Here is a 51,197-nt window from a genome sequence, read left to right as displayed (position 1 = left end):
GGCGTCGAACGGGGAGCGGCAGCGGACATGCAGAACGTGGTTGCGTTCGACGCCCTGCGGGGGCGCCCCACCGCACACCCGACCCCGACGGCGCGGGGGTGCACACGGCCCGCCCAGACGACGCGGGGGCGTCACGGCCCACCACGGCCCACAACGACCGGTCCGGGCTGTCGGTGGAGGCGGCTAGCCTTTTTACGTGTCCGCGCGTCCCCCCGTCCTCACCGACCCCGAGCAGCTCAAGGAGCTCCTCGGGATTCCGTTCACGCCCGAACAGATGGCCTGCGTCACCGCCCCACCCGCCCCGCAGGTCGTCGTCGCGGGCGCCGGCTCCGGCAAGACCACCGTCATGGCCGCCCGAGTCGTCTGGCTCGTCGGCACCGGCGCGGTCGCGCCCGAGCAGGTCCTCGGCCTGACCTTCACCAACAAGGCCGCCGGCGAGCTCGCCGAACGCGTCCGCAAGGCCCTCGCGCGGGCCGGCATCACCGACCCGGACCCCTCCCCGGCCGATCCCGACGCGGCCGGCGGCGAGCCCCGCATCTCCACGTACCACGCCTTCGCCGGGCAGCTCCTGAAGGACCACGGGCTGCGCATCGGCCTGGAGCCCGGCTCCCGCCTGCTCGCCGACGCCACCCGCTTCCAGCTCGCCGCGAAGGTGCTGCGCGAGGCCCCCGGCCCGTACCCCTCGCTCACCAAATCCCTCCCCGACCTGGTCGGAGACCTCCTCGCGCTCGACGCCGAACTCTCCGAGCACCTCGTCGAACCGGCCGGACTGCGGGCCCACGACACCGCCCTCCTCGACACCCTCGCCGGTACGAAGCTCACCAACGAGGACCTGCGCAAGGTCCCCGAGGCCACGCGCGGTCGCCTCGAACTGCTGGAGCTCGTCTCCCGCTACCGCGCCGCCAAACGCTCCCGCGACCTCTTCGACTTCAGCGACCAGATAGCCCTGTCCGCGCAGCTCGCCACCACCCGCCCCGAGGTCGGCGCTCTGCTGCGCGAAGAGTTCAAAGTGGTCCTCCTGGACGAGTACCAGGACACCTCCGTCGCCCAGCGCCTCCTGCTCTCCGGTCTCTTCGGCGCGGGCACCGGGCACGCCGTGACCGCCGTCGGCGACCCCTGCCAGGCCATCTACGGCTGGCGCGGTGCCTCCGTGGCCAACCTCGACGACTTCCCCGAGCACTTCCCGCACGCCGACGGCAGCCCCGCCACCCGGCTCTCCCTCAGCGAGAACCGGCGCAGCGGCGGCCGTCTCCTCGACCTGGCCAACGGGCTCGCCGCCCCGCTGCGCGACATGCACGAGGGCGTCGAGGCGCTGCGCGCGGCGCCGGGCGAGGAACAGGCCGGGTTCGTGCGGTGCGCGCTCCTGCCGACCCACGCCGAGGAACTCGAATGGCTCGGGGACTCCGTCGCGCACCTGGTGCGCACCGGCAAGGAGCCCGGGGAGATCGCGGTGCTGTGCCGTTCCGCGGGGGACTTCGCGCAGATCCAGGCCGTACTGGTGGCCCGGGACGTGCCGGTCGAGGTCGTCGGCCTGTCCGGCCTGCTGCACCTGCCCGAGGTCGCGGACCTGGTCGCGGTCTGCGAGGTGCTCCAGGACCCGGGGGCCAACGCCGCCCTGGTCCGGCTCCTGATCGGCCCGCGCTGGCGGATCGGCGCGCGTGACCTGGCCCTGCTGGGCCGCCGGGCCCGGCTGCTGGTGGACCGCGCCCCCTCCTCCTCGCAGGACGCGGACGAACGCCTCGCGGCGGCCGTCGAGGGCGTGGACCCGGCCGAGATCATCTCCCTGGCCGACGCCCTGGAGACCTTCCTCGACGGCGCCGGGCAGGCCCCGGACGACCTGCCCTTCTCGGCCGAGGCCCGGGTCCGCTTCGCGCACCTCGCGCAGGAGCTGCGCGACCTCAGGCGTTCGCTCGCCGACCCGCTGATGGACGTGCTCCACCGGGTGCTGGCCGCCACCGGCCTGGACGTGGAACTGTCCGCGTCCCCGCACGCGCTGGCCGCCCGCCGCCGCGAGACCCTGTCGAACTTCATGGACGTCGCCGCCGGCTTCGCCGCCCTCGACGGCGAGGCCACCCTCCTCGCCTTCCTCGCCTTCCTGCGCACGGCGGCCCAGTACGAGAAGGGCCTGGACCACGCGCTGCCGGGCGGGGAGAACACGGTCAAGGTCCTCACGGCCCACAAGTCCAAGGGCCTGGAGTGGGACGTGGTCGTGGTCCCCGACCTCTGCGCGGGCTCCTTCCCGAAGGAGAAGGCGCCGGAGGCCTGGACCTCGTACGCGAAGGTGCTCCCGTACGCCCTGCGCGGCGACGCCGCGACCCTGCCGGGGGACCCGGCGTGGACCTCGGCGGGCCTCAAGGCCTTCAAGGCGGCCCTGAAGTCCCACAAGGAGACGGAAGAGCTCCGCCTCGGCTACGTGACCTTCACCCGTCCCCGCTCCCTCCTGCTGGCCTCGGGTCACTGGTGGGGCCCGACGCAGAAGAAGCGCCGGGGCCCGTCCGCGTTCCTGACCGCCCTGTACGAGCACTGCGCGGCGGGCTTCGGCGAGATCGAGGCGTGGGCGGAGGAACCCGACCCGAAGGCCGAGAACCCGTCCCTCGCCGACGACTCCACTCCGGACCACTCCTGGCCGCTCCCTCTGGACCCGGCCTCCCTCGCCCTGCGCCGCGCGGCGGCGGCCCTGGTCGAATCCCACCTGGCCGCCCCGCCGCCGCCCGAGGAGGACCCCTACCTCTGGCCCCCCCACTGCGAGGACCCGTCCTACGAGGACGAACCCTGGCCGTCCGCCCAACCGGGCGACGCCCCGCCTCCGGAAGACCTCTGGGCGGCCGCCTCCCGGTCCGCGCCCGGCTCGGCGGCGGGCGCCGCGGAGCCCGGGCAGGCGACCAGGGCCGACGGCCCGGACTCCGACGACCCCCGGGCCGAGCCCGGCCCCGCCCACGACGTACCCGCACCCGAAGGCCCGGCCCCGGCCGCCGGGGCGGACTCCGACGACCCCTGGGCTGCCGAGCCCTGGGCCGGTCCCCGGCCCACCGCCGGCGTACCCGCACCCGAAGGCCCGGCCCCGGCCGCCGGGTCGGACCTCGAGGACCCTTGGGCTGCCGAGTCCTGGGCCGGTCCCCGGCCCACCGCCGGCGTACCCGCACCCGAAGGCCCGGCCCCGGCCGCCGGGTCGGACTTCGAGGACCCTTGGGCTGCCGAGTCCTGGGCCGGTCCCCGGCCCACCGCCGGCGCAGCCGCGCCCGTGGCCGGTGCCCCGGCCGAGGGGCCGGACCTCGACGACCCCTGGGCGGTCGAGGCCTGGGCCGCGGGCCCGCACCCCACCGGGGGCCGGGGCGGAGCCCCGGTTGCGGGAAGGGGTGGGGCGGGGGACGGCCCCTTCCGGCCCGCCCCCGCCGCCGACCCGTACGACGACGACCTCTGGCCGGAGGCCGACGCCCCGGCCGCCCCGACCCCCGCCGGGAGGCAGCCCGCGCCCCGGCCCGTAGGGCCCACCCCGCCCGCCCCACGGCCGCAGGCCGCCACGACCCCCCTCACCCCCGAAGAGGCGCGGACGGTCGCCTCCTGGGACCGTGACCTCGACGCCCTGGAGGGCGAGCTCCGCCGTGCCCGGGCGGCCGTCCGGGACGTACCGCTGCCGCCGGCCCTCTCCGCCAGTCAACTCCTCCGCCTCGCCGCCGACGAGCAGGGCTTCGCCCGCGACCTCGCCCGCCCCATGCCCAAGCCCCCGCAGCCCGCGGCGCGCCAGGGCACCCGCTTCCACGCCTGGGTGGAGTCCCGCTTCGACGAGCTCCCCCTCCCGATCCTCGACGTCCTCGACCCCGCCACCGAGCTGCCCGGCTCCGACCAGGAGATCGCGGACGAGGCCGACCTCGACGCCCTCAAGGCCGCCTTCGAGCGCAGCGAATACGCCGACCGCCCGCCCCACCGCATGGAGGCCCCGGTCCAGCTCACCCTGGCCGGCCGGGTCATCCGCGGCCGGATCGACGCCGTGTACCGCACCGAGGACGGCGGCTACGAGATCGTCGACTGGAAGACCGGCCGCACCACCGAGGCCGACCCGCTCCAGCTCGCCGTGTACCGCCTGGCCTGGGCGGAAGCCACCGGCACCCCCCTCGAACAGGTCAGGGCCGCCTTCCTGCACGTGCGCAGCGGCCGGGTGATCCGCCCCCGCAACCTCCCCGACCGGGCCCGCCTTGAGCGGATCCTCCAAGGCAAACCGGGCACGGACGGTGACGCTCAGGCGGAAGGCTAGGCTCGTGGCCATGAGCCTCAGCACGCCGGACAGCGTCGTCCGCACGTACATCGACACCCATCGCGCCGCCTTCCTCGACGACCTCGCCGAGTGGCTGCGCATCCCGTCCGTCTCGGCGCAGCCCGAGCACGCGGACGACGTGCGCCGCAGCGCCGAATGGCTGGCCGCGAAGCTCAAGGAGACCGGTTTCCCGGTCACCGAGGTCTGGGAGACCGACGGCGCCCCCGCCGTCTTCGCGCACTGGCCGAGCGCGGACCCGGACGCCCCCACGGTCCTCGTCTACGGGCACCACGACGTCCAGCCCGCCGCCCTCGCCGACGGCTGGCACACCGAGCCGTTCGAGCCCGTGGTCAAGGACGGCCGGATGTACGGTCGCGGCGCCGCCGACGACAAGGGCCAGGTGTTCTTCCACACCCTCGGGGTGCGCGCGCACCTGGCGGCCACCGGCGCCGCCGCCCCCGCCGTGAACCTGAAGCTCCTCATCGAGGGCGAGGAGGAGTCCGGGTCCCCGCACTTCCGCGCGCTCGTCGAGGCCCGCGCCGCCGAGCTCGCCGCCGACGTCGTGATCGTCTCCGACACCGGCATGTGGTCCGAGACCACCCCGACCGTCTGCACCGGCATGCGCGGCGTCGCCGACTGCGAGATCGACTTCCACGGCCCGGACCAGGACATCCACTCCGGCGCCTTCGGCGGGGCCGTGCCGAACCCGGCCACCGTCGCCGCCCGCCTGGTCGCCGCCCTGCACGACGAGGACGGCCGGGTCACGATCCCCGGTTTCTACGAGGGCATCGCCGAGCTCACCGACGCGGAGCGCGCGCTCATCGCCGAGCTGCCCTTCGACGAGGCGGAATGGCTGCGCACGGCCAAGTCCCACGCGGCCGCGGGCGAGGCCGGCTACTCCACCCTGGAGCGGGTCTGGGCCCGCCCGACCGCCGAGGTCAACGGCATCGGCGGCGGCTACCAGGGCCCCGGCGGCAAGACGATCGTGCCCGCCTCCGCCCACCTGAAGCTTTCGTTCCGCCTGGTCTCCGGGCAGGACCCGTACGAGGTCGAGGCGGCCGTCAGGGACTGGGTCGCCGCCCGCATCCCGGACGGCATCCGGCACTCCATCACCTTCGGCGCCCCGACCCGCCCGTGCCTGACCCCGCTGGACCACCCGGCCCTGCAGTCGGTCGTACGGGCCATGGGCCGCGCCTTCGGCGAGAAGGTCCGCTTCACCCGCGAGGGCGGCTCGGGTCCGGCGGCCGACCTCCAGGACGTTTTGGACGCCCCCGTCCTCTTCCTCGGCATCTCGGTACCCTCCGACGGCTGGCACTCGCCGAACGAGAAGGTGGAGCTGGACCTCCTCCTCAAGGGCGTCGAGACGACCGCCTACCTGTGGGGCGACCTGGCAGCGACCCACCGTGACGGGAGCGCCTGACACCCGCACCACCGCATCCGCAGCACCGCACCCGCACCCGCCGCACTCGTAGTCCGTACGCCTGCCTAGTCCCACCACCGGGGGAGTTGGAAGTACCTGTGAGCACCCGTACCGAGCGTCCGCTCTCGCTCGCCGCGCCCAGCGGAATCGACCGCGCCGCGCACCACCGCCTCGACGAGGCGTGGCTCGCCGCGGCCTGGAGCCACCCCACCACCCGTGTCTTCGTCGTCTCCGGCGGTCAGGTGCTGATCGACGACACCCCCGACGGGGGCACCGGCATCGTGATGACCGCGGCCTTCGAGGCCCCGGCCACGGAGACGCACCGGTACTTCCTGGGCACCGACGAGGACGGCGTCCGGTACTTCGCGCTGCAGAAGGACTCGCTGCCCGGCCGCATGGACCAGTCGGCCCGCCCAGCCGGCCTGCGCGAGGCAGGACTGCTGCTGGGCCACCGCGACGCCGGACTGATGGTGCACGCCGTGGCGCTGGAGAACTGGCAGCGGATGCACCGCTTCTGCTCCCGCTGCGGCGAGCGGACGGTCGTCGCGGCCGCCGGACACATCCGCCGCTGTCCGGGCTGCGGCGCCGAGCACTACCCGCGCACCGACCCGGCCGTGATCATGCTGGTCACGGACGAGCAGGACCGCGCGCTGCTCGGTCGCCAGGTCCACTGGCCCGAGGGCCGCTTCTCGACCCTGGCCGGCTTCGTGGAGCCGGGCGAGTCCATCGAGCAGTCCGTCGTGCGCGAGGTGTGGGAGGAGGCGGGCGTCAGGGTCGGCGAGGTCGAGTACGTGGCCAGCCAGCCGTGGCCCTTCCCCTACAGCCTGATGCTGGGCTTCACGGCCCGCGCCACCACCTCGGAGATCAACGTGGACGGCGAGGAGATCCAGGAGGCCCGCTGGTTCTCCCGCGAGGACCTGCGCCGCGCGTTCGAGACCGGCGAGGTGGTGCCCCCGTCGGGCATCTCCATCGCGGCGCGCCTCGTCGAGAACTGGTACGGCGAACCGCTGCCGAAGCCGGCCGCGTGAGTTTCGTCGCCGCGTAACGTTCGTCACAGCACTTTCGTCACAGCAGAAGGCCCCCGCCGAGGCGGGGGCCTTTCTGACGGGCTCGGCCGAGCCCCGTGGGCCGCTCGGCCGCTCAGACGGCGAGGGCCTGCTTGACCTGGGCCAGGCTCGGGTTCGTCATGACGGACTCGTTGCCGGCGGCGGACTTCACGAGCACGGTGGGAACGGTCTGGTTGCCGCCGTTCGCCTTCTCCACGAATGCCGCGGACGCCGGGTCGAGCTCGATGTTGATCTCGTTGTACGCGATGCCTTCCCGGTCCAGCTGGGTCTTCAGCCGGCGGCAGTAGCCGCACCAGGTCGTGCTGTACATCGTGACGGTGCCCGTGTCCTGCATGCTGCGCTCTCCTTCGTGAGGGCTCGTTGGTCCGAGTACCCGAACGTACGGGACGCCGCCGCCATTCCCGTACCACGCCCCTAGTCGTACAAGTACGACGGATACGCGCGGGCTGTGGACAAGTTTCCCGCCCGACCCACGAGACCTGGCAGCATTGCGGGGTGACAGCAGCAACGCACTCCCCGTCCTTCCCCGCTTCCGCAGATTCCCCGGAATCGGCCGACGCGGTGCTCCTGGGCCTGGACCCGGAGCAGCGCGAGGTCGCGACGACCCTGCGCGGACCGGTGTGCGTGCTGGCCGGCGCCGGTACGGGCAAGACCCGCGCGATCACCCACCGGATCGCGTACGGGGTCCAGTCCGGACAGCTGATGCCCGCCAGCGTGCTGGCCGTCACCTTCACCAACCGCGCGGCCGGGGAGATGCGCGGCCGCCTGCGCGGTCTCGGCGCCGGCGGCGTCCAGGCCCGCACCTTCCACTCCGCCGCCCTGCGCCAGCTGCAGTACTTCTGGCCCAAGGCGGTCGGCGGGGACGTGCCGCGGCTGCTGGAACGCAAGATCCAGCTCGTCGCCGAGGCCGGCGCCCGCTGCCGCATCCGCCTCGACCGCAACGAGCTGCGCGACGTCACCGGCGAGATCGAGTGGGCCAAGGTCACCCAGACGGTGCCCGCCGACTATCCGGCGGCCGCCGTCAAGGCGGGCCGCGAGGCCCCCCGGGACCTCGCCGAGATCGCACAGATCTACGGGACGTACGAGCAGCTCAAGCGCGACCGCGCGATGATCGACTTCGAGGACGTGCTGCTCCTGACGGTCGGCATCCTCCAGGACCGGCACGACATCGCCGAGCAGATCCGCGCCCAGTACCAGCACTTCGTGGTCGACGAGTACCAGGACGTCAGCCCGCTCCAGCAGCGGCTGCTCGACCTCTGGCTCGGCGAGCGCGACAGCCTCTGCGTCGTCGGCGACGCCAGCCAGACCATCTACTCCTTCACCGGCGCCACCCCCGACCACCTGCTGAACTTCCGCACCCGCTACCCGCAGGCCACCGTGGTCAAGCTGGTCCGCGACTACCGCTCCACGCCCCAGGTGGTCCACCTCGCCAACGGGCTGCTGAAGCAGGCCCGGGGCCGGGCCGCCGAACACCGCCTGGAACTGGTCTCGCAGCGCGACACCGGCCCCGACCCCGTCTACGCCGAGTACCCCGACGAGCCCGCCGAGGCCGAGGGCGTCGCCCACCGGATCCGCGACCTGATCGCGGCGGGCGTCCCGGCCGGCGAGATCGCCGTGCTCTTCCGCATCAACGCCCAGTCCGAGGTCTACGAGCAGGCCCTCGCCGACGCCGGGGTCCCCTACCAGCTGCGCGGGGCCGAGCGGTTCTTCGAGCGGCAGGAGGTCCAGAAGGCGATCCTCGCGCTGCGCGGGGCCGCCCGCTCCGCAGGGAGCGGGAACGACCGGGTCCTCGACGACATCGTGGAGCTGGGCTCCCAGGTCCGCGCCGTACTCAGCTCCACCGGCTGGACCGCGGAGCCGCCGGCCGGCTCCGGCGCCGTCCGCGACCAATGGGAATCGCTGGCCGCGCTGGTCCGTCTCGCCGAGGACTTCGCCCGCAGCCGGCCCGGGGCCACCCTGGCGGACCTGACGGTCGAGCTGGAGGAACGCAAGGCCGCCCAGCACGCCCCGACGGTGCAGGGCGTCACCCTGGCCTCGCTGCACGCGGCGAAGGGCCTGGAGTGGGACGCCGTGTTCCTCGTCGGCCTCACCGACGGCATGATCCCGATCACATACGCCAAGACGGACGAGCAGGTCGAGGAGGAGCGCCGGCTCCTCTACGTCGGCGTCACCCGGGCGCGGCTGCACCTGACGCTCTCCTGGGCGCTCTCCCGCGCCCCGGGAGGCAGGGCCTCCCGGCGCCCCAGCCGCTTCCTGAACGGCCTGCGGCCGGGCTCCGCGGCCCCGGGGAGCCTGCCGGGCTCCGCGGCCGACCGGTTGGCCCGGAGGCGCGCCGTCCGGGGCCCCACGCTGTGCCGGGTGTGCCGCAAGACCCTGACCGAGGCCGGCGAGCTCAAACTGATGCGCTGCGAGGACTGCCCGTCCGGCATGGACGAAGGGCTCTACGAGCGGCTGCGGGACTGGCGCGCGGTCCAGGCGAAGCAGCAGGGACTGCCCGGCTACTGCGTCTTCACGGACAAGACGCTGATGGCGATCGCCGAGGCCGCGCCCGCCGAGCCGGGGGAGCTCGCGATGATCTCCGGAGTGGGCGCCCGCAAGCTGGAGCGGTACGGCGCCGACGTCCTGGCCATCTGCGCAGGCCAGGAGAGCGGAACCGAGGATTCTGACGACGCGTAGAAACTCGTCGGAAAAATAGTTTGCACATGCCCAGCGAAGACCCATAGGTTCTTAGCAACGGAAACGGTGGCTTCTCCGAAGCCCCGGCTCCGTGCTGTACTTATCCGAATACGCATGGGACGGGCCCCCCGGGGCCAGGTCCCCGAGACGCCGAGAGGAGGCGAGACCAGTGACCAGCTTCATGACCTTCACCAAAATGACCGATCGCTCGGTCGCCGCTTCCTGCCTGCTCGGTTCCGTCTCCCTCCGGGGTACCGGTGCGTCCGCGATTTCCGCCGACCGCCCCGCCCTGCTGGCGAGCCTTCCGGTCAGCGCGCGCAATGAGCGACCGACCCAGGCACCGGTGGCAGTACTGGCAGCAGAAGCTCAGGCGCAGGGCGCCTATGGCTTCGCCGCCGCAGCCGGTGCCGGATCCAAGACGAAGCAGACGACGAAGCACCAGCACCACCTGATGTGGGCCTTCCGTGGGCTCGAACCCTGGAGTGATCCAGCCTGATCGAAAGATCAGGCCGGCGCCTTCAGGGCCGCGGAACCCCACCCGGGATCCGCGGCCCTTCTGTTTGTCCCCGAACGGGGATGACGGAGCGAAGGGGCCTCGGGACTGGCAGAACCAGACCAGCCGCGACCGGCCGACCGGCCGGAACGACTAGCCGACCAAGACGAGGAAGAAAACACCGTGCAACTCGAAGCGCACGCCCCGTCCGTATCGCAGACCCTCTCCCCGCCCGCAGTCCCGGAGGACTCCACCTTGACCCCGCTCACCGCGCTCACCGCGCTCGACGACGCCATCGAGAACCTCGGCGTCCCGGTTCCCTGCCGCACCTTCGACCCGGAGGTCTTCTTCGCCGAGTCCCCGGCGGACGTCGAGTACGCGAAGTCCCTGTGCCGTACCTGCCCGCTCGTCGAGGCCTGCCTCGCCGGGGCGACCGAGCGTCGTGAGCCCTGGGGCGTCTGGGGCGGAGAGCTCTTCGTCCAGGGTGTCGTCGTAGCCCGGAAGCGCCCCCGTGGCCGTCCGCGCAAGAACCCGGTTGCAGCGGCATGACCGCCCTCGGAACCATCGACCGCCCCCACACGCACGACCCCCTGAAGCAGGCCCTCATGTCCCTCTACACCACGAGCGAGCAGCCGCACGGCGCCGCCCACGCAGACTTCATCACCGCAGGCGAGATCACCTCGCGTCAGAACAGGACCCGTGAAATGCAACTCATCCCAGAAGCCCTGGCTCGTGCCCATATGGACGACCGCATGCGCGAGGTGGACGCCGAGCGTCACGCCCGTCGCCTGGTCGCCGCCCGCCGCATGCAGCGGCGAGCCGAGCGCGTCTCGCTGCGCGCCCGCCGCGCGCTGGCCATGGCCGTCATGCACTAAGAGCCGAATACGGCACCACCGGGGGGACCGGTCCGAAGGGACCGGTCCCCCCGGTGCGTTGCGGACGGCTGTCCACCCCGTACGGGGATATCGTCTGTAGGTGGACCAGCCGACTTCCCACCCCGTTACACCGGGAACCGAGCCCGAGCCCGTCGTCTGCGCGCGCTGCGGCACCCAGGCCCCGCCCGGCCCCCCGCCCACCTGGACCTGTTCGGTGGAGAACGGGACCAGACAGTACTTCTGCGTGGACTGCGCGCGCGCCAACCTCCGCGCGATCGAAGGCAGGCTCGACTCCTCCTGGTGGTGACCGGCGCCGGCCGCCCCCGGCCGCCCCCGGCCGCCCCCGGCCGCCCCCGGCGTCACTCGTCGGAGGCGAACCCCGGCAGCCAGGTGTCCAGTTCCTCCCGCAGCCGCACCGTCGCGCCCAGCTGACACAGCACCCCGATGGTGCTCAGCGTCACGCGGTGGATCAGCAGGTACGAGGGCGGCAGGTTGATCTGCCGGCCCAACTGGTGCGCGGGAGAACGGGGATCGGCGATCCTCGCCGCCTGGCCGCGCAGCCACGGCCGGGTGAAGGTGAACTCCTCCGCCTCGGCGGGCTCGATGATCGGCTTCAGGTAGTCCAGCACCGCATCGGGGTCCAGTTCTATGGACTCCCTCACGAAGCCCTCCGCGCACAGGTGGCCGTAGACCCCCTCGGCATCGCCGTCCAGCGTCATCCGCAGCGAGCGGCCGATGGGCTCGGGCCAGCCCCCGGGCAGCCGGTCGACCGTGCCGAAGTCCAGGACGCCAAGCCGCATCCGACCGTCCGCGCCCGATATCAGGCGGAAGTTGCCCGGGTGCGGATCCGCGTGCAGCAGGCCGGTGCGCGCGGGACCGGAGAAGAGGAACCGGGCCAGCAGCTGACCGGCGCGGTCACGCTCCTCGTCGGTGCCGTCGGCTATCACCTCCGACAGCGGGGTGCCCTCCATCCACTCGGTCACCAGCACCTGGTCGCCCTGGTGCACGACATCCGGCACGACCACGTCCGGGTCGTCCGCGAAGGCGTCCGCGTGCGTCCGCTGGGCCTCCGCCTCCAGCTCGTAGTCGAGCTCCTCGGCGACCCGGTCGCGCAACTCCTTGATCAGCGGCTTGATTTCCATGCCGGGGATCAGCGGCCCCAGCAGACCCGCGAACCGTCCCAGCTGCTTCAGGTCCGACAGCAGGGCCTCGCCGGCCCCCGGGTACTGGACCTTGACGGCCACGGCACGACCGTCGTGCCACACCGCCCGGTGCACCTGGCCGATGGAGGCCGCCGCGGCCGGCTTGTCCTCGAACTCCTCGAACAGCTCCCGCCAGTCCGCGCCGAGTCGGTCCGCCAGCACCTGGTGCACCGTCGCCGAGGGCAGCGGCGGGGCCGCCTCCTGAAGCTTCGTCAGTGCCGCCCGGTAGGGCCCCGCGACCTCCTCGGGCAGGGCCGACTCGAAGACCGACAGGGCCTGCCCGAACTTCATGGCGCCGCCCTTCAGCTCCCCGAGCGTGCGGAACAGCTGTTCCGCTGTGCGCTGTTGAAGCTCCCGCGCGACGATCTCGGCCGACTTGCCGCCGATCCGTTTGGTCAGCCCCCATGTGGCCCGACCCGCGATGCCGAGCGGCAGCGCGGCCAGCTTCGCGGTACGGGTGACCGCTTTCCGGGGAAGATCAGACATAACGCCCCTCCGTTTCCCAGACAGCTGCGCCGCAAGTGGCAGCCTCTGGCCCGCCCTCCGGCCCGGCGGACCCAACGCATCCTGTCATGGCCCTCCCTCCCGGTCCGCTCCTGATCCTCCTCCCGCGTGCTCCAGCGCCGCTGGACGTGTCGTGCTCGCCCCGCACGGACAGTCGGGGTGCGGGCGTACCGGGACGGCTTCCCAGTGCAGGGAGGGCAGCGCGGCCTCCCAGCGGGAGCCCGTGCTCGCCGGGAGTTCGCCGTCGAGGAAGGACAGCGCGTGGGCCGCGGCCAGGCCGGCCACCGCCGTGGACAGCCCCAGATCGCAGGCGGCGCCCGCGCGGCGCCGGTGCGCCGATCTCCACTGCACCAGCATCCTCGGCCAGGCCGGATCCCGGTCGACCTGGTCGCGTTCCATGCACCCGGCGCAGGCCGTCGCCCCCGGCAGTACCAGCGGCCCCACCAGCCCGGTGCCCTCCAGCACACCCGCGAACAGGTGCGGGACTCCGGTGGCGACCCAGCCGGCCGAGGTCTCCGGATCCGGGGCCCAGGCCCCCAGTCCGTCCCGGGGCGCGACCACCACCAAGGACAGCCCGGGCTCGGCCCCCGTCTGCTCCCCGGTTCTCGGGGCGGGGCCCGGGGCCGACTCGCGCACCGCCTTCCCGGCCGCCTCGGCCCGCAGCCGGCCCACACCGCCGGGCCCGATCCCGCCGGGCGCCACGTCCGCCGGCTCCACGCGGCCCCCGTCGAGGACCTCGACCCGGCCCACGCCCGCCCCCGCCAGGACCGAGGCGATCACCGCGCCCACCCGGCCGCTCCCGCGCACCTGGACCCGTATCGCCCGGCGCGCGGCGACACCCCGCAAGTCCCCTCCCGGCTCGCGGTGGACGAGGGAGAGCGAGCCCAGGTCGGGCCCCAGCCGCTCCAGGACCTCCGGTCGCTTGCGCACGGCCTGCGCCCGCGGACCGCCCGCCGTGACGTCGTCGATCAGGCCGGCTCCCGCCAGCCGCCGCACCACCTCGTCCGCCTGACCGTCCGGCAGCCCCATCGCCGTGGCCTCCGCGCGCAGCAGCTCCATTCCCCGGGTCCCGTCGATCCGATCGATCAGGGCGCCCGTCGCCGTGTCCACCGGCCCCAGCGCCACCGCGTGCGCCGGGGTCACCCCGAACTGCACCGTCTGCAGATCCCTCCACGCCCGCGCCAGCGCGGGCTTCACCTTCGGATACATCGCCGTCCTCCCCCGATCCCGATCCGGATCCCGATCGAGACCTCGATTCAGGTCGCCGATCCAGGTCACCGATCCGGGTCCCGATCCGACCCCGATTTCCGCGTCTTCCGCGGCCACTTCCGCAACAGTGCCCGCCCGCCGAATTCCGTGCAGAAATTTGTCCACAGGCGAGAGGTATTAGGCATATGAGATGGAGAAAAGGGATGTTCCGTGGACCCGCCGTGAATCGATCATGTTCGAACCCTGGACGAGCGGGACTTCCACCACGCCCACCGGGTACCGTCGTGGCGTGTCCGCCGACCCAACGCAGCGAGCCGTGGAAGTCCGCCGGAGCGCGCGCCGCCGCAGGACCGTATCCGCCTACCGCGAGGGTGACCGTACGGTCGTCCTCATCCCTGCCCGGATGTCCGAGGCGGAGGAGCGGCGCTGGGTGGGCGTCATGCTCGACAAACTCGCCGCCCAGGAGGGCAAACGCACCTTCGGCGACGCGGAACTGGGCGAGCGCGCCGAGCGTCTGTCGGAGCAGTACTTCGGCGGCCGCGCCCGCCCGCGCTCGGTCCGCTGGGTCACCAACCAGAACACCCGCTGGGGCTCCTGCACACCGGCCGAGGGCAGCATCCGGCTCTCGCACCGCCTCCAGGGGATGCCGGAGTACGTGGTCGACTACGTGCTCCTGCACGAGCTCGCCCACCTCCTGGTCCCCGGCCACGGCCCCCGCTTCTGGGAGCTGCTGGAGGCCTACCCGAAGACCGAACGGGCCCGCGGATACCTGGAGGGGGTCGTCGCGGCCGAGCGGCTGCCGAAGGTCCCCGCCACCCGCGACGAATAGGTCCCGAGCGGCGCGGCGTGATATGTACCGGGTCGGTACCGGCTTGGCCGGATGTCGGAAGTTGCCGTTAGCCTGAGCGGCACGTATTCACAGTCGGGATGGGGGACGGTCGTTACGTATGGCCAGGGAATTCCAACGAGGCCACAAGGCCAAGATCAGTGATCTGACGGCGGGCACGGATCTGTACGTAGGCGTCCAGATCTCCGGACCCGGACTCACCTTCGACATCAGCTGCTTCGGCCTCGACGCCAACGAACAGCTGTCGGACGACCGTTACTTCGTCTTCTTCAACCAGCCGAAGTCGCCGGAGGAGTCCATCCAGCTGCTCGGCGCGCAGTCCGGCGACGCGGAATCCTTCCGGGTGACCCTGGACCGCATCCCGGCGCACATCCACAAGCTGTCCTTCACCGCCACCATCGACGGCGCCGGACAGATGTCGCAGATCGGCCCCGGCTACATCCGGATCGTGGCGGGCGGCGAAGAGGTCGTCCGGTACTCGTTCAACGGCTCGGAGTTCAGCACCGAGCGGGCCGTCATGCTCGGCGACTTCTACCTCAAGGACGTCTGGCGCTTCGCGGCCGTCGGCCAGGGCTTCGACGGCGGACTCGAGGCGCTGCTGAAGAACTTCGGCGGCGAGGTCGCCGACGAGGAACCGCAGCAGCAGGTCCCGGCCCAGGCCCCGGCCACGCCCGGGTTCGCCGCGCCGCCGCAGGCGGCCGCCCCGGCCCCCGCCTTCGGCGCCCCCGCCTTCGGCGCCCCCGCCCCACAGGCACACGCCCCGCAGGCCCCGGCACCGCAGGCCCCGGCCCCCACGCCCTCCTACGGCGGCCAGGCCCCCGCCCCGCAGCCGCAGGCGTACCCGCAGCACAGCGCGCCCACCATGGCCGCGCCGCTGGTCCCGCCGGCGCCGGCGCAGCCCGCGCCCTACGGCCAGCCGCCCCAGCAGCAGCCGTACGGACAGGTCCCGCCGCCGCCCGGCCCGGTCCCCGCGCCCTACGGCCAGCAGCCGTCGTACGGCCACCCGGTCGGCCAGCAGCCGCCCGCGTACGGCCAGGTCCCCGGCCAGCAGCCCCCCGCGTACGGCCAGCAGCCCGGCTATCCGCAGCAGCCCGGCTACCCCCAGCAGGCCGCCCCGGCCGCGGGGGCGGGTCTCGCCGCCGCCCTCCAGCCGTACAAGGAAGCTCCCACGGGCGCCCGCTGGACCCCGCAGAACCAGCAGCTCATGCGGGTCGACCTCAGCATGGGCGGCCAGGCCGTCCTCGCCCGCCAGGGCAGCATGGTCCTGTACCAGGGCAAGGTCGACTTCAGCTACAAGGGAGCGGGCTTCGCCGGCCGCATCGTGGGCAACGCCACCGGCCAGGAGATGCAGCTCATGCGCTGCACCGGCCGCGGCCAGGTCTTCCTCGCGGAGAACGGCGCCCACCTGCACGCGATCGAACTCCAGGGCGACGCGATCTGCGTGTCCGCCGAGAACGTCCTCGCCTTCGACGAGTCGCTCCAGCACGAGGTCCGCCGCATCGAGGGCCACGGCATCCCCGGCGGCGCCCTGTTCACCATGCAGTTCCAGGGCACCGGCACCGTGATCGTCAAGACGCAGGGCGTCCCGGTCGTCCTGCCCGTCACCCCGACCACCTTCGCGGACAGCAACGCCATCGTGGCGTGGTCAGCCGCCTCCCAGGTGATCATCTCCAGCCAGGTCCGGCTCCGGCGCAACGCCTACCCCGGCCACAGCGGGGAGACCGTGAACCTCCAGTTCCGCGGCGCTCCCGGCAACTTCATCGTCGTCCAGCCGTACGAGGTCTGAGGGAGCCCGACATGAACGCAACGAACCAGCAGCTCGCGGGCTACGCCCCGACCCCTGTCACGGCCCGCATGGAGAACCACGGCAAGGCCATGCTCAAGGTCGCCATGCAGAGCGGCCAGGACCTCTTCGCCCGCACGGGCTCGATGGTCGCCTACGAGGGCTTCGTCCAGTACGAGCCCAACCCGCCGGCCGTCCGCCAGATGGCCTCGCAGTGGCTCACCGGCGAAGGCGCACCGCTCATGAAGTGCACCGGCGACGGCCTGCTCTACCTCGCCGACTACGGCGCGGACGTCGTCGTGATCAACCTCAACAACGACTCCCTCTCCGTCAACGGCACCAACCTGCTGGCCTTCGACGCCCACCTCCAGTGGGGCGTCGAGCGGGTCAAGGGCATGGCGAAGTTCGCCGGCCAGGGCCTGTTCAACGTGGGGATCTCCGGCACCGGCTGGGTCGCCATCACCTCCCGCGGCACCCCGATCGTCGTCGACTGCGGCCGCGGCGAGGACGAGACGTACGTCGACCCCGACGCGCTCGTCGCCTGGTCGCCGAACCTCAAGGTCAAGGGCAAGCGCAGCTTCAAGGCCTCGTCCCTGATCGGTCGCGGCAGCGGGGAGGCCTACCAGATGGCCTTCTCCGGCCAGGGCATCGTCGTCGTACAGCCCAGCGAGGACAGCACCGACCGGCTCCGGGCCCGGGGCTGAGGGGGGAAAGGCACATCATGCAGAGCTCACTTTTCGCCCACGCCGAGGCGCAGTCCCAGGAGCGGTACGCCGTCCAGAACCCGCAGCTGCTGCGGGTCACGTTGACCGGCCACGACGACGTACTCGCCCGCAAGGGCGCGATGGTCGCCTACCAGGGCATCGTCGACTTCGACGGCGAGTACCAGAGCACCACCCAGCGCACCGCCCGCGCCCGCACCGGCGAGGGCCTGGACCTCATGCGCTGCTCCGGGCAGGGCACGGTCTACCTGGCCAACCTCGCCCAGTACGTGCACGTCGTGGACGTGGACCAGGACGGCCTCACCGTCGACAGCGGCTACGTGCTGGCCATGGACTCCACGCTGCACACCGAGGCCATCGCGGTGGACAGCCAGTACGGGGTCTCCGGCACCGGCAAGTACCAGCTGAACATCACCGGCCGCGGCAAGGTCGCCCTGATGACCTCCGGTCAGCCGCTGATGATGCAGGTCACGCCCGACAAGTACGTCAACGCCGACGCGGACGCCATCGTCGCCTGGTCCACCTCGCTGCGCGTGCAGATGCAGGCCCAGACGCACTCCACCGGCGTCTGGCGGCGCCGCGGCAACACCGGCGAGGGCTGGGAGCTCAGCTTCCTGGGCACCGGCTTCGCGCTGGTCCAGCCCAGCGAGGTGCTGCCGCCGCAGAACGCCCAGCTCGGCCAGGGCCTCGCCGCCCAGTACGGCATGGGCCAGCACGGCGCGCACGCGCAGAACCAGAACAACGCCTGGAACTAGCCGCGAGCCGGTGATCACGACGAAGGGGCGGTCCCGAGCAGGGACCACCCCTTCGTCGTGATCCGAGGCTCAGCCGCCGATCCGCGCCAAGGTCGCCTCCAGCAGCCGCACGACCGAGGCGTCGGCCACCGCCGGCACCTCCTCGTACGGGAACCAGCGCAGGTCCAGGGACTCGTCGCTGATCTCCGCCACCGCGCCGGCCGGGGCCAGCGCCGCGTACTGCACGTCCAGGTGCCAGTTGCAGGGCGCCGGGATCGGATGCCGGTCCAGCCGCACCGGCCCGCCGGGCAGCAGCGTCAGCCCGGACGGGATCCCCGACTCCTCGACGGCCTCGCGCAGCGCCACCCCGGACAGGGTCTCGTCGCCGGGCTCGCAGTGGCCGCCCATCTGCAGCCACATGCCCAGCTTCTTGTGCAGGGTCAGCAGGACCCTGCCGCCCACCGGGTCGATCACCAGGGCGCTGCCGGTGACGTGCCCGGCCTGGCAGGGCTTGTAGACCCCGTCCTCGTGGGCGGCGAGGTGCTCCAGGTAGACGTCGCGAAGCTCGGGCTGGCCTTCGTACTCCTTCAGTACGAGGACCGCGTCTTCGTGCAGGCTCACTTCTCGCCGCCGTCCTCGTCGCGCTTCTCCGCGGCCTCGCCGAGCATCTTGTCCAGCTCCGAGAAGTCCATCTGCTCGCGGTGCACGAAGCCGTCCGGGTCGTCCAGGTCGGAGGCCGTCGGCAGCATGTCCGGGTGCTCCCACAGCCCGTCGCGCCCGTCCACCCCGCGGGCGTCGGTGAGCGAGGCCCACAGCCGCGAGGCGTCCCGCAGCCGGCGCGGACGCAGCTCCAGGCCGATCAGCGTCGCGAAGGTCTGCTCCGCCGGACCGCCCGAGGCGCGCCGCCGGCGCATGGTCTCGCGCATCGCGTCCGCCGAGGTCAGACGGGGCTTCGCCGCCTCGTGCACGACCGCGTCCACCCAGCCCTCGACCAGCGCGAGCGCCGTCTCCAGGCGGGCCAGGGCAGCCTTCTGCTCGGGGGTGTCCTGCGGCTGGAACATGCCGCCCTGGAGCGCCTCCTGCAGCTGCTCCGGATTCGACGGGTCGAGCTGACCGACCACGTCCTCCAGCTTGGAGGTGTCGACCTTGATGCCGCGGGCGTAGCCCTCGACCGCACCGAAGAGGTGCGAGCGCAGCCACGGCACGTGCGCGAACAGCCGGGCGTGTGCCGCCTCGCGCAGCGCCAGGTACAGCCGTACCTCGTCCGAGGGGACGCCCAGGTCCTTGCCGAAGCTCTCGATGTTCAGCGGCAGCAGCGCGGCCTTGCCGGCCGGGCCCAGGGGCAGGCCGATGTCGGTGGAGCCGACGACCTCGCCCGCGAGCACGCCCACGGCCTGCCCGATCTGCTGGCCGAACATGGCGCCGCCCATGGAACGCATCATCCCGAGCAGCGGGCCCGCCATGGCCTGCATCTCCTCGGGAAGCACGCTGCCCATGGCCGCGCCGACCCGCTCGGCGACCGGGTCCACGAGCTCCTTCCACACCGGGAGGGTCGCCTCGACCCACTCGGCACGGCTCCACGCCACGGCGGTCGTCGCGCCCGAGGGCAGCGAGGTCGCGCCGTCCAGCCAGTGGTCGGCGAGGCGCACGGCCTCCTCGACGGCCGACTTCTCGGCGATGCCGACGCTCACGTCCTTCACGCCGTCCGACGTGCCCTGGGAGACGGTCTGGCGGGCGATGTCCTTGGCCATGTCCCAGTTCACGGGACCGCCCTCGTAGCTCAGCATCTGGCCGAGCTGCTGGAAGGCCGCGCCCAGGTCATTGGGGTTCATCGAACCGAACATCGCGGCGAACGGATTGTCCGCGCCGCCCTGGCCGCCGGCGCCGCCGGGCAGGCCCATGCCCGGGAACCCGAACGGATTCGGGCCGCCCTGACCGCCCTGATTGCCCTTCTTCTTGCCCTCGTCGCCGTTGTCCGGCTCCTCCGGCGGAAGGCCGAATCCGAATGGGGTGTCGCTCACGGGTTTCCTCGGCTCGTAGGGCCGCCGGCGGGTGCCGACGGGCAATGGTCCGACAACACCACCCAGCGTAGACACCCGAGCCGCTTGCGGGCTCGGTGCTCCGCCGACTCCTGGGCTGCGGCAGGATGGACATCACCTGGTAGGTACGCGTCACGGCGCGTCCCTACTGAAGACAACCGCTGGAGACGCCTGGTGAGTTCCCCGGATCCGCACGCTTTGGACAAGCCCAGCCCGGAAAATCGCCCTGAGCCGGGCGACAGCGCCGATGGTGTTCGCCAGCCGCGTAACCCGGCCCTGCGCGGCCCCGTGATCGCGGTGACCGGTGCCGCGACCGGCGTGGGCGCCGCCCTGGTGAGCCGGCTGGCCCAGTCCGACGAGGTCAAGCAGGTCGTCGCGATCGACGAGCGGCGGGGCGAGTGCGCGGCCGCCCAGTGGCACGTCCTGGACGTACGGGACCCCGCGATCGCCGAGAAGCTGCGGGGCGCCGACGTGGTCGTCCACCTCGCGCTGGACCTCGACCTGGAGACCGACCCGGCGGCCCGTACGGCGTACAACGTGCGCGGCACCCAGACCGTGCTGACGGCCGCGGCGGCGGCCGGGGTGCACCGGGTCGTGCTGTGCACCTCGGCGATGGTCTACGGGGCCCTGCCGGACAACGACATCCCGCTCTCGGAGGACTCCGAGCTGCGGGCCACCGCCGAGGCGACCGGCGTCGGCGACCTGCTGGAGATCGAGCGGCTGGGGCGGCGGGCGCCGCGCGCGCACCCCGGGCTGAACGTGACCGTGGTCCGCCCGGCGGTCCTCGTCGGCGGTACGGACACGGCGCTGACCCGGTACTTCGAGTCCCCGCGCCTGCTGGTGGTGGCCGGCTCCCGGCCGACCTGGCAGTTCTGCCACGTCGAGGACCTGGTCAGCGCGCTGGAGTACGCGGCCCTGGAAAAGGTCGAGGGCGAGCTGGCGGTCGGCTGCGAGGGCTGGCTGGAGCAGGAGGAGGTCGAGGAGCTGAGCGGCATCCGCCGCATGGAGCTCCCGTCCGCGGTCGCGCTGGGCGCGGCGGCCAGGCTGCACCGGATCGGGCTCACGCCGTCCCCGGCCGGGGACCTCGCGTACACGATGCACCCGTGGGTGGTCAGCGTCAGCGGGCTGCACGCGGCGGGGTGGCGGCCGCGGTGGACGAACGAGGAGGTGCTGGCGGAGCTCCTCCAGGAGGTCGCGGGACGCCACACCGTCGCGGGGCGGCGGCTGGGCCGCAAGGACGCCACCGCCGCGGGTGCCGCCGGTGCGACGGTCGCGCTGCTGGGTGCGGCCGCCGTGGTCCGCGCGGCGCGGAGGCGGCGGGGGCTCTAGCCGGGTGCCGCTGCCCTCCCGGGCCGGGTTGCGGGGGCCCCGGGCTGCGCCCGGGCTTTCCGGGGCTCCGCCCCGGACCCCGCGCCTCAAACGCCGGCGGGGCTGGATTTGCCGGCCCGCGGATCGGCTCCTGTAGGAGGATCCCAAGGTGGGGGGCGGGGGACGGGCGATTCGGCTATTCCGCCGGGTCGGCGGCTAGGGCACGATGAAGGCATGGCACCGCACTTCGACCACCCCGGCGAGCAGGCCGCTTCGGACCCCATCCGGCTGCTCGAGATCCGTGACACCCCGCTCTCGATCGACGAGGTCTTCCAGGCCGTCGGCGACGACGCGACGGGCGGTACGACGCTCTTCGTCGGCACGGTGCGCAACCACGACGGCGGAGCCGACGTCGAGTCCCTCGGCTACTCCTGCCACCCCACCGCCCAGGCCGAGATGCGCCGCGTCGCCGAGCGCGTCGTGGCCAAGTACCCGGTCCGCGCCCTGGCCGCCGTGCACCGCGTCGGCGACCTCTCCGTCGGCGACCTGGCGGTCGTCGTGGCCGTGTCCTGCCCGCACCGCGGCGAGGCCTTCGACGCCTGCCGGATGCTCATCGACGACCTCAAGCACGAGGTCCCGATCTGGAAGCACCAGACGTTCTCCGACGGCTCCGAGGAGTGGGTCGGCGCCTGCTGACCCCCGGCGGCGGGGTTGCCCCCGGAAGGGGGTACCCTCGCACCCGTTCGGCCGCGCAACACGCCCTCGATTTGCGTAACCCCCCCACGGGCACGAGCGTTGAAGCCACCACAACGGCACGTACTTTCGGGGTAGGGAGACACGCCCATGGCATCTCTGGCGTGGTTGCTGATTCCGCTGTTCGCCGCGATCGGCGCGGGCATATGGGGCAGCTGGGCGGCGCGCGACCGTACGCAAGGAGACATATCCGAGCTCGCCGGCTACGCGCGGTTCCGCGAGGCCATGGGCAAGCCCGATCCGGCCAGGGCGAAGGCGGAAGCACACTCCGGTTCCGACGCCGTCTGACGCGTCCCGCGAGTGCTCGGGCCCCTTCCGGACCGGCCCCGGGAGCCGCCTCACAGGGCCGTCCCGTACTGTCGGATCCATGCCACGCCGCACCGCGACGATGCTCGCCTCCACGCTCGTGTTGTTCGCGCTGCTCTGCGCAGGGGTGTTCATCAAGGTCCCGTACTCGGAGATGAGTCCCGGGCCGACCGTGAACACGCTCGGGGACTCGCACGGCGAGCCCGTCCTCAACATCTCGGGGCGCAAGACGTACCCGACCAGCGGCCACCTCAACATGACGACGGTCCGGGTCACCGGTGCGGACTACGACATGAACCTGCTGGAAGCGGTCTACGGGTGGCTGGCCGGCGACAACATCGTCGTACCGCACGAGAACCTGTACCCCGACGGCAAGACGGACGAGCAGTCCACCCAGGAGAACGCCGAGGAGTTCAGCCAGTCGCAGCAGAGCGCCAAGGTCGCGGCGCTTAAGGAGCTCGGCATCCCGGTCACCGCCCGGGTGATCGTCGCCTCCGTCGTCAAGGACAGCCCCTCCGACGGCAAGCTGCACGCCGGTGACGTGATCAAGGCCGTGGACGGCACTCCGGTCACCGCGCCCGAGGACGTGGCCAAGTTCGTCACCAAGCACAAGCCGGGCGACCCGGTCGAGTTCACCATCGTGCCCGCCGCGGAAGCGGCCGAGGCGGCCAAGGCCAACCGTGAGCCCACCGGCTCCACCAAGATCGTCATCACGGCCGGCAAGGCGGAGGGCGACGGTCACGCCATCGTCGGCATCCGGGCGGGTACCGACCACGCCTTCCCGTTCACGATCGACATCAAGCTCGCCGACGTCGGCGGCCCGAGCGCCGGCCTGATGTTCGCCCTCGGCATCGTCGACAAGCTGACCCCCGAGGACCTCACGGGCGGCAAGTTCGTCGCGGGTACCGGCACCATCGACGACACGGGCAAGGTCGGCCCCATCGGCGGCATCCAGATGAAGACCATCGGGGCCCGCAACGCGGGCGCCGAGTACTTCCTGACGCCCGCCGAGAACTGCGCGTCGGCCGCCAAGAACGTGCCCGACGGCCTGACCCTGGTGAAGGTGTCCACCATCGACGACGCCACGAAGGCGCTGGAGAAGATCCGCAAGGGGGACAAGGCCGGGCTGCCGCAGTGCGCAGCCGCCAAGTCCTGACCCCCTCCACGGCTCAGGAGAAGGTCGCCGCCAGCGCCTCGGCCAGCCCGGGTACCAGCCCGCCGCCGGTGAGGACCTCGGTCGAGGCGTCCTTCTCCCGCAGGCGTACGGCCGACTCGCGCGTGCCGTCCCGCAGCACGGCCACCGTGAGGCGCACCTCCTGCCGCTCCGGGTGACCGGCGACCCACTTCGACAGCTGCTTGTCGCTCAGCCCCTCCGGTACGGAGGCCTCCGCGGACGGCGGCAGCATCAGCCGCTCCACCGTCAGGGCGCAGCCGACCACCGCGTCGGGCCAGGCGACGGTGCCCAGGAACTTGTCGAGGGGGGTCCCGACCGGCAGCTTGTCCTGCTCGATCGGGGTGAGGGAGGTGTTGCCGGCGTCATCCTGGTCGAGACCGAGCTGGCTCGCCAGACGCGGCTCCTGCTTCTTGAGCCTGGCGGTGTCGACGAGGGCGAACAGCCGCGCGGGCTGGTCCCAGCCGAGGCCCGCCGCGTACTCGTCGATCTCGAGACAGGCACGGGTGAGCGGGCTGGCCGCCATCGGGGTGCCGGGGGAAGGCGAAACGTTGGACATGGACAACATCCTGCCTCCTTTCCGGCGGATACCGGGAACTGACTAAAGCCTCAGTAAGTTGCAAGAGTGGGCTCTACGATCGGGGGCCCCGTTAATACCAGACTCAGCGACTTTCGAGGTGTGGACCTTGGCTTTCCAGATGCCGGACCGCGGCGGAGGCCCTTCCGGGCCACGGATGAGAGTCGGCCGCCCCTCCCGGCGAGCCCGGACTCTGCTCATGACCCTGGGCGTGCTGGCCGTCCTGGCCATGCTCTTCATCATGTTCGCGGGCTTCTGGACGGACTGGCTCTGGTTCCGTTCCGTGAAGTACTCGACGGTCTTCACCACCACCCTGTGGACCAAGATCGGCCTATTCGCCGTCTTCGGCCTGCTGATGGCGGGGGCCGTGGGCTTCAACATCTGGCTGGCGCACCGGCTGCGGCCGCCGCTCAGCGCGATGTCGATGGAGCAGCAGAGCCTCGACCGCTACCGGATGAGCATCGCCCCGTACAAGAAGTGGCTGCTCCTCGGCATCGCCGTGCTCGTCGGCCTGATCGCGGGCGCCTCCGCGGCCGGCCAGTGGAAGACCTGGCTCATGTACGTGAACGGGGTGCCCTTCGGCACGAAGGACCCCCAGTTCCACATGGACGTGTCCTTCTACACCTTCGACCTGCCCTGGTACCGCTTCCTGCTCGGCTTCGGCTTCGCCGCGGTCGTGCTGTCGCTGATCGCCTCGGCCGTCGTGCACTACCTGTACGGCGGGCTGCGCGTGACCAGCCCGGGCGCCCGGGCCACCGCCGCCGCGACCGGGCACCTGTCGGTGCTGCTCGGCCTCTTCGTCGGCCTCAAGGCCGTCGCGTACTGGCTCGACCGGTACGGGCTGGCGGTGAAGTCCAGCGACTTCAAGGCCGCCGACAACTGGACGGGTCTGCGGTACGTCGACGCGAACGCCTACCTGCCGGCGAAGACGATCCTCGTCGCCATCGCCGCGATCTGCGCCCTGCTGTTCTTCGCGACGCTGTGGCGCCGCACCTGGCAGCTGCCGGTGATCGGCTTCGGCCTGATGGTGCTCTCGGCGATCCTGATCGGCGGGCTCTACCCGGCGATCGTGCAGAAGTTCCAGGTCCAGCCGAACGAGCAGGCCAAGGAATCCCCGTACGTCCAGAAGAACATCAAGGCGACGCGTGACGCCTACGGGGTCGCCGACGCGTCCGTGACGGAGTACGCGGGCCTGCCGGACCCGAAGGCCGACAAGAAGGTGCTCCGCCAGGAGGCCAACACCACGGCGAGCATCCGCCTCCTCGACCCCAACATCGTCTCCCCGGCCTTCCAGCAGCTCCAGCAGAACAAGGGCTACTACGGCTTCCCGGCCACGCTGGCGGTCGACCGGTACAAGGGCCAGGACACGGTCATCGGGCTCCGCGAGATCAACCTCGCGGGCGTCCCGAAGAACAACTGGATCAACGACCACTTCCGTTACACCCACGGGTACGGCGTGGTCGCGGCCAAGGGCACCGAGGTCACCCCGGGAGGCCAGCCCTCGTTCACCGAGTCCGGCCTCCCCTCGACGGGCGACCTCGGGAAGTACGAGCAGCGGATCTACTACGGCGAGCAGACGAAGCAGTACTCGATCGTCGGCGGACCGCAGAAGGAGCTCGACTACGCCAACGACGCGGGTGAGAAGGAGACCACCTACGAGGGCAACAGCGGGGTCAAGCTCGACAACCCGGTCAACCGGGCCGCGTACGCCCTGGCCTTCAGCGAGCCGCAGATCCTCTACTCCGGGGCCATCGGCGACGGTTCGAAGATCCTCTACAACCGCACGCCCAAGGAGCGGGTCGAGGCGGTCGCCCCGTGGCTGACCATCGACGGAGCCGTCTACCCGGCGGTGATCAACGGCCGGGTCCAGTGGATCGTGGACGCCTATACCACCACCAACGGCTACCCCTACGCCTCCCGCACCCGGCTCGGGGACAGCACGACGGACTCGCTGACCAACTCCCAGCGCGCCGTGGTCGCCCAGGAGAACCAGGTCAACTACATCCGGAACTCGGTGAAGGCCACCGTCGACGCCTACGACGGCACGGTGAAGCTGTACCAGTGGGACGAGAAGGACCCGGTCCTCAAGACCTGGATGAAGGCCTTCCCCGGGACGGTGAAGGACAAGAAGGAGATCTCGCCGGCCCTGATGGAGCACCTGCGCTACCCGCAGGACCTCTTCAAGGTCCAGCGCGAGCTGCTGACCCGCTACCACGTCACCGACCCGCAGACCTTCCTCAGCGGCAGCGAGGTCTGGGCGGTGCCGGACGACCCGACGACCAAGGCGGGGACGGCGGTTCCGCCGTACTACCTCTCCATGAAGATGCCGGGTCAGAAGGACCCCAACCAGGCCTTCTCGCTCACCACCACGCTCACGCCGAACGGCCGGGACAACCTGAGCGCCTTCATGGCGGTCAACGCCGATCCCACCACCGCCGATTACGGCAAGATCCAGCTGCTGAAGACGCCCACCGCGAACCCGGTGGACGGTCCCAAGCTGGTCCAGGCGAGGTTCAACTCCAAGCCGGAGATCGCCCAGGAGATCAACATCCTGAGCCGTGGCGACTCCCAGGTGGAGTACGGCAACCTGCTCACGGTCCCGCTCGACAAGGGAATGCTCTACGTCGAGCCCGTGTACGTGCGTGGCGGCGGCCTCAAGTTTCCGCAGCTGAAGAAGGTCCTGGTGACCTACGGGGACCAGACCGCCTTCGAGGACACGCTGGAGAAGGCGCTGAACGTGGTGTTCGGTGCCGAGGCGGCGACGCCCCCGAAGACCACGCCGGGCGACGGAACCGTGGAGCAGCCCCCGACCGGCACCAACCAGGACCCGACGGTCAAGGCGGCGCTCGCCGACGCGCAGAAGGCGATCGACGACGCCGAGAAGGCCAGGCAGGCCGGCGACTGGGCAGCCTTCGGCAAGGCACAGGACGAGATCAAGGCGGCGCTGAAGCGGGCGGTCGACGCGGAGGCGAAGCTGACGGCGCCCAAGCCGGCCGGGCAGTGACGGGCGGCTCGTGATCAAGGAGTAACGGCTTCGTCCCGCGTCGTGATACTGTGGTTTCACCGACGCGGGGTGGAGCAGCTCGGTAGCTCGCTGGGCTCATAACCCAGAGGTCGCAGGTTCAAATCCTGTCCCCGCTACTGAAGACGAAGGCCCGGATCCGATGGATCCGGGCCTTCGTCATGTCCGGGATATGCCCCGGATATGTACGGGGATGGACACGCGGTAGCTGGGGCGGGTGAGTTGGGGCAGGACCGTGTTTGACTTAGCGGTCTGTGGGCATGTCGACAAAACGCTGTAGTGACCTCACTGGCTGCGACATACCAGGTGTACGCGGGTAGCAGGTGATGCGACGATGGGATTCATGGGGGACAGGCCAACTCTGCTGGAGACAGGGCGGATTGCGAGGGCGGAAGCCGAACCGGCCACGGGGGCCAAGGGGGCGGCTCGGGCCGCCGACGCGCGGACCGCGCGGACCGATGCGGAGTTCTTGGACAGGCACGGCGCGGAGGACGTGTTCGGGGAGGTCGACGCCGCGAGCGACGCAGAGCTGGAGGCCCGGCACCGGGTCGCCGCCGACAAGGGGGACCCCGGCGCCATGAGCGTGCTCGGGGCGCTGCTGCTGCGCCGCGGCGACCTGGACGGCGCCGAGCCCTACCTGCGCGGCGCCACCGGCGAGGGGGACCGGGCCGCCGCCAACAACCTCGGCGTGCTGCTGCACCAGCGGGGCTACCCGGACGAGGCCGCCGACTGGTGGCGGGTCGCGGCCGTGGCCGGATCCGCGCCCGCCGCGCACGCCCTGGGCCGCCACTTCCGCGAGCGCGGCGACGAGCCCGCCGCCGAGTACTGGATGCGGCAGGCGGCGGAATCCGGCCATGCGCTGGGCGCGTACGGACTGGCCGACCTGCTGGAGCACCGCGGGGACAAGGGGGTCGAGCGGTGGTTCCGCGCCGCCGCCGAACAGGGCCACCGCGAGGCCGCCTACCGGCTGGCCCGGCACCTGCGCAAGGGCGACCCGGCGGAGGCCGAGCAGTGGTACCGGCAGGCCGCCGCGCGCGGACACCGACGTGCCGCGCTGCACCTGGGAGCGCTGCTGGAGGCCCGCGGGGAGCTCAAGGAGGCGGGCCGCTGGTACCTGACCTCCGCCAAGCAGGGCGAGGCCCGGGCCGCCTGCGCGCTCGGCTTCCTGCTGCGCGACGCCGGCGACGAGGACAGCGCGGCCGCGTGGTGGCACCGTGCCGCGCAGGACGGCGACGGCAACGCCGCCAACGCGCTGGGAGCGCTGCACGCCGCCCGGGGCGAGACCGAGACCGCGGAACGCTGGTACCGGACGGCCATGGACGCGGGTGACCAGAACGGGGCGTACAACCTCGCTCTGCTGTGCGTGGCGCAGGACCGGACCGCACAGGCCGAGCAGTGGTACCGGCGCGCGGCCTACGCCGGGCACCGCGAGGCCGCCAACGCGCTGGCCATCCTGCTGCTCCAGGGCGGCGACGCGGCGGGTGCGGAGCCGTGGTTCTCGAAGGCGGCCGAAGCGGGCAGCGTCGACGCCGCCTTCAACCTCGGGATCCTCTTCGCCAGCCGGGACGAGGACCGCACGGCGCTGAAGTGGTACGAGCGGGCGGCGTCGGCCGGTCATACGGACGCGGCGCTCCAGGTCGGGATCGCGCTGGTGCGGGACGGCGAGGAGCGGGCCGCGGAACGGCACCTGCGGTGCGCGGCGGGCGGCGGCAGCGCGGAGGCGGCCTTCCGGCTGGCCGCGCTGCTGGAGTCGCTGGCCCCGCCGCCGGAGCCGGTGGCGCTCGGCGAGCCGGTGGGCGGGTCCGCCCGGACCGAGAGCGAGGAATGGTACGAGCGGGCCGCGGAGCTGGGCCACCGCCGGGCACAGGTCCGGGTCGGCATGCTGGCCTCCGCCCGCGGTGACGCGGACGTGGCGGCGCGGTGGTACCGGGAGGCGGCCGAGGCCGGCTCCCGCAACGGTGCGTTCAACCTCGGACTGCTGCTGGCCCGCGAGGGGAGCGAGCCGGAGGCCGCGCTGTGGTGGACCCGGGCGGCGGTGGCGGGCCACGGACGGGCCGCGCTGCGGCTGGGCCTCCTGGCGGCCCGGCACGGGGACCTCGCGGAGGGCCAGAAGTGGTGCGTCCGGGCGATGGAGCTGGGCCCGGCGGAGGTCTCGGAGCGGGCGGCGCGGCTGCGGGAGGCGCTGGCGGAGGAGCTCTCGGCGTGACCCCGTGCCGGGGGCTCGGCCGTACTCCTTGGCGTGGTCCGCTGTGCCGTCCGAGTGCGGCGCCGTTGCCGGGGGCCAGCCCCCGGACCCCCGCGCCTCAAACGCCGGCGGAGGCGGCATTCGCCTCCGCCGGGGCTGGATCGGACGGAGTTCGGTTAAGCGATTTGCATCTGCTGGGTGGCCTCACGTAAAGTCGTGTTTACCGACGCGGGGTGGAGCAGCTCGGTAGCTCGCTGGGCTCATAACCCAGAGGTCGCAGGTTCAAATCCTGTCCCCGCTACTGAAGGCTCAGGGCCCGGATCCCATGGATCCGGGCCCTGAGTCGTTTCCGTATGCCAAGACCGGAAAGAAAGGGCCGTACCCCCGCGGGGGTACGGGCCCTTTCCGTGCGGTTCAGGCGCCCGCGCAGTTCGGGCAGATCCCGCGGTACGTCACCTCGACCGTCGACACGACGAAGCCGAAGCGCTCCGCGTCCGGCAGGTCGGCCAGCGGGTTGCCCGCCGGGTGGACGTCGCGGATGGCGCCGCACTGGGCGCAGACCAGGTGCTGGTGCGGCCGGTGGGCGTTCGGGTCGTACCGCTTGGCGCGGCGGTCCGTGGCGACTTCCAGGACCTCGCCGAGGGTGACCAGCTCGCCCAGCGTGTTGTAGACGGTCGCCCGGGAGATCTCGGGCAGTTTGACCACGGCGCGCGCGTGCACCTCGTCGGCCGTCAGGTGCACGTGGTCACCGTCGAGCACCTCGGCCACGACACGCCGCTGCGCCGTCATGCGCCAGCCGCGTCCGCGGAGTCGTTCCAGCAGGTCACTCATGGACGTCAGCCTAACAGTGCGGTGACCTGGTGTAACTCCCGAAGCGCTGCGATCTTGGACGCATACTTGATTTGGATGATGTCCAATGTGGGGTGGAGGGGCGAAGTGCCGGGCCGGAGCCCCCTTTCGGGGGTTCCGGCCCGGCGTCGATCGCGTCAGGCGGGAACCGCGCTCCGTCGGCCGGGTGTCCAGCACCTGATGACGTCGCGCACGGACACGATGCCGACCGGGCCGCCGTCTTCCAGCACGATCAGATGCCGGAAGCCGCCGTGGGCCATGGCCTCGGCGGCTTCCTGAAGGGTGGCGTCAGGGGTGCAGAACACCACGTTGTTGGTGGTGTGCGCGCTCACGGTCTCCCGGTCGGGGTCGTGCCCCGCGCCGATCGAGTTGAGGATGTCGCGTTCGGTCAGGATGCCGATTCCGCTGTGGTCGGGGTCGAGGACTACGGCCGCGCCGATGCGCCGGCCGGACATCAGGCAGGCTGCCTGCCGGAGGGTGTGGGCGGGTCCGAGGGTGAGGATCACGGTGCTCATGGCGTCACGGACGAGCATGAAGAGAGCCACCTCCTGGTGAGTCCCTCCGCCTGGGTGGGGTGCGCCGGAACCCTAGAGAAAGGGTTCACAAGCGCACAAGCGGAGGATTCTCACATTCCCACGACAACGCAGTGTCATCAAGGGGGCACGCTCAGGCGCGCGGGCGCAGCCGCTCCAGCATCTCCTCGTGGAGCAGCCCGTTCGACGCCACGGCGTTCCCGCCGTGCACCCCGTCCACGCCGTCCAGGCTGGTGAAGCGGCCACCGGCTTCCTCGACCACCGCCGCGATGGCGGCCATGTCCCACAGGTTCAGCTCCGGCTCGGCGCACAGGTCCAGCGAACCCTCCGCGACCATCATGTACGGCCAGAAGTCGCCGTAGGCGCGCGTACGCCAGCAGGCGCGGGTCAGGTCCAGGAACCCTTCGAGCCGGCCCTGCTCCTCCCAGCCGCTCAGCGAGGAGTACGCGAACGAGGCGTCACCCAGCCCCGCCACCTTGGACACGCCGATCCGGGTGGTCTCGCCGAGCGCGCCGCCCGCGAAGGCGCCGCCACCCTTCGACGCCCACCAGCGGCGCCCCAGCGCCGGTGCGGACACCACGCCGACGACCGGGCGGAACACCCCGTCGGCGCCCTCCTCCATCAGGGAGATCAGGGTCGCCCAGACGGGCACCCCGCGCACGTAGTTCTTCGTGCCGTCGATCGGGTCCACGACCCAGCGGCGCGGGCCGCCGCCCTTGAGGCCGTACTCCTCGCCCAGGATCGCGTCGGCGGGCCGCGCGGCCTCGATGCCGGCCCGGACGACCTCCTCGGCGGCCTTGTCCGCCTCGCTCACCGGGGTCATGTCCGGCTTCGTCTCGACCTTCAGGTCGAGGGCGCGGAACCGCTCCATCGTGGTGGCGTCCGCAGCGTCGGCGAGTTCGAGGGCAAGGCGCAGGTCATCGTCATACTCGGGCATGCCCGAACAGTATCGAGACCGCCGCGGCCCGGCGAACGAGGTCCACAGTGCGGCCCACGGGCGCCCTTGACAGGATCTGTCGCCCCGTCAACTCTGGCTGAGGAGCCAAACGGGGGAGGCGACGATGCCGGCGGCCCGGGAATCCCTGCTGGAGGCGGCGGGAGCGGCCCTCGCCGCGCGCCCGTGGCCGGCCGTGAAGATGGTCGATGTCGCCGCGGCGGCCGGGGTGTCCCGGCAGAGCCTCTACAACGAGTTCGGCGACAAGGGGGGCCTGGGCCGGGCCCTGGTCCGGCTGGAGGCCGACCGGTACCTCGACGGCGTGGACCGGGCCCTCGCCGCCCCGGGTGGAACGGCGGACCGGCTCGCCGCGGTCGCGGAGTGGACCTTACGGGCGGCCCGTGCGCATCCCCTCGTACGGGCCCTGCTGACCGGGTTCTGGGACCCTGACCTGCCCGTGCCGGGCCGTGGGCCCGGGCCCGGTGAGCTGACCCGGGCGGTGCGCGACCGGGCCGCGGCGGCGCTCATGCCCGCCGAGGACGCCCGCCGGTGCGAACTCGCCGTGCGCCTGGCCCTCTCGTACGTGGTGGCCCCGGGGGAGGAGCCGGGGGCGGCCGAGCTGCTCGCCCTGCTCAGTGCGCGGAGCCGGAGAGCTGCAGCCCGATGACCCCGAGGATGACCAGGGTGATCGAGACCAGCTTGAGGGTGGAGACCAGGTCGCCGAGGAAGACCATGCCGTAGATGGCGGTGCCGGCCGCGCCGATGCCCGTCCACACCGCGTACGCCGGGCCCACGTCCAGCTTCTTCAGGGCGAGCGTCAACAGGCCGAAGCTGCCGAGCGCGAAACAGGCGAAGGCGATCGTGGGCCACAGCCGGGTGAACCCGTGGGACAGCTTGAGGCAGACCGCGAAACCGGTCTCCAGTAGTCCGGCGACCACGACCAGCAGCCACGCCATGGCGAATGCCTCCCCGCGTCACGTGACGTCCTGTCACTTGGTGGGATTATGCATTTACCAGGCACCGCGTCAGGCAAACCCCGCCGGCTCAGTCGCCCTCGCGGCGCTCCCGCGTCTCCAGCAGCCGCCGCAGCGAGTACAGCCGCGCCGGATCCGCGTGACCGTCCTCCACCCACTTGTCGAGCGCGCAGTCCTGCTCGTCGTGGCTGCAGGCGCGCGGGCACTCCTCCGTACCCGCGACCAGGTCCGGGAAGGCCAGGATCACCCGGGACGGGTCCACGTGGTGCAGGCCGAAGGAACGCACGCCCGGGGTGTCGATGACCCAGCCGTCCCCGGAGGGCAGCGGCAGCGCGAGCGCGGAGGTTGTGGTGTGCCGGCCGCGACCGGTCACCGCGTTGACGTGCCCGGTGGCACGCTGGCGGCCCTCGGCGACCAGGGAGTTCACCAGGGTGGTCTTGCCGACGCCCGAATGCCCGACGAAAGCGGTGATCCGGCCGTTCAGCCGCTCGCGGACCCGTTCGGCGGCATCGCCCGTCGCGAGTTCCTCGCGGTTGGTGACGACGTAGTTCAGACCCAGCGTCGAATAGATCTCCAGGATCTTGTCCGCGGAGGTCAGGTCGGACTTGGTGAGCACCAGCAGCGGCTCCAGCCCGGCGTCGTACGCCGCGACCAGACAGCGGTCGATCATCCGGGGCCGCGGCTCCGGATCGGCCAGGGCCGTGACGATGGCCAGCTGGTCGGCGTTGGCGACGACCACCCGCTCGTACGGGTCGTCGTCGTCCGCCGTGCGGCGCAGGACGGACTTGCGCTCCTGGATCCGCACGATCCGCGCGAGGGTGTCCTTCTTGCCGGACAGATCACCGACCAGTGACACCCGGTCGCCGACCACCGCCGCCTTGCGGCCCAGCTCACGGGCCTTCATGGCGGTGACCGTGCGGTCCTCGACCAGGCAGGTCAGCCGGCCGCGGTCCACGGTGAGGACGAAACCCTCCGAGGCGTCCTCGTGCTTGGGCCGGATGTTCGTCCTGGCCCGGTTGCCCTTGGGGTTCGGGCGCTGGCGGATGTCGTCCTCGTCGGTGTGCTTGCCGTACCTGCGCATGACGGGGCCCCTACGCTCCCGCTCCCGTCGTGCCTCGCGGAGCTTGGCCGAGCATGTCGGCCCACATCTTCGGGAAGTCCGGCAGGGTCTTCGCGGTCGTCGCCACGTTCTCGATCTCCACGCCCGCCACGGCCAGGCCGATCACCGCGCCCGCGGTGGCCATCCGGTGGTCGTCGTACGTGTGGAAGACACCGCCGCGCAGCTTGCGCGGGCGGATGTGCAGGCCGTCCTCGGTCTCGGTGACGTCGCCGCCGAGGCCGTTGATCTCCTTGGTCAGCGCGGCCAGTCGGTCCGTCTCGTGCAGACGCAGGTGCGCGACCCCGCGCAGCACCGACTCCGAGTCCGCCAGCGCGGCGACCGCCGCGATGCCCGGGGTGAGCTCGCCGACCTCGCTCAGGTCCACGTCGATGCCGTGGATCTTGCCGGTGCCGGTGAAGACCAGGCCCTCGTCGGTCAGCTCGCAGGAGCCGCCCATCTCCGTGAAGATGCGGCGCAGCTCGTCGCCGGGCTGCGTGGTGCGGCGCGGCCAGTCCGGGATGGTGACCGTGCCGCCGGTGATCAGGGCCGCGGCCATGAACGGCTGGGCGTTGGAGAGGTCCGGCTCGACGACCATGTCGCGGCCCAGCAGGGCGCCGGGGGCGACCCGCCACACGTCCTTCTCGCCGCCCGCCTCGGGGGTGTCGACCTGGGCGCCCGCGGCGCGCAGCATCTCCACCGTCATCCGGATGTGCGGCATCGACGGCAGGTTCCCGCCCACGTGCCGGACCTCGACGCCCTGGTTGAAGCGCGGCGCGGAGAGCAGCAGCGCCGAGACGAACTGCGAGGAGTTGGAGGCGTCGATCTCGACCGTGCCGCCCTCCAGGGCCCCGCCGCCCTGGACGGTCATCGGCAGCGCGCCCCGGCCGTCGTCGTCGATGCGGGCGCCGAGCGTGCGCAGGGCGGTGATGACCTGGCCGAGCGGACGCTCGTAGGAGCGCGGGTCGCCGTCGAAGCGGATGTCCCCGTCGGCGAGGGTCGCCACGGGCGGCAGGAAGCGCATGACCGTGCCCGCGTTGCCGACGTCCACGGTGGTCGGGCCGTGCAGGGCCGCCGGGATGATGCGCCAGGCCTCGCCGCTGTCACCGTCGCCCGCGGAGCTGGAGGAGACCGTCTCCTCGATGCCCACGCCCATGGCGCGCAGCGCGTCCGACATCAGCTGGGAGTCGCGCGAGCGCAGCGGGCGGCGCACCCAGCCCGGCTCGGCGGCCAGCGAGGCCAGGACCAGGGCACGGTTGGTGACGGATTTGGACCCCGGCACCGTGACGGTGGCGTGGACGGCCGCTTCCGCGAGCGGAGCGGGCCAGAGGGCGGGAAGCGCGGGGGTCTCGGTCATGGCCCCCACTTTAGTGGCTCCACAGGTCCCCGGATCTTGATCACGGCGCCATGGCCGGACCGTCTCAGAGGCCGAGAAGCCAGCGCCCGCCGCCGGTGAGCGAGCACAGCGCGACGACGTGGAAGAAGAGCAGCCACACCACCGGGTGCAGATGCGTCAGCCGCCCGAGCTGGTCCGCGTCCGAATCCGGCGCGCCCCCGTGCCGGCGCTTGGCCCCCAGCTCGAACACCGGCCGGACCCCGCCCATCAGCAGGAACCACACCACCCCGTACGCGAACGCGGCCTGCACCTCGGCCGGGGCCAGCCAGGACACCAGCACGAACGCGGCGCCGGTCAGGACCACCGTCAGCACCCCGTAGGCGTTGCGGATCTTCACCAGCATCACCGCGAGCAGGGCGGTCGCCACCCACAGCAGCAGAGTGATCCGGTGCGCGGACAGCAGCAGTGCCCCGCCGAGGCCGAGCAGCGAGGGCGCCGTGTACCCGCTCGCGGCGGTCAGGACCATGCCGACGCCGGTCGGCTTGCCGTAGCTGAGGGTGACCCCGCTGGTGTCCGAGTGCAGCCGGATCCCGTCGAGGCGGCGCCCGGTCAGCTTGGCCAGCAGCCCGTGGCCGCCCTCGTGGGCGATGGTCACCGCGTTGCGCAGCACCCGCCACACCGGTCCGTACCCCACGGCGAGCAGTGCGACCACTCCGGTCGCGATGACCAACCACCGGTCGGGCGCCGTCTGTATACCCGTGAGCCGGTCCCACAGACCGGCCATCGTGCTGCTGTCCATGAAGTGGCGGACTCCTCGTGGTCTTGTTCGAGCGACATGGCAGTGTGGCAGCCATGTGCGGAAGGTATGCAGCCGGGCGTGCGCCCGAGGAACTCGTGGAGGCGTTCGGCATCGAGCGGTGGGAGCCGGCCGAGACCCTGGCCCCCGACTGGAACGTGGCGCCGACGAAAGAGGTCCACGTCGTCCTCGACCGTCCTCTGAAGGACGCACCCGAGCGCGGTCCGGTTCGCCAGCTGCGCGTCCTCAAGTGGGGCCTGGTCCCCTCGTGGGCCCAGAACCCCGACGGCGCCGCCCGGATGATCAACGCCCGCTCCGAGACCCTCGCGGAGAAGCCCTCCTTCCGCCGCCCCTTCGCCCAGCGCCGCTGCATCGTCCCCGCCGACGGGTACTACGAGTGGGTCACCGCCCACGACGAGCGGCAGCTGGAGGTGGAGGGGAAGAAGAAGCGGGCCCGCAAGCAGCCCTACTTCGTCCTCCCCTCCGACGGCTCCGTCTTCGCCATGGCCGGGATATACGAGTTCTGGCGCGACCGGACCCTGCCCGACCGGCACCCCCTCGCCTGGTGGGCCACCTGCTCGGTGATCACCACCGAGGCCGAGACCACGCCGCTGGGCGTGGCGCCCGCCGAAGGGCCCCGCTCGCTCTCCGAGATCCACCCGCGGATGCCGCTCATGCTCACCCCGGACCGCTGGGACGCCTGGCTCGACCCGGCGAACACCGACACCGAGGGCTCGCTCCAAGGGCTCCTCGCGCCCCCGCCGGGCGGGCTGATGCGGGCCTACCCGGTCTCCACCGCCGCGAGCAACGTACGGAACAACGGGCCGGAGCTGCTGGTGGAGCTGGCCGCGCCGGAGGAGGGCACGCTCTTCTGACCCGGGCCACGCCGCCGCGGGCGGGTCTGGGCCAGGATGGGAGCCATGAGCACCCGTACCGAGAGCGTGGACACCCCCGCGGGCGAGGCCCGCATCACCTGGCACACCACTCCCGAGGCGAAGCTCGTGCTCGCCGTGAGCCACGGCGCCGGCGGCGGCATCGAGGCCCGCGACCTCCGGGCGCTCGCCGCCGCCCTGCCCGCCCTCGGCGTCACCGTGGCCCTCGTGGAACAGCCCTGGCGGGTCGCCGGGAAGAAGGTCGCCGCCGCGCCCAAGGTCCTGGACGAGGGGTGGCGCGGGCTGTGGCCGGTCCTCGCGGCGCCCGGGCTGCCGGTGGTCGCGGGCGGCCGCAGCGCCGGGGCCCGCGTGGCCTGCCGCACCGCCTCCGAACTGGGCGCGGCCGGGGTGCTGGCGCTGGCCTTCCCGCTGCACCCGCCGGGCCGGCCCGAGAAGTCCCGCGCCGAGGAGCTCACCGGGGCCGGGCGGCCCACCCTCGTGGTCCAGGGCGACCGGGACCCCTTCGGGCGGCCGGAGGAGTTCCCGGAGGGAGAGCACGCGCTCGTGCGGATCCCCGGCGCCGATCACGGATTCGCCGTACCGAAGAAGGCCGACGTCTCCCAGGACGAGGCCCTCGCGATGATCACCGCGGCGGTCGGGGAATGGCTCCGGGCGCTCCCCGTGTGAGATCCGGCCGAAACCCGTCCCCCGTGCGGGAATGCGTCGCCCCGCCCTTCTGTTGTGCCGGATGTCGGTACGTACGGGAAATCGTCGGAGGAGAGGGAGCGCATGACCCAGGTCATCAGCCAGAGCCGGACGCATGCCGTTGACCTGGACTGGACGGTTCTGCCGGGGCCCAAGCGCAGTGAGCTTCGGGCGGCGGAGGGCCGGGAAGGTCGACTATTCTCCGATTCGAGCGGATCCGCTTTCGGAGCCGCCACGCTGTCGGAGGAGGTGGGTCCTGTCGCTGGGACCGACGAAGGCCACGCGGAGGAGACGACCCCGGAGCGCAATGCGCGCTTCGAACGGGACGCCCTCGGCTACCTCGACCAGATGTACTCGGCCGCGCTGCGCATGACGCGCAATCCGGCCGACGCCGAGGACCTGGTCCAGGAGACGTACGCGAAGGCATACGCGTCCTTCCACCAGTTCCGCGAGGGCACCAACCTGAAGGCGTGGCTCTACCGCATTCTGACCAACACGTTCATCAACTCCTACCGCAAGAAGCAGCGCGAGCCCCAGCGCAGCGCCGCGGAGGAGATCGAGGACTGGCAGCTGGCGCGCGCCGAATCGCACATGTCGACCGGTCTGCGGTCCGCCGAATCGCAGGCGCTCGACCACCTGCCCGATTCGGATGTGAAGGAAGCGCTCCAGGCCATTCCGGAGGAGTTCCGCATCGCGGTCTATCTTGCCGACGTAGAGGGCTTTGCGTACAAGGAGATCGCGGACATCATGGGTACACCCATCGGTACGGTCATGTCGCGACTGCACCGTGGCCGCCGTCAACTCCGCGGAATGCTGGAGGACTATGCCCGTGAGCGCGGGCTGGTACCCGCCGGCGCGGGAGAGTCGAACGACCGGAAAGGCTCGGGCTCATGAGTTGCGGAGAGCCGCACGAGACGGACTGCTCTGAGGTGCTTGACCACCTTTATGAGTTCCTCGACCACGAGATGCCCGACAGTGACTGCACGAAGTTCGAGACACACTTCGGCGAGTGCAATCCCTGTCTGGAGAAGTACGGCCTGGAGCAGGCCGTGAAGAAGCTGGTCAAGCGGTGCTGCGGGTCGGACGACGTGCCGACCGACCTGCGGTCGAAGGTGATGGGCCGGATCGAGCTGATCAGATCGGGGCAGGCCGTACCCGAACACGACGTCACGGCGGACAATCCCGTCACGGGCTGATCGGGCCGCCCGTCGTTTGAACACCCGCCCCCGGAAGGGCACTTCGTTCACCCGAAGGTGTTAATCCGGGGGCGCCCGCTCGGCGCAATCCGAAAATGTGGCCCACTGCGCGAGGGGCCCCACTTATTCTCCCCAATCGGTACTGGTTTGATTTGGTACCGGGCGTGCACGGCACAGGGGAGGAGAGCGCCATGCGGGTACTTCCGCCGGCGGCGCGCGTTTACATCCTGTGCGCCGTCCTCGGTGCCGCCGCGTGCTTCGTGCCCGCCTTCACCGATTCCGCCACGCCCTGGCCCGCCGTGGCCACGCTCGCCGTCCTCTACCTCGGCTGCGAACTCGTCAAGTTCTGCCCGCTGCTCGGCGGCCGCGTCCCCGAGGGCATCGGCGCCTTCTTCCCGGTACTGCTCGCCGCCGTCTTCCTGCTCCCGCCCGCCGCCGCCGCGCTCGTGGCGCTGCCCGGCGGACTCGCGGGCACCGTGGTCCAACGACCCGCCTGGGTGCGGCGCGTCTGGCACGGGGCGCAGCACTCGATGGCCGCCTGGACCGCCGGGCAGGCGTACGGGCTGCTGCGCGGCCCCGCCGCCCTGGGCGGGCCGGCGCGGACGGACCCGATCGCCGCGGGCGCCTCGGGGGCCTGGGCCGGGCCTCCCGTCTGGGTCGCCGACTTCCCGTACGTACTGCTCCCGGCGGCGGTCGCGGCCGCCGCCTTCTGCCTGGTGCTCACCGCCCTCGACGGGGTCATCCTGGCCGCCGCGGAACGCCGTCCGGCCGCCACGGCCTGGCGCGGCCTGCTCACCCGGTCCCTGGCCCCGCACTGCGTCCACGGCCTCGCCGGACTGATGATGGCCGTCATGTGGCGCAGCCCCTACGGGCTCCCGGCCGCACTGCTCGTGCTGCTGCCGATGTACATCTCCTGCTGGGTCTTCGCCCAGTACCACCGCGAGCGCGCCGCCCACCGGGCCACCATCCGCGCCCTCGTCCAGGCCGTCGACATCAAGGACCGCTACACCCGCGGCCACAGCGAGCGGGTCGGTCAGGCCTCGGCGATGATCGCCCGCGAGCTGGGCATGTCCGAGGACCGCCTCGAAGTCGTCCGCATCGCCGGGATCCTGCACGACGTCGGCAAACTCGGCGTCCCCACCAGGCTGCTGCGCAAGGACGGGCCGCTCACCCCGGAGGAGCGCCGGATCATCGAACTGCACCCCGAGTACGGGCACGAGATGGTGCGCGGCATCGGCTTCCTCGGCGAGGCCAGGGCGGCGATCCTGCACCACCACGAACGGGTCGACGGCTCCGGCTACCCGTACGGGCTGACCGGTGAGCAGATCCCGGTGTTGGCCCGGGTGGTGGCGGTGGCCGACGCCTTCGACGCGATGACCTCCACCCGCTCCTACAGTCGGGCCCGGCCGGTGGCGACCGCCCTCGCCGAGCTGGAGCGGTGCGCGGGGGCCCAGTTCGACGCGGCGATGGTCCACGCCCTCGCCGAAGCGATCGGCCGCGACGGCTGGCACCCGGTGGTCACCTCCGACGACGACCTCCAGGTGATCCCGGCTGTTGCCACCGCCGCAGGGGCGAACCAGGACCAGGCCTCCTTGGCCGCCCTCCCGGCGCAGGGCTCGGCACTGCCGTCCCGCGGGGCCGCGCCGCGGGACTCCCTGCACCGGCACGCGGCCGCCGTCGCGGGGAAACGGGGAGCGGGCGCCGTCCCGAGCGCCGGCGACGCCGGGGCCGGCCCGGACGACAGCCGGGCGGAGGGGGCCCGGTGAGGGCGGGAGCCGTGTGGGCCGTGCGGGGGGCCGCCGCGGTGCTCACCGCCGTCGCGCTCGGGCACACCCTGTGGAACGGGGTCCACGAGCCGGGCGCCGCCCTCGCCTTCGGCATCCTGATCACCGTCGGCGAGCTCGCCCGCAGGGACCAGTGGGCCGACCGGCACGACGAGGGGGCGGGCCGCCGGCCCGCCCCCCTCGCCTCCGCCGGGGCCCTCGCCTACGCCCTGCTCGGCCAGAACGCCGGGCAGCCCACCCACCACGGAGTGCTCCAGGCGGTCGCCGTCGTCGTCGCGGCCACGCTCGCCGGGATCGTCCCGCACGTCGCCCGCGGCCGGAGCCCCGCCCTCGACCACCTCTCCCGGCGGGTCCTCACCGTCGCCTTCGCCGCCGTCTGTTTCCAGCCGCTTTACAACTCGGGCCGACTGGGAGAGTGGGGCGGCCAGGGCCCGTACCTCGTCGTCTTCCTGCTCTGTCTGCTCGGCCTCACCGCCCTGTGCGACGCCGTGCTCGCCGCGGCGCTCGCCGGGGCCCGCACCGGCTGGCCGTACGGGCCCCTGCTGCGCGACGAGCTGAGGGCCCAGCTGGGCATCGGTGCGGCGATCTGCGCCACCGGCGTCGTGGTGGCGCTGGGCGTGGCCGTCGCGGGACTGTGGGCCATCCCCGTCTTCAGCGTGCCCCTGCTGCTCACCCAGCTCTCCTTCCACCGGATCGCCGCGATCCGCACCACCTACCGCCAGACCATCACCTCCCTGGCCCGCGCCACCGAGATCGCCGGCTACACGCGGCCCGGCCATTCCCGCCGGGTCGCGGCCCTGAGCTGCGCCGTCGGCCGGGAGCTGGGCCTGTCGGAGCGGGAGCTCACGGTGCTGGAGTACGCCGCGCTCATGCACGACATCGGGCAGCTCTCCCTCGTCGACCCGGTCCCCGCCGGGGCCACGGCCGAGCTGCCCGCCGCCGAGGCCCGCCGGATCGCCGAGCTGGGCGGCGAGGTCGCCCGCCAGACCGGGGTGCCCGTCGAGGTCGCCGTGGTGGTGGAGCGGCAGGCCGACCCGTACCGGGAGCAGCCCGTCGCCGCGCGGATCGTGCGCGTGGCGAACGCGTACGAGGACCTCACGGGCGCGGTGGGCGGGAGCCGTCACCCGGGCGGCTCACTGGCCGCCCTGGAGCACTTGCGGCTGGGTACCGGGCGGGACTACCAACCGGAGGTCGTGGAGTGCCTGGCGAGGGTTCTGGCCAGGGGTGGACGTGACAGAGTTGTTCCTGTACCACCGGGGTAACCCATGGGTAATGAGCGGCCGTCCGAGTGGGCATGGTTGGATGCCAGTAAGAGCGACCGTGAGAGTGTCGGCAAGGCTGCACCAGAGTCCCCCAGCCACCGCTGGGAGGTGCCCCCAGGCAGGCGGGAATCGTGAGGATCTTCGGGAAGGTACGGCATAGGCCCTCCGCCTCGTGGCGGCAGGCCACCGACCGCGCGTTCACGCTGATCGGCGACGGTCGGTACGAGGACGCGGGTGCGCTCCTGACCAGGGCGGCGGACCTGGAACCCTGGCTGTCCGAGTCCTGGTTCAACCTGGCGCTGCTCCACAAGTTCCGGCACGACTGGGAGCAGGCCCGGGCCGCCGGGCTGCGCGCCGTGGCCCTGCTGGACCGCGAGACGGGCGCCCCGGACTGGTGGAACGTCGGGATCGCCGCCACCGCGCTCCAGGACTGGCCGCTGGCCCGGCGGGCCTGGCAGGCGTACGGGCTGAAGGTGCCCGGCGACGCCCACGCCGGCGCGGGCAACGGCAAGCACAGTGGCGAGCCGGTCGGCATGGAGCTCGGCAGCGCCGCGGTCCGCCTCTCGCCCGAGGGTGAGGCCGAGGTGGTCTGGGGCCGCAGGCTGGACCCGGCCCGGCTGGAGGTCCTCTCCATCCCGCTGCCGTCCTCGGGGCGGCGCTGGGGCGAGGTCGTGCTGCACGACGGGGTCCCGCACGGCGAGCGGATCACCGCGGCCGGCCCCTCCTACCCCGTCTTCGACGAGATCGAGCTGTGGGCGCCGTCGCCCGTGCCCACCTGGGTGGTGCTCCTGGAAGCGGCGAGCGAGACCGACCGGGACGCGCTGGAGCAGCTCGCAGCGGACGCCGGCTTCGCCGCCGAGGACTGGTCCTCGTCGGTGCGGCTGCTGTGCCGGACCTGCTCGGAGAGCGAGATGCCGAGCGACGAGGGTGACGGCGAGCACCTGGATCCGCACGACCACAGCGAGCCGGGGCACCCCGGCCCGCTGGGGCACCGTACGGCCGGTTCGGGTTCGCTGTGGGTGCCCGAACGCGAATGCGGCATCGCGGCCCCGCCCGGTCTGGTGCGCGGTCTGCTCGACGGTTGGGTCGCGGACAGCCCGGACACCCGGGAGTGGCGGGATCTCGAAGAAGTCTGCTGAGCAGGGGCCGTAGGCCAGGTAGTACCTCAGGGATCCGTAGCGATCGTGTGCGTGTTCGTCATGGTGTTCGTGCCGTTTGGATGGCGGATCTGAGTTCGTGGGTCGAATGGGTGACCTTTCGTGAGCGGTGTCGTTGATCGGATGACAGCATCGGCGGCATGAGGGTGAACGGTGGGACGGAAGATTCCGGTCGCCGAGGGCGAAACCACCCGGACTGTTTGCGCCCTTGGCCTGCTGCGGACGGGTGTGGATGAGAAGACCGGTGAACTGCTGACGATCTCCGTGTTGGCGGAGCGTGTCGGCTGGGCAGCCGATCTGGTCTCTGGCATGTCCGCCGCGCTTCTGGCCGCGCACTGGAATGCAGCCGATGTGGGAATGCTCGCGTCGGGGGAGGACGGCGGGGGCAGGACGCTGCCATCGAACGCTTGGATGGCGCTGCGTCGTCTGGGCTGGACTGCTGCGCCGCCCGAGCATGTTCGGGTCAATGACCGGATCGTTCGCATGGCGCAGGAGCAGGCCGGCCGCTTGCTGCGGTCGGTCAAGTGGCGTGCCGACCTGACCGCCGGGGTACTTGCGACCTGGCCCGCCGACCCGGGGAAGCGGACTTCGGAGGAGTGGCACGCGGTACGCGCGGCGGTGCCGGGCGGGCAGCATCAGCCGTCCAGCGTCATCAGCTCCCGTACCCGTCAGATCGCCGCGTTCATCAAAGAGCACGACCGGATGCCTGTTGACGTGTTTGAGGCGGAGAGCACGCCCAAGGCGGCGCGGTTGCTGCTGTTGTCGGCCTGTGACGGGCAGCAGGCCATCATCGAACGGGCGGATGCGCCGGGCCGTGCGCTGCTGCGTTTGCAGCTCCCGACCCGGCCCGATCCACGTTCGTACCGCGATTGGACGTGGGTGTCCTGCCCCATCAAGCTGCCGCCTACGATCCCCGCAGGCGCGGTGCTGCACCTGCCCACCCTCCGCCTGCACCAGGGGCGTGTCCGCGCCGATCTCGCCTTTACCCACGCGGTGCCGAAAACGGCCCGCAGCGGGCATGCGGTCGCGCTCGGTGTGGACTGGGGTCTGAACACCCTGCTCAGTGCGGGCGCGGCCCGTCTCCACGAGGACGGGCGGATCACCGCACTCGGGGCCGGGGGCATGTTCCGGGCGGCCGGTGTCCTCGCCAAACAGCACCGGCTACGCCGACTGTCCGAGCATCTGCACACCAGGACTGGCCGCTACCAGCGGCTCACAGCCGGAGACGAGCAGCACGTCTTGGCCGCCAAACATACCGTCCTGAGCGAGGAGATCAGCCGGGTCTGTGCACGCCGGTCGAACCTCAACGGTGCATTGGCCTGGGCCGCCGCCCGGTGGGCGGTTGACCAGGCCATCGCCGCCGGGGCGAGCGTCATCTACGTCGAAGACCTCCGCTCGATGGAAGCCCATGGCATGGGCCGCACCTTCAACACGCGCATGTCCCAGCAGGTACGCAGGCAGATCGTGGACCGCATGCGGCATCTGGCCGCAGAGACGGGTATAGCCGTCGTCACCGTCCCCGCGCGCAATACCTCCAGGCACTGCCCGCAGTGCCTCTCCCCGCTACGGCACCGCAAAGACCCCGACCGGTCCACCGGGCCCGGCTGGAAGTGGGCCATCTGCCCCGCCTGTTCCTGGCAGGGCGACCGAGATCAGGGCGCCTGGCGGCGCATCGCATCACGCGGGCTCACCCACCAGACCAAAACCGTCTGCGACCGCACCACAGGCGACCTGGCCATTCGTACGGTTGTGGACACACTCGAGGCGGGCGCGGTCATCACTCCGACCACGCCGAAGACCAGCCGGGACCGGTCCAAGACCGGGCCCACCCGGCACCAGGCAACCCGTCCGACGCCCAGGCGACGTCGGACACCCTCCCCTGTCGGGTCCTCGGGCCCGGCGGGCAAGCGTCCGGAGGGACCCGTTCACACGGACCGGCCACGACTGCCCCGCGCAGCCCACCGGCACCAGGACGTGACAACGATCAGCACACCCACCACCGGCCGACACCGGCCCCAGGGGGCAGCACTGGGCGCGGGATTCCACCTCCACGCCCACGCCACCCCACCACGGTGGGAACACATCCTCGAACCGGACACCCAGTCCGGCTCGGGATTACTCAGCTGATCTGAGACGCTGTACGGGCACATCGGTGGCCATCGGCGACCATCGGTGACTTGGACTTACGGAAGGCGTACGGCGGACATGTCGCAGCAGGATAACGAGGTTGTCGAGAGCGTGAACGACGGGTACGTCGTGGACACGGAGGACTGTGCCGAGCGCGAGCTCGCCCACCGTGAGCGCGGAACCGCCCGCCCGATCACCGTCGTCGGCAACCCGGTCCTGCACAGCGAGTGCAAGGACGTCACCGAGTTCGGCGACGAACTGGCGCGGCTGATCGACGACATGTTCGCGAGCCAGAAGGCGGCCGAGGGCGTGGGCCTGGCCGCGAACCAGATCGGCGTGGACGCCAAGGTCTTCGTCTACGACTGCCCCGATGACGACGGCGTGCGCCACACCGGTGTCGTGGTCAACCCCCGACTGGTGGAGCTGCCGGCGGGCAACCGGGTCCTGGACGACTCCAACGAGGGGTGCCTGTCGGTCCCGACCGCCTACGCCTCGCTGGCCCGCCCGGACTACGCCGAGGTCACCGGTCAGGACGCCCAGGGCAACCCGATCAAGGTGCGCGGCACCGGCTACTTCGCGCGCTGCCTCCAGCACGAGACCGACCACCTGTACGGGTACCTGTACATCGACCGGCTCTCGAAGCGGGACCGCAAGGACGCCCTGCGGCAGATGGCGGAGGGCACCCCGCGCTACGAGACCGTTCCGAACGACTGACGGCGACGGCCCGCCGCGATCCGGTCGGACGTATCCGGCCGGACGCGTCCGGTCCGACGCAGCCGGTCGGACGCAGCCGGGTCAGGCGACGGCCCGGGGGCCGCGGAAGGCGCGCCTGAAGGAGTTCGGGGTGGTGCCCAGCGTCCGCAGGAAGTGGTGGCGCAGGGCGGCCGCGTTGCCGAAGCCGCAGCGGCCGGCGATCGCGTCGACCGTCTCGTCGGTGGTTTCCAGCAATTCCTGGGCGAGCAGCACCCGCTGCCGCAGCACCCACTGGTAGGGCGTGGTGCCGGTCTCCTGGAGGAAGCGGCGGGCGAAGGTGCGCGGTGACATGTGCGCGCGCTCGGCCAGCTGCTCGACGGTGATCTCCTCCTCCAGGTGGCGGGCCATCCACGCGATCACCTCGCCCACCGTGTCGCAGGCCGTGCGCGGCAGCGGCCGCTGGATGAACTGGGCCTGACCGCCGTCGCGGTGGGGCGGTACGACCATCCGCCGTGCGATGGTGTTGGCCACCTCGGCGCCCTGCTCCTGCCGTACGACGTGCAGGCACGCGTCGATTCCGGAGGCGGTGCCGGCCGCGGTGATGATCTGGCCCTCGTCCACGTACAGCACGTCGGGGTCGACCAGGGCGCGCGGGTAGCGGCGCGTCAGGGCGGGAGCGTGCATCCAGTGCGTGGTGCAGCGCCGCCCGTCGAGGAGCCCGGCCGCACCCAGCATGAAGGCGCCGCTGCACACGCTCAGCAGGCGCGCGCCCCGCGCCACCGCCCGGTCGAGGGCTGCCAGCAGTGCCTCGGGGTAGTCGCGGGTGGCGGCCTCCCGGTCGGCGGGCAGGCAGATCAGGTCCGCCTCCTCCAGCCGCTCGGGCCCGTGGGGGAGGGTGAGGGCGAAGTGGCCGTCGCCGACGGGCAGCGGATTGTCCTCGACGGCGCAGACGGCGAAGTCGTACACCGGCAGGCCCATGGCGCTGCGGTCGATCCCGAAGACCTCGCAGAAGATGCCCAGTTCGAAGGGGGCGACCCCGTTGACCACGGCCACGGCGACGTTGTTCAGAGGCATGGCTCCAGTGTGGCAGTAATTCGCTCTTTCATGACAGTCCTGCCACTGTCCGGTTTCGGCCGCTCTCGCGAGAGTGGAGCCATGACCACGATCTTGAACTACCTCGTCGTCCTCGCCGTCGCCGCACTCCTCGCCGGCCCCGCCCTGTACGGAATCGCCCGGGAACGCAGGATCGACCGGCAGCTGCACGAAGCAGCCGCCGGCCGATCACGGGCGGAGGTCCGGAAGACTCAGAAGTCCTCGTCCAGGTCGACGGTGCCCTCGACCGCGACCTGGTAGGCCGACGGGCGGCGCTCGAAGAAGTTCGTCAGTTCCTGGACGCCCTGCAGCTCCATGAAGGAGAACGGGTTCTGCGAGCCGTACACCGGCGGGAAGCCGAGGCGGACCAGGCGCTGGTCGGCGACGCACTCCAGGTACTCGCGCATCGACTCGGTGTTCATGCCCGGCAGGCCGTCGCCGCACAGGTCGCGGCCGAACTGGAGCTCCGCCTCGACGGCCTCCTTCAGCATGTCGGTGACCTGCTGCTGGAGTTCCTCGTCGAAGAGCTCCGGCTCCTCCTTGCGGACGGTGTCGATGACCGCGAAGGCGAAGTCCATGTGGCAGCTCTCGTCACGGAACACCCAGTTGGTGCCGGTGGCCAGGCCGTGCAGCAGACCGCGGGAGCGGAACCAGTACACGTACGCGAAGGCGCCGTAGAAGAACAGGCCCTCGATGCACGCGGCGAAGCAGATCAGGTTCAGCAGGAAGCGCCGCCGGTCGGCGGCGTTCTCCAGCCGCTCGATCTTCTCGACCGAGTCCATCCACTTGAAGCAGAACTGCGCCTTCTCGCGGATGGAGGGGATCTCCTCGACCGCGTCGAAGGCCGCCGCGCGGTCGTCCGGGTCGGGCAGGTAGGTGTCGAGCAGCGTCAGGTAGAACTGGACGTGCACGGCCTCCTCGAACAGCTGGCGCGACAGGTACAGGCGCGCCTCCGGGGAGTTGATGTGCTTGTAGAGCGTGAGGACCAGGTTGTTCGACACGATCGAGTCGCCCGTCGCGAAGAACGCGACCAGGCGGCCGATCATGTGCTGCTCGGCCGGGGTCAGCTTCGCGAGGTCGGCGACGTCCGAGTGGAGGTCGACCTCCTCGACGGTCCAGGTGTTCTTGATGGCGTCCCGGTAGCGCTCGTAGAAGTCGGGGTAGCGCATCGGGCGGAGCGTGAGCTCGAAGCCCGGGTCCAGGAGGTTCTTGGCGGACTGGGTGGTGCTCATTACTGGCAGGCCTCGCAGGACTCGGGGTTCTCAAGGGAGCAGGCCAGCGCATCGGCGTCGACGGCCTGCGGGAGCGCCACCGGAGCGGCGGTGGCGGCCTGCGCGGCGCGGGCGATCTTCGTCGCCGGGCGCGAGCGCAGGTAGTACGTGGTCTTCAGGCCCTGCTTCCAGGCGTACGCGTACATCGAGCTGAGCTTGCCGATGGTGGGCGTCTCCAGGAACAGGTTCAGCGACTGGGACTGGTCGAGGAACGGCGTACGGGCCGCCGCCATGTCGATCAGGCCGCGCTGCGGGATCTCCCACGCCGTGCGGTACAGCTCGCGGACCTCCGCCGGGATCCAGCCGAAGCCCTGGACCGAGCCGGAGGAGTCGCGCAGCGCCTCGCGGGTCTGGGCGTCCCACACGCCGAGCTGCTTCAGCTCCTCCACCAGGTAGCCGTTGACCTGGAGGAACTCGCCCGACAGGGTCTCGCGCTTGAAGAGGTTGGAGACCTGCGGCTCGATGCACTCGTACACGCCGGCGATCGAGGCGATCGTCGCGGTCGGGGCGATCGCGAGGAGGAGGGAGTTGCGCATGCCGCTCTTCGCGACGCGGGCGCGCAGGGCGTCCCAGCGCTCCGGCCAGTTCAGCTCGGTTTTGTAGTGGTCCGGGTGCAGGACGCCGCGCGCGGTGCGGGTCTGCTCCCAGGCCGGCAGCGGGCCGCTGCGCTCGGCGAGGTCGCAGGAGGCCTCGTACGCGGCGAGCATGATGCGCTCGGAGAGCTTGGTGGACAGGGCCTTCGCCTCGGGGGAGTCGAAGGGCAGCTTCAGCTTGAAGAAGACGTCCTGGAGGCCCATGGCGCCCAGGCCGACCGGCCGCCAGCGGGCGTTGGAGCGGCCCGCCTGCTCGGTCGGGTAGAAGTTGATGTCCACCACGCGGTCGAGGAAGGTGACGGCGGTGCGGACGGTCTCGTCGATCCGCTCCCAGTCGATCTCGCCCGTCTCGGCGAGGACGAAGGCGCCCAGGTTGACCGAGCCGAGGTTGCAGACGGCGGTCTCGCCGTCGTTGGTGACCTCGATGATCTCGGTGCAGAGGTTGGAGGAGTGGACGACCGTGCCCGGCTCGGCGGTCTGGTTCGCCGTGCGGTTGGAGGCGTCCTTGAAGGTCATCCAGCCCTGACCGGTCTGCGCGAGGGTGCGCATCATCCGGCCGTAGAGGTCGCGGGCGGGCATGGTCTTGCGGGCCAGGCCCGACTCCTCGGCCTTGCGGTAGGCGGCGTCGAACGCGTCGCCCCACAGGTCGACCAGCTCGGGGACGTCGGCCGGGGAGAACAGCGACCAGTCGGCGTCGGCGTTCACGCGGCGCATGAACTCGTCCGGCACCCAGTGGGCGAGGTTCAGGTTGTGCGTACGGCGCTGGTCCTCACCGGTGTTGTCGCGGAGCTCCAGGAACTCCTCGATGTCCGCGTGCCAGGTCTCCAGGTAGACGGCGGCGGCGCCCTTGCGGCGGCCGCCCTGGTTCACGGCGGCGACGGAGGCGTCGAGCGTCTTCAGGAACGGCACGATGCCGTTGGAGTGGCCGTTGGTGCCGCGGATCAGGGAACCGCGGGCGCGGATGCGGGAGTACGAGAGGCCGATGCCGCCGGCGTGCTTGGAGAGGCGGGCGACCTGGTGGTAGCGGTCGTAGATCGAGTCGAGCTCGTCCAGCGGGGAGTCCAGCAGGTAGCAGGAGGACATCTGCGGGTGCCGGGTGCCGGAGTTGAAGAGCGTCGGGGAGGACGGCAGGTAGTCCAGGCGGCTCATCAGCCGGTAGAGGGAGGCGACCTCCTCCACGGCCTGGACGGACTCGTCCTCGGCGAGACCGCAGGCGACGCGGAGCATGAAGTACTGCGGGGTCTCGATCACCTGGCGGGTGATGGGGTGGCGCAGCAGGTAGCGGCTGTGCAGGGTGCGCAGGCCGAAGAAGCCGAAGCGGTCGTCCGCGCCCTCGGCGAGGGAGAACTCGACCAGCGCGTCGAGCCGGGCCGCGTGGGCGCGTACGAACTCGGCCGTGCGGTCGGCGATCAGCCCCTCGCGGTGGCCGACCTCGACGGAGCCGGAGAAGGACGTGGAGCCCTGACCGGCGGCCTCCTCGCGGACGGCCAGCGTCAGCAGCCGGGCGGCGAGCTTCGAGTACGCCGGGTCCTCGGAGATCAGGCCGGCGGCGGCCTCGGTGGCCAGGCCGCGCAGCTCGGCCTCGTCGGCGGCGGAGCTGCGGCCGCGCAGTGCGGCGGCGGCCACCCGGCCGGGGTCGGTGTCGGGGAGGTCCGCCGTCAGTTCGGTGAGGGTGCGCAGCAGCGCGGCCCCCGGGCCCTCGGTGTTGTCGCCAGAAACGGACTCGGCGCGCGGTGCGGAAGGCGCGATGGTCACGGCGGGAGCTCTCCCTCGCTCGGCCCGGTCGACGGCGGGCGGACGCGGGGGAGCACGTGCGGGCGTGGCAGGTACGCGTAACACCGCACGGCGTCCACCGGCCCAACCTCGAGGCCCGGACGTATCGGCACCCGGTTCGGTCGACCCGGATGCACCGTCGGCAGGTCCTCGGACTTTTCATACCGTTGCGGGACAGTTCCGGATTCACACCGGATTCCCCTGCGGCGACAGCGAGGATGAGCATACATGTGGGGGGCCGCGGATGCGCGACCCCCCACATGTTGTGTCGGCGTGGCTACAGCTCCAGACGGTAGGTGAGCAGCGTCAGCCCCGGAACGGGCGCCCAGTCCCGCTCCGGGGTGCGGACGAACCCGAGGCGTTCGTAGATCCGTTGGGCGCCCTTCATGCCGAGCTGCGTCGAGAGCACGAGGTGCGTGACGCCCTCCAGCTCCCGGGCCCGGGCCGTGCAGGCCCGCACCAGGGCCTCGCCGGCGCCGCGTCCGCGCGCCTCGTGGGAGACGGCCAGCATCCTGAATTCGGCCTCGCCGGGCCCGGCGATGTCGGCGAGCGGGCTCCCGGGCGGGGCGAAGGTCACCCCGCCGAGGACGGTGCCCTCGTCGACGGCGACGAGTACCTCGCCGTCGCCGGCCCGCCCGGCGACATCGCGCAGCACGCCCGCGTAGTACGCCTCGCCGGAGCCGAGGAGTCCGTCGCCCAGGTAGGCCTGCGCGGTGATCTCGCCGAGCTGTTCGTATTCGGCGGGTCGGGCCGCCCTGATCAGGATGTCCATGCGGTCGAGTGTGCCGGACGGGTGTCGGCGGTCGGCGCTATCGTCGGAGGCAGCACCGTCGAGGAAGGCGAGCGAGGCATGACCGTGATGACCGACCGGCCCCACATGCTGACTGAGGAGTTCGAGGAACTCGCCCTGATAGCTCGCAACCGGATGGAGGGGTTGAGGCTGGAGTTCATCGACGGGAAGCTGAGGAGCAAGGCGTTGCCGGATGGCGACCACGGGATGATCATTCAG

The 51,197-nt window shown here is 71.9% G+C and carries 47 protein-coding genes, 2 tRNA genes and 1 riboswitch (1 of these 50 only partly in view); of the genes, 32 read left to right on the top strand and 17 right to left on the bottom strand.

What is annotated here, in order from left to right:
* Nucleotides 1–196: 196 nt before the first annotated feature.
* From ACFYYJ_RS36555 to nudC, 3 genes are all read left to right on the top strand, one after another.
* Nucleotides 197–4,252 carry a UvrD-helicase domain-containing protein gene (locus ACFYYJ_RS36555; protein ID WP_389138645.1) on the top strand — a complete coding sequence of 1,352 codons (4,056 nt, stop codon included), beginning with the start codon at nucleotides 197–199 and terminating at the stop codon, nucleotides 4,250–4,252.
* A gap of 10 nt (nucleotides 4,253–4,262) precedes the next feature.
* Nucleotides 4,263–5,672, top strand: coding sequence for a dipeptidase (locus ACFYYJ_RS36550; RefSeq protein ID WP_389138643.1), 1,410 nt, complete (start codon nucleotides 4,263–4,265; stop codon nucleotides 5,670–5,672).
* An 86-nt stretch (nucleotides 5,673–5,758) separates the two neighbouring features.
* The gene (gene nudC / locus ACFYYJ_RS36545) at nucleotides 5,759–6,700 is read left to right on the top strand and encodes an NAD(+) diphosphatase (RefSeq protein WP_384753014.1); all 942 of its coding nucleotides are present in this window, start codon (nucleotides 5,759–5,761) and stop codon (nucleotides 6,698–6,700) included.
* 112 nt (nucleotides 6,701–6,812) lie between these two features.
* Here nudC and ACFYYJ_RS36540 read toward each other — a convergent pair whose 3' ends face one another.
* Nucleotides 6,813–7,073: a mycoredoxin gene (locus tag ACFYYJ_RS36540; protein ID WP_030029876.1), complete on the bottom strand. Its 261-nt coding sequence runs from the start codon at nucleotides 7,071–7,073 to the stop codon at nucleotides 6,813–6,815.
* A 161-nt stretch (nucleotides 7,074–7,234) separates the two neighbouring features.
* Here ACFYYJ_RS36540 and ACFYYJ_RS36535 point away from each other — a divergent pair, with 161 nt between their 5' ends.
* The 5 genes from ACFYYJ_RS36535 (at nucleotide 7,235) to ACFYYJ_RS36515 (ending at nucleotide 11,090) form a co-directional block, all read left to right on the top strand.
* Nucleotides 7,235–9,415 (top strand): ATP-dependent DNA helicase UvrD2, encoded by a 2,181-nt coding sequence (locus ACFYYJ_RS36535; RefSeq protein ID WP_389138640.1) that lies wholly within the window; start codon nucleotides 7,235–7,237, stop codon nucleotides 9,413–9,415.
* 181 nt (nucleotides 9,416–9,596) lie between these two features.
* Nucleotides 9,597–9,911: a hypothetical protein gene (locus ACFYYJ_RS36530; protein WP_389138648.1), complete on the top strand. Its 315-nt coding sequence runs from the start codon at nucleotides 9,597–9,599 to the stop codon at nucleotides 9,909–9,911.
* A 180-nt stretch (nucleotides 9,912–10,091) separates the two neighbouring features.
* Nucleotides 10,092–10,457, top strand: coding sequence for a WhiB family transcriptional regulator (locus tag ACFYYJ_RS36525; RefSeq protein ID WP_385130870.1), 366 nt, complete (start codon nucleotides 10,092–10,094; stop codon nucleotides 10,455–10,457).
* Nucleotides 10,454–10,783 (top strand): hypothetical protein, encoded by a 330-nt coding sequence (locus ACFYYJ_RS36520; RefSeq protein ID WP_385130867.1) that lies wholly within the window; start codon nucleotides 10,454–10,456, stop codon nucleotides 10,781–10,783. Before ACFYYJ_RS36525 ends, ACFYYJ_RS36520 begins: the two co-directional genes overlap by 4 nt.
* 100 nt (nucleotides 10,784–10,883) lie before the next feature.
* Nucleotides 10,884–11,090 (top strand): hypothetical protein, encoded by a 207-nt coding sequence (locus ACFYYJ_RS36515; protein ID WP_389138637.1) that lies wholly within the window; start codon nucleotides 10,884–10,886, stop codon nucleotides 11,088–11,090.
* A gap of 52 nt (nucleotides 11,091–11,142) precedes the next feature.
* On the opposite strand, the gene ACFYYJ_RS36510 is transcribed toward ACFYYJ_RS36515, so the two are convergent.
* Nucleotides 11,143–12,471 (bottom strand): ABC1 kinase family protein, encoded by a 1,329-nt coding sequence (locus ACFYYJ_RS36510; protein ID WP_385130864.1) that lies wholly within the window; start codon nucleotides 12,469–12,471, stop codon nucleotides 11,143–11,145.
* A gap of 84 nt (nucleotides 12,472–12,555) precedes the next feature.
* Complete coding sequence (locus ACFYYJ_RS36505) at nucleotides 12,556–13,698, bottom strand: ThiF family adenylyltransferase (protein ID WP_385364839.1); 1,143 nt, start codon at nucleotides 13,696–13,698, stop codon at nucleotides 12,556–12,558.
* A gap of 232 nt (nucleotides 13,699–13,930) precedes the next feature.
* Here ACFYYJ_RS36505 and ACFYYJ_RS36500 point away from each other — a divergent pair, with 232 nt between their 5' ends.
* From ACFYYJ_RS36500 to ACFYYJ_RS36485, 4 genes are all read left to right on the top strand, one after another.
* Nucleotides 13,931–14,527 (top strand): M48 family metallopeptidase, encoded by a 597-nt coding sequence (locus ACFYYJ_RS36500; RefSeq protein ID WP_389138634.1) that lies wholly within the window; start codon nucleotides 13,931–13,933, stop codon nucleotides 14,525–14,527.
* Nucleotides 14,528–14,645: 118 nt separating this feature from the next.
* Entirely contained in the window at nucleotides 14,646–16,331 is a 1,686-nt protein-coding gene (locus tag ACFYYJ_RS36495; RefSeq protein WP_389138632.1) for a TerD family protein, read from the top strand.
* An 11-nt stretch (nucleotides 16,332–16,342) separates the two neighbouring features.
* Complete coding sequence (locus tag ACFYYJ_RS36490) at nucleotides 16,343–17,032, top strand: AIM24 family protein (protein WP_385130855.1); 690 nt, start codon at nucleotides 16,343–16,345, stop codon at nucleotides 17,030–17,032.
* A gap of 17 nt (nucleotides 17,033–17,049) precedes the next feature.
* A complete protein-coding gene (locus ACFYYJ_RS36485) occupies nucleotides 17,050–17,805 on the top strand; it encodes an AIM24 family protein (protein ID WP_385130853.1) in 756 nt (251 codons plus the stop codon).
* 69 nt (nucleotides 17,806–17,874) lie between these two features.
* Here ACFYYJ_RS36485 and ACFYYJ_RS36480 read toward each other — a convergent pair whose 3' ends face one another.
* Both ACFYYJ_RS36480 and ACFYYJ_RS36475 read right to left on the bottom strand, forming a co-directional pair.
* Nucleotides 17,875–18,405 (bottom strand): NUDIX hydrolase, encoded by a 531-nt coding sequence (locus ACFYYJ_RS36480; RefSeq protein WP_389138630.1) that lies wholly within the window; start codon nucleotides 18,403–18,405, stop codon nucleotides 17,875–17,877.
* On the bottom strand, nucleotides 18,402–19,805 hold the full coding sequence (locus tag ACFYYJ_RS36475) for a zinc-dependent metalloprotease (RefSeq protein WP_385130847.1): 1,404 nt from the start codon (nucleotides 19,803–19,805) through the stop codon (nucleotides 18,402–18,404). The genes ACFYYJ_RS36480 and ACFYYJ_RS36475 overlap by 4 nt, the downstream gene beginning before the upstream one ends.
* A 192-nt stretch (nucleotides 19,806–19,997) precedes the next feature.
* On the opposite strand from ACFYYJ_RS36475, the gene ACFYYJ_RS36470 reads away from it, so the two are divergent.
* The 4 genes from ACFYYJ_RS36470 (at nucleotide 19,998) to ACFYYJ_RS36455 (ending at nucleotide 23,346) form a co-directional block, all read left to right on the top strand.
* Nucleotides 19,998–21,152, top strand: a complete 1,155-nt coding sequence (locus ACFYYJ_RS36470; protein ID WP_385130844.1) for an SDR family oxidoreductase — start codon at nucleotides 19,998–20,000, stop codon at nucleotides 21,150–21,152.
* Nucleotides 21,153–21,365: 213 nt separating this feature from the next.
* Entirely contained in the window at nucleotides 21,366–21,827 is a 462-nt protein-coding gene (locus ACFYYJ_RS36465) for a molybdenum cofactor biosynthesis protein MoaE (RefSeq protein WP_385130841.1), read from the top strand.
* Nucleotides 21,828–21,974: 147 nt separating this feature from the next.
* On the top strand, nucleotides 21,975–22,172 hold the full coding sequence (locus ACFYYJ_RS36460) for a hypothetical protein (RefSeq protein WP_385130838.1): 198 nt from the start codon (nucleotides 21,975–21,977) through the stop codon (nucleotides 22,170–22,172).
* Nucleotides 22,173–22,251: 79 nt separating this feature from the next.
* Entirely contained in the window at nucleotides 22,252–23,346 is a 1,095-nt protein-coding gene (locus tag ACFYYJ_RS36455; protein WP_385130837.1) for a PDZ domain-containing protein, read from the top strand.
* Nucleotides 23,347–23,359: 13 nt separating this feature from the next.
* Here ACFYYJ_RS36455 and ACFYYJ_RS36450 read toward each other — a convergent pair whose 3' ends face one another.
* Complete coding sequence (locus ACFYYJ_RS36450) at nucleotides 23,360–23,929, bottom strand: PPA1309 family protein (protein ID WP_385130835.1); 570 nt, start codon at nucleotides 23,927–23,929, stop codon at nucleotides 23,360–23,362.
* Nucleotides 23,930–24,059: 130 nt separating this feature from the next.
* Between ACFYYJ_RS36450 and ACFYYJ_RS36445 the strand changes: the two genes are divergently transcribed.
* The 4 genes from ACFYYJ_RS36445 to ACFYYJ_RS36430 all read left to right on the top strand — a co-directional run bounded on the left by ACFYYJ_RS36445 (nucleotide 24,060) and on the right by ACFYYJ_RS36430 (nucleotide 29,446).
* A complete protein-coding gene (locus ACFYYJ_RS36445; protein ID WP_385365834.1) occupies nucleotides 24,060–26,942 on the top strand; it encodes a UPF0182 family protein in 2,883 nt (960 codons plus the stop codon).
* A gap of 63 nt (nucleotides 26,943–27,005) precedes the next feature.
* Nucleotides 27,006–27,079: transfer RNA gene (locus tag ACFYYJ_RS36440), tRNA-Met, on the top strand.
* A gap of 215 nt (nucleotides 27,080–27,294) precedes the next feature.
* Nucleotides 27,295–29,166 carry a sel1 repeat family protein gene (locus tag ACFYYJ_RS36435; RefSeq protein ID WP_385130832.1) on the top strand — a complete coding sequence of 624 codons (1,872 nt, stop codon included), beginning with the start codon at nucleotides 27,295–27,297 and terminating at the stop codon, nucleotides 29,164–29,166.
* Nucleotides 29,167–29,372: 206 nt separating this feature from the next.
* Nucleotides 29,373–29,446 (top strand) — tRNA-Met (locus tag ACFYYJ_RS36430).
* Nucleotides 29,447–29,559: 113 nt separating this feature from the next.
* On the opposite strand, the gene ACFYYJ_RS36425 is transcribed toward ACFYYJ_RS36430, so the two are convergent.
* The 3 genes from ACFYYJ_RS36425 to hisN all read right to left on the bottom strand — a co-directional run bounded on the left by ACFYYJ_RS36425 (nucleotide 29,560) and on the right by hisN (nucleotide 31,464).
* Complete coding sequence (locus ACFYYJ_RS36425) at nucleotides 29,560–29,976, bottom strand: Fur family transcriptional regulator (protein ID WP_385128527.1); 417 nt, start codon at nucleotides 29,974–29,976, stop codon at nucleotides 29,560–29,562.
* Nucleotides 29,977–30,131: 155 nt separating this feature from the next.
* Entirely contained in the window at nucleotides 30,132–30,527 is a 396-nt protein-coding gene (locus tag ACFYYJ_RS36420; RefSeq protein ID WP_389138625.1) for a cyclic nucleotide-binding/CBS domain-containing protein, read from the bottom strand.
* Between the two features lie 133 nt (nucleotides 30,528–30,660).
* Complete coding sequence (gene hisN, locus ACFYYJ_RS36415) at nucleotides 30,661–31,464, bottom strand: histidinol-phosphatase (RefSeq protein WP_385128525.1); 804 nt, start codon at nucleotides 31,462–31,464, stop codon at nucleotides 30,661–30,663.
* Between the two features lie 124 nt (nucleotides 31,465–31,588).
* Here hisN and ACFYYJ_RS36410 point away from each other — a divergent pair, with 124 nt between their 5' ends.
* On the top strand, nucleotides 31,589–32,128 hold the full coding sequence (locus ACFYYJ_RS36410; RefSeq protein ID WP_389138623.1) for a TetR/AcrR family transcriptional regulator: 540 nt from the start codon (nucleotides 31,589–31,591) through the stop codon (nucleotides 32,126–32,128).
* Here the strand turns inward: ACFYYJ_RS36410 and ACFYYJ_RS36405 are convergent.
* The 4 genes from ACFYYJ_RS36405 to ACFYYJ_RS36390 all read right to left on the bottom strand — a co-directional run bounded on the left by ACFYYJ_RS36405 (nucleotide 32,094) and on the right by ACFYYJ_RS36390 (nucleotide 35,666).
* Nucleotides 32,094–32,417, bottom strand: a complete 324-nt coding sequence (locus ACFYYJ_RS36405; RefSeq protein WP_366678933.1) for a multidrug efflux SMR transporter — start codon at nucleotides 32,415–32,417, stop codon at nucleotides 32,094–32,096. The genes ACFYYJ_RS36410 and ACFYYJ_RS36405 overlap by 35 nt on opposite strands.
* 88 nt (nucleotides 32,418–32,505) lie before the next feature.
* A complete protein-coding gene (gene rsgA / locus ACFYYJ_RS36400; RefSeq protein ID WP_385128523.1) occupies nucleotides 32,506–33,516 on the bottom strand; it encodes a ribosome small subunit-dependent GTPase A in 1,011 nt (336 codons plus the stop codon).
* Nucleotides 33,517–33,526: 10 nt separating this feature from the next.
* Nucleotides 33,527–34,888, bottom strand: coding sequence for a 3-phosphoshikimate 1-carboxyvinyltransferase (gene aroA / locus ACFYYJ_RS36395; protein ID WP_385128522.1), 1,362 nt, complete (start codon nucleotides 34,886–34,888; stop codon nucleotides 33,527–33,529).
* Between the two features lie 64 nt (nucleotides 34,889–34,952).
* Nucleotides 34,953–35,666 carry a M50 family metallopeptidase gene (locus ACFYYJ_RS36390; protein WP_385128521.1) on the bottom strand — a complete coding sequence of 238 codons (714 nt, stop codon included), beginning with the start codon at nucleotides 35,664–35,666 and terminating at the stop codon, nucleotides 34,953–34,955.
* A gap of 53 nt (nucleotides 35,667–35,719) precedes the next feature.
* On the opposite strand from ACFYYJ_RS36390, the gene ACFYYJ_RS36385 reads away from it, so the two are divergent.
* The 9 genes from ACFYYJ_RS36385 to def all read left to right on the top strand — a co-directional run bounded on the left by ACFYYJ_RS36385 (nucleotide 35,720) and on the right by def (nucleotide 45,480).
* On the top strand, nucleotides 35,720–36,538 hold the full coding sequence (locus ACFYYJ_RS36385) for an SOS response-associated peptidase (RefSeq protein WP_385128520.1): 819 nt from the start codon (nucleotides 35,720–35,722) through the stop codon (nucleotides 36,536–36,538).
* Nucleotides 36,539–36,583: 45 nt separating this feature from the next.
* Entirely contained in the window at nucleotides 36,584–37,222 is a 639-nt protein-coding gene (locus ACFYYJ_RS36380) for an alpha/beta family hydrolase (protein WP_385128519.1), read from the top strand.
* A gap of 267 nt (nucleotides 37,223–37,489) precedes the next feature.
* Nucleotides 37,490–38,134, top strand: a complete 645-nt coding sequence (locus tag ACFYYJ_RS36375; protein ID WP_030709911.1) for a sigma-70 family RNA polymerase sigma factor — start codon at nucleotides 37,490–37,492, stop codon at nucleotides 38,132–38,134.
* Entirely contained in the window at nucleotides 38,131–38,436 is a 306-nt protein-coding gene (rsrA, locus tag ACFYYJ_RS36370; RefSeq protein WP_385128518.1) for a mycothiol system anti-sigma-R factor, read from the top strand. Before ACFYYJ_RS36375 ends, rsrA begins: the two co-directional genes overlap by 4 nt.
* A 191-nt stretch (nucleotides 38,437–38,627) precedes the next feature.
* The gene (locus ACFYYJ_RS36365; protein ID WP_389138619.1) at nucleotides 38,628–40,202 is read left to right on the top strand and encodes an HD-GYP domain-containing protein; all 1,575 of its coding nucleotides are present in this window, start codon (nucleotides 38,628–38,630) and stop codon (nucleotides 40,200–40,202) included.
* Nucleotides 40,199–41,482, top strand: coding sequence for an HD-GYP domain-containing protein (locus ACFYYJ_RS36360; protein ID WP_385363989.1), 1,284 nt, complete (start codon nucleotides 40,199–40,201; stop codon nucleotides 41,480–41,482). Before ACFYYJ_RS36365 ends, ACFYYJ_RS36360 begins: the two co-directional genes overlap by 4 nt.
* Nucleotides 41,483–41,613: 131 nt before the next feature.
* Complete coding sequence (locus ACFYYJ_RS36355; RefSeq protein WP_385363988.1) at nucleotides 41,614–42,621, top strand: tetratricopeptide repeat protein; 1,008 nt, start codon at nucleotides 41,614–41,616, stop codon at nucleotides 42,619–42,621.
* A 171-nt stretch (nucleotides 42,622–42,792) separates the two neighbouring features.
* Nucleotides 42,793–44,766 (top strand): zinc ribbon domain-containing protein, encoded by a 1,974-nt coding sequence (locus ACFYYJ_RS36350; RefSeq protein ID WP_389138614.1) that lies wholly within the window; start codon nucleotides 42,793–42,795, stop codon nucleotides 44,764–44,766.
* A gap of 78 nt (nucleotides 44,767–44,844) precedes the next feature.
* On the top strand, nucleotides 44,845–45,480 hold the full coding sequence (def, locus tag ACFYYJ_RS36345) for a peptide deformylase (protein WP_385128513.1): 636 nt from the start codon (nucleotides 44,845–44,847) through the stop codon (nucleotides 45,478–45,480).
* 81 nt (nucleotides 45,481–45,561) lie between these two features.
* Here def and ACFYYJ_RS36340 read toward each other — a convergent pair whose 3' ends face one another.
* On the bottom strand, nucleotides 45,562–46,533 hold the full coding sequence (locus ACFYYJ_RS36340) for a helix-turn-helix domain-containing protein (RefSeq protein WP_385128512.1): 972 nt from the start codon (nucleotides 46,531–46,533) through the stop codon (nucleotides 45,562–45,564).
* An 81-nt stretch (nucleotides 46,534–46,614) separates the two neighbouring features.
* On the opposite strand from ACFYYJ_RS36340, the gene ACFYYJ_RS36335 reads away from it, so the two are divergent.
* Nucleotides 46,615–46,812: a hypothetical protein gene (locus tag ACFYYJ_RS36335; RefSeq protein WP_385128511.1), complete on the top strand. Its 198-nt coding sequence runs from the start codon at nucleotides 46,615–46,617 to the stop codon at nucleotides 46,810–46,812.
* On the opposite strand, the gene ACFYYJ_RS36330 is transcribed toward ACFYYJ_RS36335, so the two are convergent.
* The 3 genes from ACFYYJ_RS36330 to ACFYYJ_RS36320 form a co-directional block, all read right to left on the bottom strand.
* The gene (locus ACFYYJ_RS36330) at nucleotides 46,764–47,783 is read right to left on the bottom strand and encodes a ribonucleotide-diphosphate reductase subunit beta (RefSeq protein ID WP_385128510.1); all 1,020 of its coding nucleotides are present in this window, start codon (nucleotides 47,781–47,783) and stop codon (nucleotides 46,764–46,766) included. The two genes, ACFYYJ_RS36335 and ACFYYJ_RS36330, sit on opposite strands and share 49 nt — an antisense overlap.
* Nucleotides 47,783–50,170 (bottom strand): ribonucleoside-diphosphate reductase subunit alpha, encoded by a 2,388-nt coding sequence (locus tag ACFYYJ_RS36325; RefSeq protein ID WP_389138607.1) that lies wholly within the window; start codon nucleotides 50,168–50,170, stop codon nucleotides 47,783–47,785. Before ACFYYJ_RS36325 ends, ACFYYJ_RS36330 begins: the two co-directional genes overlap by 1 nt.
* Before the next feature lie 163 nt (nucleotides 50,171–50,333).
* Nucleotides 50,334–50,389, bottom strand: a riboswitch (cobalamin riboswitch).
* A gap of 76 nt (nucleotides 50,390–50,465) precedes the next feature.
* Nucleotides 50,466–50,960, bottom strand: a complete 495-nt coding sequence (locus tag ACFYYJ_RS36320; RefSeq protein WP_389138604.1) for a GNAT family N-acetyltransferase — start codon at nucleotides 50,958–50,960, stop codon at nucleotides 50,466–50,468.
* Nucleotides 50,961–51,038: 78 nt separating this feature from the next.
* On the opposite strand from ACFYYJ_RS36320, the gene ACFYYJ_RS36315 reads away from it, so the two are divergent.
* Nucleotides 51,039–51,197, top strand: partial view of a Uma2 family endonuclease gene (locus tag ACFYYJ_RS36315; RefSeq protein ID WP_389138601.1) — the start only. The gene runs 426 nt beyond the window's last position; only the first 159 of its 585 coding nucleotides appear in the window; the start codon lies at nucleotides 51,039–51,041; its stop codon lies off the right edge, out of view.

This window comes from Streptomyces sp. NPDC002467 (assembly GCF_042889825.1).
In the GTDB taxonomy this organism is placed as follows: Bacteria; Actinomycetota; Actinomycetes; order Streptomycetales; family Streptomycetaceae; genus Streptomyces.
Note: the sequence above shows the minus strand (reverse complement) of the source record. Positions and strands in the feature narration are given on the sequence as shown.

What these genes read in the sequence shown, in the direction of transcription:
- ACFYYJ_RS36550 (WP_389138643.1), top strand. Translation starts at nt 4,263, where the DNA reads ATGAGCCTCAGCACGCCGGACAGCGTCGTCCGCACGTACATCGACACC.
- ACFYYJ_RS36540 (WP_030029876.1), bottom strand. Translation starts at nt 7,073, where the DNA reads ATGCAGGACACGGGCACCGTCACGATGTACAGCACGACCTGGTGCGGC.
- ACFYYJ_RS36530 (WP_389138648.1), top strand. Translation starts at nt 9,597, where the DNA reads ATGACCTTCACCAAAATGACCGATCGCTCGGTCGCCGCTTCCTGCCTG.
- ACFYYJ_RS36520 (WP_385130867.1), top strand. Translation starts at nt 10,454, where the DNA reads ATGACCGCCCTCGGAACCATCGACCGCCCCCACACGCACGACCCCCTG.
- ACFYYJ_RS36510 (WP_385130864.1), bottom strand. Translation starts at nt 12,471, where the DNA reads ATGTCTGATCTTCCCCGGAAAGCGGTCACCCGTACCGCGAAGCTGGCC.
- ACFYYJ_RS36505 (WP_385364839.1), bottom strand. Translation starts at nt 13,698, where the DNA reads ATGTATCCGAAGGTGAAGCCCGCGCTGGCGCGGGCGTGGAGGGATCTG.
- ACFYYJ_RS36500 (WP_389138634.1), top strand. Translation starts at nt 13,931, where the DNA reads ATGTTCGAACCCTGGACGAGCGGGACTTCCACCACGCCCACCGGGTAC.
- ACFYYJ_RS36495 (WP_389138632.1), top strand. Translation starts at nt 14,646, where the DNA reads ATGGCCAGGGAATTCCAACGAGGCCACAAGGCCAAGATCAGTGATCTG.
- ACFYYJ_RS36490 (WP_385130855.1), top strand. Translation starts at nt 16,343, where the DNA reads ATGAACGCAACGAACCAGCAGCTCGCGGGCTACGCCCCGACCCCTGTC.
- ACFYYJ_RS36485 (WP_385130853.1), top strand. Translation starts at nt 17,050, where the DNA reads ATGCAGAGCTCACTTTTCGCCCACGCCGAGGCGCAGTCCCAGGAGCGG.
- ACFYYJ_RS36465 (WP_385130841.1), top strand. Translation starts at nt 21,366, where the DNA reads ATGGCACCGCACTTCGACCACCCCGGCGAGCAGGCCGCTTCGGACCCC.
- ACFYYJ_RS36460 (WP_385130838.1), top strand. Translation starts at nt 21,975, where the DNA reads ATGGCATCTCTGGCGTGGTTGCTGATTCCGCTGTTCGCCGCGATCGGC.
- ACFYYJ_RS36455 (WP_385130837.1), top strand. Translation starts at nt 22,252, where the DNA reads ATGCCACGCCGCACCGCGACGATGCTCGCCTCCACGCTCGTGTTGTTC.
- ACFYYJ_RS36450 (WP_385130835.1), bottom strand. Translation starts at nt 23,929, where the DNA reads ATGTTGTCCATGTCCAACGTTTCGCCTTCCCCCGGCACCCCGATGGCG.
- ACFYYJ_RS36445 (WP_385365834.1), top strand. Translation starts at nt 24,060, where the DNA reads ATGCCGGACCGCGGCGGAGGCCCTTCCGGGCCACGGATGAGAGTCGGC.
- ACFYYJ_RS36435 (WP_385130832.1), top strand. Translation starts at nt 27,295, where the DNA reads ATGGGATTCATGGGGGACAGGCCAACTCTGCTGGAGACAGGGCGGATT.
- ACFYYJ_RS36425 (WP_385128527.1), bottom strand. Translation starts at nt 29,976, where the DNA reads ATGAGTGACCTGCTGGAACGACTCCGCGGACGCGGCTGGCGCATGACG.
- ACFYYJ_RS36420 (WP_389138625.1), bottom strand. Translation starts at nt 30,527, where the DNA reads ATGCTCGTCCGTGACGCCATGAGCACCGTGATCCTCACCCTCGGACCC.
- hisN (WP_385128525.1), bottom strand. Translation starts at nt 31,464, where the DNA reads ATGCCCGAGTATGACGATGACCTGCGCCTTGCCCTCGAACTCGCCGAC.
- ACFYYJ_RS36410 (WP_389138623.1), top strand. Translation starts at nt 31,589, where the DNA reads ATGCCGGCGGCCCGGGAATCCCTGCTGGAGGCGGCGGGAGCGGCCCTC.
- ACFYYJ_RS36405 (WP_366678933.1), bottom strand. Translation starts at nt 32,417, where the DNA reads ATGGCGTGGCTGCTGGTCGTGGTCGCCGGACTACTGGAGACCGGTTTC.
- rsgA (WP_385128523.1), bottom strand. Translation starts at nt 33,516, where the DNA reads ATGCGCAGGTACGGCAAGCACACCGACGAGGACGACATCCGCCAGCGC.
- aroA (WP_385128522.1), bottom strand. Translation starts at nt 34,888, where the DNA reads ATGACCGAGACCCCCGCGCTTCCCGCCCTCTGGCCCGCTCCGCTCGCG.
- ACFYYJ_RS36390 (WP_385128521.1), bottom strand. Translation starts at nt 35,666, where the DNA reads ATGGACAGCAGCACGATGGCCGGTCTGTGGGACCGGCTCACGGGTATA.
- ACFYYJ_RS36385 (WP_385128520.1), top strand. Translation starts at nt 35,720, where the DNA reads ATGTGCGGAAGGTATGCAGCCGGGCGTGCGCCCGAGGAACTCGTGGAG.
- ACFYYJ_RS36380 (WP_385128519.1), top strand. Translation starts at nt 36,584, where the DNA reads ATGAGCACCCGTACCGAGAGCGTGGACACCCCCGCGGGCGAGGCCCGC.
- rsrA (WP_385128518.1), top strand. Translation starts at nt 38,131, where the DNA reads ATGAGTTGCGGAGAGCCGCACGAGACGGACTGCTCTGAGGTGCTTGAC.
- ACFYYJ_RS36365 (WP_389138619.1), top strand. Translation starts at nt 38,628, where the DNA reads ATGCGGGTACTTCCGCCGGCGGCGCGCGTTTACATCCTGTGCGCCGTC.
- def (WP_385128513.1), top strand. Translation starts at nt 44,845, where the DNA reads ATGTCGCAGCAGGATAACGAGGTTGTCGAGAGCGTGAACGACGGGTAC.
- ACFYYJ_RS36340 (WP_385128512.1), bottom strand. Translation starts at nt 46,533, where the DNA reads ATGCCTCTGAACAACGTCGCCGTGGCCGTGGTCAACGGGGTCGCCCCC.
- ACFYYJ_RS36335 (WP_385128511.1), top strand. Translation starts at nt 46,615, where the DNA reads ATGACCACGATCTTGAACTACCTCGTCGTCCTCGCCGTCGCCGCACTC.
- ACFYYJ_RS36330 (WP_385128510.1), bottom strand. Translation starts at nt 47,783, where the DNA reads ATGAGCACCACCCAGTCCGCCAAGAACCTCCTGGACCCGGGCTTCGAG.
- ACFYYJ_RS36320 (WP_389138604.1), bottom strand. Translation starts at nt 50,960, where the DNA reads ATGGACATCCTGATCAGGGCGGCCCGACCCGCCGAATACGAACAGCTC.